The following is a 57671-nucleotide window of genomic DNA, read 5'->3' on the forward strand; positions in this document are numbered from 1 at the left end:
ACAAGTGGCTCTGGCGCCTGGTTTCAGAATAAAAGCGGCAGAATATAATGATGTGGTGGGCTGTTCCGTTCACTTCAGGCAACTGCTTCTCTGTTAATCCACCGCGGGTGAACGGGCCAGGGGGCTCAGTCGCCGCTCCCCTGGCGACCCGGGCTCCCCGGCGCTAAAAAACGCCGCTGATGCGGGCCCCTTCGCTTATCACGCCGGGCTTTTCGGAACGGGCAAGAGTCGCCCTCCCTGGCGACCTTGCCCTGTCGCGACATCCTGTCGCTCCTCCGGCCCTTCGTGAACGCTACGGCGTTTTTTAAGCCGGGTGGCAACACCCTCGTCGCTTTAGACGGGGTGCTCAAATACAACCAGCAATACCTTTACTGATAAATCCGGACAGAAGATTCAGGGCGGTGACTCTCCGGCCTGAAAATCGCCGCAGCGTTCACGGCCGCCAGGGTCAGCCCGACAGGACGTCGGGCTGAGGGCGTGCGGCACAGGGAGGTGACGTCACGCCCGACCCGTCCGGCTGGCGGGAATACGCAGGACAAAATTGCCGGGAGCCATTTTGAACAACGCCGCAGGCGTTGCCCCGAAGGGGCCCGGCCCAGGGAGGGGGCGGGTTAATCCGCGCAAGCGGCGATTTTCACGCCGGAAAGCCGGGTTGTCAGGGGCGGCATTTGAGCCCCTGGCCCGTTCACCGGTTCCGCAACCGACAGATAAAAATACCCTTAAGGTGAACGGAACCTTCTCCTGCGCTACATACTCACCCAGAAGCCAGGGCAGCCGCCGGTCACTTCAGCTTCACGCCAATCCGCGATGAACCAGGTGCTCAGTCGCGGCGGGCGATATCGGCGAACTGAGCATTTAGCAGTTTCGCCAGATCCACCGCCGCCAGTTCAATATCCAGGCCGCGTTTGCCGCCGGAAATATAGATGGAGGCAAAGTCGGCGGCCGGAGCGTCGATTGCCGTTGGTAGGCGCTTTTTCTGCCCCAGCGGGCTGATCCCGCCCACCAGGTAGCCGGTGGTTCGCTGCGCGACCTGCGGGTCGGCCATCGCCACTTTTTTTACGCCAAAGGCTTTCGCTACTTTTTTCAAATCGAGCTGGCTCGCAACCGGCGTCACCGCCACTGCAAGGTGCTTCATATCTTCATTCAGCGCCACCAGCAGCGTCTTATAAACCTGTTCCGGGTTGAGCCCCAGCTTGCGTACCACCTCGTCGCCGAAGTTGGTCTCAGTGGGATCGTGGTCGTAAGTGTGAATCTTAAAGCTGACCTTATTCTTTTCCAGGAGTTTTACGGCGGGGGTCATGATTTCCTTCTTGTTAATCCGGATGGCGCGACCTGCGCGGATTAGCGCTGCCTGAGCAGGCTGGGGAGATTACTCTCGCCATAAAGGTGCAGCGCGCCTACGGCCACCACATAGTGACCGGATGGAAGCGTATGCAGGAAATCGTACCACTGCCGGTTGCGCTGTACCATCAGCACATCGTAGAGCTCATTGCTGAAGGTGCTGGGCAGCGAGGGGTCGGGCGCCGCAGGCGGCGATTTCAGCCACCAGCTAATCATGGTTTGCAGCAGGCGGGCGTTGGTGTGCCAGTGAATCAGGGTATCCTGCAACAGTCCCAGCCCGGCGTCCGGCAGCGTTTGCAGCAGCGTTAGCTGATTGTCGGTGCCTTCCAGCTCCCGCACTGGCCGCTGAAACTGGCTCGCCGCCTGAATCAACTGATAGTCGATGCCGTAATCCGGGCGCAGGCCCAGCTTCTGGGCCTGATGAGCCTGAAGCAGCAGCGCTATCTGCCACAGCGGCAGGTTATCAACGTTCTCCAGCGGAATATTCAGCTCCTGCAGCAGCTTCAGGATGTGCTCCAGCGTTTTTTGATTCAGGCGCTGTTCCAGCGGCGGCTCTTCGCCGTGGCTGGAGAATGGCGAATCGCTGCCGCTGATATCGGCTTCGACCACCAGCGCGTCGGCTTCTCGCAGCTTGCGCACCAGGCGTGTCGGCAGCGGCGCCATATCGGGCGTACCCATATGAATGCTGCCCACCAGATGCAGGTGGCGCTGGCCGGGAAGGGTAATATCAAGGGCGGGCCAGGGATAACGGTGGCTCCCGAACCGGGAAAAGAGAGTATGGAGACGGCTTAGCAAACCCATGGCGCATTCCCTGACTGAAAAGGTCATGCTAACGCCCCGCATGGCGGGGCGCAATTGCCGGTAGAGCTATCGGAGCATTCCGGCTCAGGGGAGACCATTGACAAACCTGAGCTGAACGCGTTCGGGCAGAATGCCAGAAAAATAAACAGGGAAAATCAATTCATTGATTTTCGGCTGATAAACATTAAAGAGGGAAAAACCACGTTTTTTCCCTCTTTGTCATCAACCTGACGCCCCGCATGGCGGGGCGCAATTGCCGGTAGAGCTATCGGAGCATTCCGGCCTGGTTACCGTTCAGGCTTAAACCGCAGCAGCCGGTTGGCGTTGCTCACCACGGTAATGGAAGAGAGCGCCATGGCGGCGCCTGCCACCACCGGATTCAGCAGGGTGCCGGTCAGCGGCCAGAGAATACCAGCGGCGATCGGGATGCCCAGCGAGTTGTAAATAAAGGCGCCCAGCAGGTTCTGCTTCATATTGCGAAGCGTAGCGCGCGAGATAGCCAGCGCGTCCGCCACGCCGGTCAGGCTGTGGCGCATCAGGGTAATGGCCGCGGTTTCGATGGCGACGTCGCTGCCGCCGCCCATGGCGATGCCGACATCGGCCTGGGCCAGCGCCGGGGCGTCGTTAATGCCGTCGCCTACCATCGCCACCTTACGCCCCTGCTGCTGTAGCTGAATAATCGCCTGAGCTTTGCCGTCTGGCAGAACGCCGGCGATCACTTCGTCGATGCCCGCCTCCCGGGCGATGGCCCCGGCGGTGGTCGGGTTATCGCCGGTCAGCATCACCAGCCGGTAGCCTTCGCGATGCAGACGCGCCAGGGCGGCGGCGCTCTCTTCGCGCAGCGGATCGCGGATGGCGAACAGCGCGGCGACGGCGCCGTCCAGCGCCAGCAGCACCGGCGTGGCGCCTTCGGCGGCATGGGCTTCGATACGCGCTTCCAGCGGGCCGCAGTCGATGCCCTGTTCGTTCAGCAGAGCGCGGTTGCCAAGCAGCAGGGCATGCCCCTGTACGTGACCGCTGACCCCCAGGCCGCGCAGGGTACGAAAGCCGTCGACCTGCGGCAGCGCTTGTGCCCCCGCCTTTTCCAGGATGGCGCGCGCCAGCGGGTGGCTGGAGCCCTGCTCCAGCGCGGCGGCCAGTAGCAAGGCCTGGTCGGCATCGATCTGCGGCGCGGTTTCTGTCGCCACGACCTGCGGTTTGCCTGCGGTCAGGGTTCCGGTTTTATCAAACACCAGGGTATCCAGCTGGCTTGCGCGTTGCAGGGCGTCGGCATCACGTACCAGCACGCCGAATTCCGCGGCCCGACCCACGCCGGAAATAATCGACATCGGCGTTGCCAGCCCAAGAGCGCAGGGGCAGGCGATAATCAGCACCGTGGTGGCGATCACCAGGGTATAGACCACCTGCGGCGCCGGGCCGAAAAAGTACCAGATGGCGGCGCTGAGCAGTGCGATGGCGACCACCACCGGCACGAAGATAGCGGAGATGCGGTCTGCCATCTGACCAATTTCCGGCTTACTACTCTGAGCCTGGCGAACCATGCGAATGATGCGCGCCAGAGTGGTATGGCCGCCTGTACGGCTGGCCTGAAACAGTACGCTGCCGTCCTGTACCAGGGTACCGGCGTGAATCTCTTCGCCGTTGGCTTTCTGCTGCGGCACTGGCTCGCCGGTCAGCATCGCCTCATCGAACCAGGCTTCGCCCTGGGTGATAGCGCCATCCACCGGCACCCGGTCGCCGGTGGTCAGGCGCAGGACCATCCCTGGCTGCACTTCTGACAGAGGAAGCGTGCGTTCGCCCTGGTCATCCACCACCCGGGCGGTGGGCGGCGTCAGGTCCAGCAGCCGCTCCAGCGCTTTTGACGAGCGCTGACGGGCCCGGGCTTCCAGCATATGGCCAAGGTTAATCAGGCCGATAATCATGGCGCTGGCCTCGTAGTAGAGGTGGCGCGCCGCTTCCGGGAAGAAATTTGGCCACAGGTTAACGCTGATGGAGTAAAGCCAGGCGGCACCGGTACCCAGCGCCACCAGGGTATCCATGGTCGCGCTGCGGTTGAGCAGGCTTTTCCAGGCGCTGCGATAGAAGTGGCCGCCGGCCACCACCATCACCAGCAGGGTGAGCAGACCGATAGTAAGCCAAAGCCCGTGGTTCTCTTCGGTCAGCATCATATTGTCGCCGATCATGCCCCAGACCATGACCGGTATCCCCAGCGCCAGCGCCAGGATAGCCTGCCAGCGGAAGCGTTTAACCGCCGCCTGAGCGGTCTGCTGCTGGCGTTCGCGCCGTTTAGCGTCATCTTCGATGGCTTCAGCGCCGTAGCCGGCGCCTTCCACCGCTTTCACCAGGTCAGTGGCGCAGGCGTGACCCATTATCAACGCCGTGCGCTCCGCCAGGTTTACCCGCGCCTGGCGCACGCCCGGAACGCCCTGCAGCGCGTTTTGCACCCGGGTGACGCAACTGGCGCAGCTCATACCATTGATGAGCAACTGCAGGCTGTCCTCATCGTCGTCGCTGTTGGCAGAAGCTGCCGGAAGCTGTGAGGAAACCGCTGCCGGCGCTTCCGACGGGATTGACGACTCCGTCAGCGGTTTAGCCTTTGGGTGGCTGAGCTCTGCGCCGTATCCGGCTTGCTGTACGGTGGCGATCAGATCTTCGGCACTGGCGCTACCGGTGACGGTGGCGTGCTCGACGGTGACTTCCGCCTGTTCAACGTCCGGGCGCTGTTCCAGACTCTCTTTAACGCGTTTTACGCAGTGACCGCAGGAGAGGCCATCCAGCGTAAGATCAATGACGTGAGACATATCAGACTCCTCGATTCCGGGCCGTAATGTGGCCCGCCTTAGTGACTGTGACCAAGCTTAAACCTTCCCGCAAGGGGAAGGTCAAGTAAAGGGGCTTTTAAGAAGTAAAATAAAGGGGGAAGTAGTCATATCCCCGGCCCCCTGCATGAAATTTCATGGACATAGCCGACTCGTTTAACCGCGGTGGCAATTCTGGATGTCCCGGTTTTTGATAAAGGTAAACAGAATAAAAAAATACGCGTTTTCCCTGAGCTCCGTTAGCGGGCCGTTTAGAGAGGAACCGGAAATTAAGGATGATTACGACTCACCGGGGTCAGCCCTCCGTTTCATGTCCGGAATATTGGCGGCAGGCTGGAGACGTTCCGCACCTTGTGTTTGCTGTTTTACTGATTAATCAGGATACGCTTCCTGCTACTGGTTTACGGCTTCTTCAAACCCACCTTGCCTGGATACAACACCCTCCCTCCACATTAAACCCCACTTACATTTTTAACGTACTTCATTTCATATGAAATCACTGTCGTATGATGGTGATGATAACCCCCAACAGGGAGGCTTGCCGTTTTTCATCTCCCTCGTGTTCAGAGAGGGAGGCGGAAAAATAATGTGCAATGATTAACGGGATGATGGGCTGTGCTTAAAACGCGTGATTTAACTATCAGCACTCTCTTTTTTGATGCCTCAAAGATCGTGTCAGATTTATTTTTATTAAGATTTTTCTCCGTCTTTTTTTTAGTTTGATGGATGGTTTTGTTTTGTTAGGAATAATCCCTTTCTTTTTTTCAGACAATCCGTTTCATTTTCTTATAGGACTATTCCTATAAAAAGGTGTTTAAAATACAATGTTGCATTTGTGTTATATGTTATTGCGGGTCTCTTTTGGGTTTTTAAAATGAAGCATGAAATAACATATTGATTTAAATCAAAAAAATAAAATTATGCTTTTTATTCATTACATTTAACGATCAATTATTTATGTTTGATAGCCAAAAACTATTAAACATAAATAATTGATCGGTAATAACATTTTCCCACAACAGGAACTTTTACTAACATACGTAAAGAAAGTTCAGGAATATATTAAGTCAGAATGTCAGTTTTCTTTTTTCCGCAGAGAGGAAAGATGGAGGCCTTTATTAAAATAAAGGACGTGTTTTTAAGAAACGCTGATTCATTATTATGTGAAAGACAGGCAGTAACAGAGAGAAATTCTGTGTTTCCGGTGTGATTCTGACTCACAGAGAAACTGGAGGCGTAATGGTAAATATTAAGGGTGACGATCGTTTTTTTGTTCTTGGCGTACATACAGTAATTGAACAACTTTATCGTGAAATGGCAGCTCGCTTTATGTCAGTTTCTGCACTGCCGGATGTTTGGGTTTTTACTGAAGATACCCTGACGGAGTTGCAGCCTTTTATTCAGCAGCTCCATTATGGCCGTCCCTGTATTGTTTTTGGTACGGATCGGCATCACCGGGTACTGAGTGAAATTCCAGGGCTGGAAAAATTGCTGTTTATTGATGTTGGTACTTCAGGAATGGCGGCCGCCAGGCATATTCGCGATGCCATGCGTTCAGGATTTCGGCCGGGTATGACATTTAATTCGAATTATCGGCACAGGCGTCTGACGCCCAAAGAGCAGAATATCCTGGATCTTCTGCTGCAGGGCGGGCGGGTAGATGCGGTGGCCCGGCTCTGCGGATGTAGCGGCAAGGCCGTCAGTTCCTGTAAGCGGCGAATAATGAAAAAGTATAATGTCATGAATAATCAGGAGTTGATTATTAAATCCCGGATATTAGGGAACGCCTGCCATACACCGGGGTAAACAATAAGTAACGCTGTTCTGAAAAAAATTAAATTGGTTTTGGCTCTTTAACTCACGGTTAAAGCGCCGGAAGTTCTGTGTCCGGATGGCCGGACGCAGAGGGTGACACTGTGTCTGTAATATGAAAACAAGGTAATCAAGTAATGAAAATGAAAAAAACAATTCTCGGTCTGTCCCTGCTGGCAGCCATGGGCGCGTCTTCTGCTTATGCTGAATCCACCGGGACCATCAACTTTAATGGTGAACTGACTGATACCACCTGTGACGTCAACATTGAAGGCCAGGGGCCGGATGCCACCATCACCCTGCCGACCGTCAGTATTAATGAGCTGACAGCAGCGGGCCAGACTACCGGACGGACTTCCTTCAACATGGCGCTGACTAACTGTCAGGTAACCGCCGCTGATGAAGAAAATGGCGTGGCGGCGGGGCCGTCCAAGGTTTCTGCCTTCTTCCAGCCGGGCGATACCGTGGATCTGAGCACCGGTCGTCTGCTGAACCAGACCGCTGATGGCGCCACCAATGTGGATCTGCAGCTGCTGGATGCGTCCAACGCCTATGCCGCCATTAACGTGGGCAACACCAGCCAGGTGAATGATACCGCTTACGTGGATATCGATACCGCCACCGGTACGGCTGAAATCCCGTACGCCGTTGAGTACTACGCTACCGATGCCACCACGGCCGGTAAAGTGACCAGCAGCGTCGTTTACAACCTGCAGTACAAGTAATCTTCCCTGTCAGCCACCGGGGCATCAGTCCCGGTGGCCTGGAGTCTGGCTCATGTATTTAAAATCCTTTTCTGCCGCACTGCGGATCGGTGCATGTCTGTTTGCGCTTTTCGTCCTGCCAGGACAGGCCAGCGTGGTGATCAGCGGTACTCGTGTGGTGTATCCGGGAAATGAAAAAGAGGTCACTGTCAAACTGACCAACTCCGGCACGCTGCCGGTATTGGTTCAGAGCTGGGTGGATACCGGTGACGTCAAAGCCAAACCCGAGAAGATCCAGGTGCCATTTATTCTGACGCCGCCCATTAACCGCATTAATCCATCCAAAAGTCAGACTCTGCGTCTGAGCTACACCGCGACACCGGCTCTGCCGGAAGACCGGGAATCGGTCTACTGGCTGAACGTGCTGGAGATCCCGCCGGTCACCAAAGAGGCGGCGCCGAACCGACTGCAGGTGGCGTTTCGCACCCGTATCAAACTGTTCTATCGCCCGGGAGCGCTGACTGACAAAGAGAAGGCCAATGAGGCCGGTAAACAGTTGCGCTGGAGCGTGAGCGGGGGCGAGCTGCGGGCCAGTAATGCTTCCCCGTATTTTGTCTCTCTGGTGAGCGTCACCGTGAAGCAGGGCAGTCGCAACACCACCGCCGAAGGCGAGATGGTGCCGCCACGGGGTGAGCACAACTTCCGGATGAAGGACGGCGGACTGGTGCGGCCTGGCGCCGAGGTTATCTGGCAGTACATCAATGACTGGGGCGCCGTTGAAACCGAAAAAGGCACGCTGTAAAGGCCGGTTCAGGGGTATTCACTTTTGCAGGTGACTGCATTTTCAGGATAACAGGGGCGTTACGATGCGTCGTCATTTTCACTATTCACTGCTGGCCAGCGCCATCTGGTCAGCCATGCTGCCCGGCGTGCTGGCTGCAGAAGCCGGCATGGATGCACCTGCTGCGCCAGCCAGTATACCCTCTCAGCCGGATCCCGGTGCCGGCACGGATACCGTGACATTTGATCCGGCATTTCTTGGGGCATCCGGAGACACCCGGGTCGACCTGAGCCGATTCGAACATGGCGATTCCGCCGTGCCTGGTACCTGGCCCACGGATATCTACGTGAATGACGAGAAGGTGGCGCATGAGAAGGTGGTGTTCGCTGAACAGCCTGATAAACGGGTTCGCCCCTGTCTGTCGGTGGAGATCCTCAAACAGATCAACCTTAACTACAGCCAGCTGCCGGCCGCGTTTAATGAGGCCCTGAAGCAGGGGCGCCAGTGCTACCCGCTGCAGCAGCTCATTCCACAGGCATCGGTTATCTATGATTCCGGCACCCAGCGGCTGGACATCAGTATTCCCCAGGCGATGATGGATAATCATGCCCGGGGCTACGTCAGCCCGGAACTGTGGGACGAGGGCGTTCCGGCACTGCTGTTCGGCTATAACGCCAGCGCCTACACCACCCGCAGCGGCGGCAAAAGCTACAATTCGGCCTATGCCGGGATCCATGCAGGGATGAACCTGGGCGCCTGGTACTTCCGTCATGACGGCAGCTATAACTGGCAGGAGCAGTCAGGGGGCAGCTATCAGTCCACCAATAATTACGTCCAGCGAGATATTCCGGCCATTAAGGGGCGGGTGCGTATCGGGGAAACCAGCACCGGTGGACAGCTGTTTGACACCCTGCCGTTCCGGGGGGTTGAGCTGGTCAACGACGACCGGATGCTGCCCCAGTCCCAGCGCGGCTATGCGCCAGATATCCGCGGTACCGCCAGAACCAACGCCCGGGTGACCGTACGTCAGAATGGTCGGGTGATTTACGAAACCACGGTATCGCCCGGTGCTTTTGTGATTGATGACCTGTATCCCAGCGGCTACGGCGGCAACCTGGACGTGATGGTGACGGAAGCGGACGGCACGGTTCAGACCTTCCAGGTTCCCTATGCCTCTGTCACCCGGTTGTTGAGACCCGGCGCCCACCATTACGATCTGGTGGCGGGGCGTTACAACAGCGCCTCACTGTCTTCAAAACCGAACCTGTATCAGGCCACCTATGAGAGGGGGCTGACCAATATTCTGACCGGCTACGGCGGCATTCAGGGCAGCGGCGCGGATTACTACGCCATCCAGGGCGGGCTGGCGGTGAGCACGCCGGTGGGGGCATTCTCGGCGGATGTGACCCAGGCCCGTACTCATCTGAAGACCATGGAAAGCGGCAGCAGCAGCGGCCAGAGCTATGAGCTGAGCTACAGCAAATTCATTCCGGACACTAACAGTAACCTGACGCTGGCGGCCTATCGTTTCTCCACGTCCGGGTACTACGACTTCCAGACCGCCATGCAGGCGCTGGACGAAGAAAAACATGGTCGTTCCGCGAACAACATCTGGCGGCCGAAGAACCGGTTCAACATCACCATGAACCAGGGGCTGCCGGAGGGCTGGGGTCAGGTCTATATGACCGGTTACACCCAGAATTACTGGAATGAGGACAAGACGGATCTGCAGTATCAGTTTGGCTACAGCAACAGCTGGAAGCGGCTGAGTTACAGCCTGAGCGCCGGGCGCGTGCGCGACATGGACGGGCATATGGAAACCACCTGGATGCTGAGCATGACGCTACCGTTGAGCAGCGAGATGGCGGATAACCCGCCGCTGATGACGGCAAGCCTCAGTCGCGACAGCGGCGGACGTACCGGCGGTCAGGTAGGCGTATCCGGTACTGGCGGTGATGAACATCAGTACAGCTATGGCGTCACCGGCAGCAGCTACAACCAGGGCACCGGCAGCAGTGTTGCGATGAACGGCGGCTGGCGTTCGCCATACACCAGCCTGACGGCGACCTACGGCGCCGGGAAGCACTACCAGAGCGGCTCGGTGGGCATGAGCGGTACGGTGATCGGCTGGCCGTGGGGCGTGGTGGCTACGCCATACACCGGGGATACCTTCGCCGTCGTGGAAGCGAAGGGCGCGCGTGGGGCAAAAGTCGGGGGATATTCGGGGATCCATATCGATCCCTGGGGTCATGCGGCGGTGCCATATCTGAACCCGTATGAAATGAATGAAATCACCATCGATCCGAAGGACGCGGATTACAGCGTCGATCTGGAAAACACCAGTGAGAAGGTGGCGCCGTACGACGGCGCGGTGAGCCATATCGTGTTTAAAACCGACACCGGAATACCGCTGTTGATTATGGCGACAAGCGGTAACGGCCAGGCGGTACCCTTTGGCGCCCGGGTGCTGGACAGCGCGGGGAATGTGGTGGGCAGCGTAGGCCAGGCGGGTCAGATATATGCCCGGGTGGAGAAGGCGCAGGATCGCCTGACGGTAAGCTGGGGTGAAGGCGCAGGCCAGTCGTGCACGGTGAATTATACGTTGCCGGCCGGGAAAGTGGGTCATCCCTCTAATGACATTGTCCGGCTCAGCGCGCAGTGTCGCTGAATACCGTCGATTCGACTATTATCTGGAGCGTGATTATGAGACGAATATCCGTTTTAGTGGGCATCTTGCTACTTGTTTTAACAAAATCCGTATGGGCTGTCTGTACACTGCATAGTGATGGTGTTGAAACGGCACCAATGCCGCTGCAGTCGGGAGCTATTACGGTGGGAGCCGACTTACCGGACGGAACCATATTATACAGGCAGACCTATAACCTGGATTTTACAGCAGGAAATCAGGCGATTACGGTAGATTGTACCGGTAATGGCAATCCGAGTGGCCACTACACATATTCTTCCACGCCTCTTCCACTCAGTAGCTGGAGCAGTGGTGTGGAGGCAGGAAAGGTCTATGAAACGGGGGTTCCCGGTATCGGGGTCTGGGTACATCAGGGAACCACCGGCGATGCCGCCCTTCCGGTAAGCAAACTCCTGTCCAACAGTTCTGATGTTCACTGTAATTCTTCCCAGGGGATTAATGGCTGTATTGTCTTCGGGGGATTTAAGCGCTGGGATGTGTATCTGATAAAAACCGGTCCTGTTCAACCTGGAACTATTTCGGGCAGTAACCTTCCCTGTGTCCGGGTTAATTATAATGATAACGGCAGTTCATCAGATGGTCTGGTGGAAGATAATATATGTATGACCGGAGCCATTAATATTGTTGCCAGTTCCTGTAAAACACCGGATGTGACGGTTCCAATGGGAAGTTATGATATCAATTCCTTTACCGGAAAAGGCAGCGCAACAAAATGGGTTGATGCTTCCATTAAATTAACGGACTGTCCGGTATATTATGGCTATGGCTCTTCCGGCTCATGGTATGTGGATAACACGGGTTCAAATAGCGGTGGTACACCAACCCAGAATGCCATAACTGTGCAGCTGATTCCCACCACTGCCGTGGTTAACAGTAGTCAGGGCATCTTTGAGTTTACGGACTCAGCTGGCAGTGCAGGCGGGGCCGGAATACAACTGGCATATGGCGCCAGCGAATCACCTGAGCCTGTTGATTTTGGTACAACAAAAACCTATCAGATGGAGCTGGGAACTTCAGGGATGACATCCGTTCCGCTGGTCGCCCGATATATTCAAACAGATTCCAGAGTCACGCCGGGAATAGCAAATAGCGCAGTGACATTTATTATTAATTACCACTGATGGTTTGTCTTGACATTCGGCGCTTATTCCACACAGGGATGAACGCCGACGTATTTCTTATAGTGCCAGCAATAACCGGTAATGATTTGAGATAAACAGAATGAAGATTTATACCGAGAATCTTTTCTTACGTGATGCCCTTTCTCAGCAGATAAATATGTTTCCTGCGGATTTGAGGGATGCGGATATTACTATTCTGGATACCTCTTCACCGGTGTATGTCCCTGAGGAGATAGCCCTTAATCCCGGTATGCTGGTGTATGTGGTCAGCGGCAGCATTACCCCGGCAGCCCGGGTTTTGTACGCCCGTAAATTACGCCGGGGATTCTTTATCAGCCTGCGGATGTCAGTGAATGAAATCGCTACCGTCCTGCGCCGTGCCCTTAGGGGGGAACCGCCGCCAGGTCCTCAGGAAAGCGATGAGCTGCTGACGCCGATGGAAGTTAACGTAGTGTTCTTTCTGTGCCTTGGGCTGTCGACCCACAAATGTGCCCGTTTGCTGAAAATGAGCACGGCTGTGCTCAGCGGTCATAAACGGGGAGCTATGCGCAAGCTGGGCCTGAACTCTGACATGGAACTCTGGCGCTTTATGGCGCCGGTAGCCGGGCCTTCAGGTATGGCCGCTCCGGCTGTCCTGACCCGGAATTAATGATGCGAACTCTGACTGCGGTTGGCGTGGCGCTGCTGATATTCCTGGCGGGGAGTGCGACGCTGGCCGTCCGGATGACTTTCAGCCTGCGGGAGCAGACCTCACAGATGGCTACCCGGGTGATGAGTCAGGCAGACGGGTTGCTGACGCAGGCTCGTCAGGCGATGGAGCCGCTGACGTCCCGGGCCGGACAAGCCTGTACGCCAGAGCTGCAGCACCAGCTTGAGCATCAGCGCCTGCAGTCGCCGTATATTCAGGGCATTCACCTGTATCAGGGGCACCGGGTTTACTGCACCTCCACGCTGGAGACATTTGCCCTGTCCGAGCCGTTCACGCCCGGAGCCCGGGAGCAACTGTACCTTCAGCCGGAAATTCCTCCACAGCCGGGAGCGCCGGTTCTGATCTATGCCATGGGACGCAATGAGAGCGGCGTGATGGTGACTCTGTCCACGACGCCTCTGGTTCAGCGTCTTACGTGGAATGAGGGCGTGGCGGGATTGCAGACCGGTACCCGGGTGTTGCTGGCGGATAACCGGGTGATGCGCCTGCCGCCGCAGTGGGGCGGTGTCACCTGGTGGTACTCCGGGCTGTTTGACTACAGCGTGTTTACCCGGGAGTTCCGCGAGCCAGGGATGGTTCGGCTGTGGCAGGCTGGCAAGTGGTTTGTGCTGACAGGGCTGCTGGCCCTGGCGGGCGGCTGGCTGTGCCGGCGCTATCTACTGGCGCCCCCGGCGCTGTCCGGCCAGCTTGGCGAGGCCATCCGGAAAGGGGAGATAGTGCCGTATTACCAGCCGGTGATGGATGCCCGAACCGGGCGGGTTTACGGGGCCGAGGTGCTGGCCCGGTGGATCTCCGGCGGGCGCGAGGTTGCCGGGCCGGATGCGTTTATTCCGCTGGCGGAAGCGAACGGCCTGATGGTACCTCTGACCCGGGCGCTGCTGTCACGGGTGCTCAGTGATATTCAGCCTCTGGCGTTCCGGCTGCCGGAGGCGTTCCACCTGGGGGTAAACCTCAGCGTGGCGGGTGAGGATGTCCGGGAGCTGGAATGGGATCTGACAAACCTGCAGAAAAGCCTGGGGCGCCGGGTACAGATGGTGGTGGAAGTCACCGAGAGCGCGCCGGTCGCCCCGGACTCGCGAGTGGCCGTTATGCTGCAACGGCTGCGTCTGGAAGGCATACGGGTGGCGCTGGATGACTTTGGAACGGGGTACGCCAGCCTGGCGCACCTGGCGCGGCTGCCGCTGGATTTTCTGAAGATAGACCGGATGTTCGTCCGTTTACTGCAGGAAGGGGAAAGTGAAACCGTCCTGGTAGACAGCATCATCAGCCTTGTGGAAAAGCTGCGTCTGAAGGTGATAGCCGAAGGGGTGGAGACGAAATATCAGGCTGAATATTTGCTGATACGGGGCGTCAGGCTACAGCAGGGGTATCGCTGGTCACGGCCGCTGCCCGCAAGTGAATTTGCCCGCTACCTGATATGGGGCGGTCAATCCGACCATAAAAACGCGACCGGCTTCAGCAGCCGGTTCTGACATATTACAGGGGATTTGTAAGTGAGGGAGTCCATGCATACCCGCTTTTCCGGCAGCCGTATCCGGCTTTTGCTGCTGATGACATTTTTATTTACGGCTGGCTGTACGCCTGCCCATCATACTGCCACCGTACCTCCGGTGACGCTTTCCACCTCCACGCCCGGGGCTCCGATGCCTGCTGGCTCTGATCCGTCATCTCCGGGTGAAACCGTCGGCGGAGAGGAGCAGCAAACGGATCCCGTGGCTTCCTGCCGCCAGGCACTGACTTCTCTGAACCGGATAAATGCGGCCCGGGGGATCCCCCTGAAGCGACAGTTTGACGGGCTGGTTAATGCCGCTTCTGAGTACAGCGCCATTCGGGCCGAAACGGCCGGCGATATCCGTCAGACTGTTGATGCTATGTATGAGTTTAAAACGGCCCGGTTATGTGCGGATATCCGCAAGGCGCTGCTGGACAGTCTGGTTGAGCGGGGAGGGAAATAATGATGCCGCCGCGCTATTTTCGTCGGGTACTGGCAGCGGTGCTGTTGAGCGGCGCCCTTGGTGGTGCCGCTGCCGATCGTGATATGGCTGATGTGGTTAGCCGGTACCGGCAGCATGCCCCGGAGGTTCCGGCTATTCTGCTCTGGTCTCAAAGCGCTGGCTCCGGAAGTGAACCGGTACACCCTGGCCTGCCCGATTCCGGTTCAGAAAAAATGACCGGAGCACTTTCCTCTTCCCGGGAACGGGCACTCCTTAAGCGGCAGACGAAAGAGATAGCCCGTCTGCAGCGCCAGCTGGCGGAAAGTAAGGCTGCGGCGGCAACGGTGACGATGCTCAAACAGCAGCTTGAGCGCAGCGAGAAGCGCCGGCAGGATGCAGAAGCAGCTCTGGCAGAGCCTGAGCATCAGGAAAGAGCGCGACGCAAGCAAGACAGTAACGCGGAAGTGGCCGGGCTGAAACAGCAAATGGCGGCCGCACAGGAAGCCATACATAACCGTGATGCGGCACTGGCCCTGATGAAGGCTCAGCACCAACAGATGACGGACAGCGATGGCCAGCTGGCCACCCTGAAAAAGGAGCAGGCGGCTGAAAAAACGCTGCTCGATGCCCGGGAAAAGCTGATCGCAGAGTATAAACTTCGCGCTGAAAAGCAGAAGGCGGAGCAGAGCCATCTTCAACAGCAGGTCAGTCAACAAGAGAGTGATATGTCCATGCTGCAGATGCAGTTGAGTGATGTGACCGGGCGGCTGGTTGCTTCAGAGGGCAAAGTGCTGGCCAGCCAGAATGCTGTCAGTAAAATACAGACCCGCCTGGACCAGGCAGAGAAACAGGCGCGTGAGAAAGATGCGGCGCTTGTGGCCATGAAAAAGTCAGTACCTCCTGCACCTGCCGGGGCCGATTTATCCGAGGCCGGTAATCGCCGTGGCTATGCGGTGGGGGTGTCACTGGGTAAAGAGATGCTGCGTGGCCTGGTTTCACGGGAGCGGCAGGGGATGGCGCTGCAATATGATGTGGTGCAGCAGGGTATCCGGGATGCCTTTAACGGAAAACTGAAGCTGGATAATGCGACTATCAGGGATGAACTGTCTGCAGACAGTCAGGCGCTGGCGGAAAATATCAACCGGATAAAAGCCAGGGCCGAGGCCGAGGGCGCCGCGTACCGGAAAAAATTTGCCCGTCAGAAAGGGGTGAAGACCGGTGACGGTATCTGGTACCGGACAGAGCGCCAGGGAAAAGGCCAGATTGGCGACGGTGATACGGTAGCTGTACGAATGACGGAAAGCCTGCCGGACGGCACCGTTACCGCGGATATGTCATCGGGCAAGCCCTGGGTACAGCCGCTGGAGAATTATCCTGCGGTGTTTCGGGAGGTTCTGTCAGCGCTGGGTGAGCAGGGCGAAGCTACCCTGGTGGTGGCGCCTGAACGGGCATACGGTGATGCCGGACAGCCCCCCAAAATTCCACCGGGAGCGACCCTGATTTACCACATCCGGGTGGAGAAAGTCAGCCGCGTCAGGAATCCGTAATGTGACATTGATAGCCCGCCCCGAAGGACGGGATTTTACCTGATAGCGGATAATTTCCGGCCTTCAGATTTTCCTTTGATGATTCAGAGAGAATGGTTGACTCCGGGGAAGTTCAAGCCTGGCCGGAAAAGAGTACATGGAACTAAAGCGGATCTGTTCACATTCTCGCATTGTCATTTCGGGGGAATATATTATCCCCCTGTCCGGTTGAGTTAATGTACCTTATCTTTGGTACCGGGCTGGCTCTTTTCTGTCGATGGCTCGGGTGGTGTCACATTGACCGTGGGCGGGGGGCCAAAATCCAGTTTAAGTCCCTCCATTTTGTCAATAATATTTGTCGTGATATCCAGGGTGGGATCGGCTGCCAGTACATTTTCACCGGGAATAATGATGGTTCCCGGATTTTCATGGAGCCAGGCAGTTACGGCCTGGCGCATGGCCTCGTATACCACTTTTCTGGCATGCGCTTTTTCCGCTGCCTGCTGAAGAGTTATTCGTTGTAGTCCTTGTTTCAGAACGCTTTCGGTGGGGTGGGAACCCGATGCGCCGTATACCGCCTCAATCTGTTTAATCCCTTTATTCAGGTTTTCCGTTACCTGCGCCAGATGCTGTTTTCCCTGTTCCGAGGGGGCGGAGTTATCCATGATCCATTGCACGTTTACTATTGCCAGCCTGTCCATATTATCCTTCTCCTTTTGATGTTGGTCGCATCCGCTGAGCAGCATGAAGCCTGACAGGGCAAATAAGATGGCTATCCCGATCCCTGTATTCTTTTTCACCATATATCTCCTTTATCGGGGAGGGAGCCTCCCCGATGATTCTCCCATCAGAACGCTATGCCGTAGTTAAGGGTAAAGCCTTTGTCACTGATGCTGTCTTCCGTCCAGCGGTAGGCATTAACAGACAGCTGATGATTGCCATGGTTGTAATTAACCCCCATTTCAGCCACGCCGTTGATGCCGCCGCCTTTCTGACCGTCATCAATGCTGAAGCGCGCTCCTCTGGCTCCCTGCAGGGATGCGGTACGAGCATTCTTGCTAAAGCTCAGGTTTGGCCCGCCTTCCAGTTTTGCCGTCGCCGACCAGCCATTCTTACCGGCGTAGTCAAGTTTCAGGCCAACAACGGAATCCACCGCGGTCTCGGTGCTGCTGCTCATGGACAGGTTGAAATCGCCAGCGCCGTGTTCACTCATTGAGCCATTAACGGTATGGCGCATCTTCAGGCCCAAAGACGGAGTCAGGTTGAGTCCTTCAGCCAGGGCGATCTGACGGCTGCCCTCAGTCCGGTACTCCATATATTGCTGAGTGTTGTTGGATGATGCGACGCGGCTGACATCGCCATAGCGGATGCTACGGTTACTGTTCAGATCGTGGCGGTCATAACGCAGGCTGTTACGCCAGGCGTAATGATCCCCTTCGCCAAAGTTCAGGGTGTGGCTTAACCCCATAAACTGGCTGAATCCACCGGTTAGTCCATTGTCGCCGGCCTGACGGCTGCCGTTGCCGTTCAGGCGCGCCATCCCATACTCCATACCCAGGGTTTGATGGTTGTCGAGTGCAAAGGACTGCTTCAGGGCGAACATGTCATAACGCACGTTGTTGCCCAGTTCGGCGCGTTTGTCATTACGGGACATGACATTAAACGCCAGTCCGCTCCCCATAGGGGTTGCGCTTTCAGCCAGCCGGTCGAAGCGGGAGGTCAGAACACGGGCATCGTTAAATGCCGATGTGGCCTGAGAGCCTGAGATCTGGCGCAACGCCTGGCTCAACTCCCTGCTGGTCTTCACGTTCAGGCTGGTGAACAGGCTGTTGCTGGCGTATTTGCTGTCCAGCGCATTCGCCACGCTGGCTACGCTGGCATCTTGTGCTACATCGGCGTAGTTATTTTTGGTCAGGGTGACGTCGACATTGCCCTTACTGTTCAGTGTGGACTGTGCGGCCCAGACGGCGCTTTCAGAGCGAATATTTTCCGCGCCCTGAATGTTCTTCCCGGTCACTACGTCATTAAAGGTTACGGTGCGTTCAGCTGTGCCTGCGGTAAAACCAGTATTGACGCTGACGTCTTTCAGCAGGGCATTACTGGCCATCAGGCGCCCGGCATAGCCGCTGGCCGTGGTACCAATGGTGTATCCTTCAATGACGTTGAGCTGTGCTGAGCCCGACGGGCGTGTTGGTGCGGTGTAGTCGGTATGTACGCCACTCTCAATCGAGCCTGCCAGCTCCGTCTGTTTAATAATGCCGGAGCCGGTTACGCCATCGGCAATCACCACCTGACCGTTGTTAATTATACGGCCGTTTGCCCCCTCCTTACTGAAGGCGAAAGAGTCGTTCGCGTTGATGTTGATAGTGCCGTTGTTCTCCAGCACAGACGCTGCGTCAGCACTGCTCCCCAACCGCATGGCGATCATACCGCTGTCTGTGGTGCCGGGCGTTCCCAGATTGATGGTACCGTTGTTAATGGCCTTATCGCCCCGGCCATTAATGCTCAGGCCGATGGCGCCGCTGCCTGACAGGTTCAGGGTGCCGTCGTTTATCAACGTGGAGTTTACAGAGCCACTGGCTGTCACGATTGCGTAATTATTACTGCCTGCCAGGAAATTTACTGTTCCTTTATCGGTATTCCAGAAATCAGTATTTAGTTTGGAGGAGTTAAATATGATAGCGCCCTTATTACCATTTCCGATGGTGCCATCGTTAATAATATGGGTATCGGCAGCGCTTACATTAAATAACGTTGTCCCCTGACCGCTGATGCGATCGACTTTTCCCTGGTTCCAGAATGTACCGCCCACGAAGTTACTGTCTCCGGCAAAGCGCATATCACCATCTACGCCATTAATAATGGTGCCGCCTTCATTGGCCGGGAAAAGGGCGTTAATGACGTCCGTGTTGGTAAAGGTGCTGCCAGCTTTTCCGCCGTTAACCAGTGCATTGGCACGGGCGTCGCCATGCTCTTCCGGCAGCGCTGGCCGGGTGAAGCTCTCTTCTGTACCGCTCTCAATCGTCTCTTCCATTCCGCTTTGTTTAAATATACCGGAACCGGTGACGCCATCGGCAATGGATACGCTACCATTGTTGATAATTCGTCCGTTTGCCCCTTCCTTACTGAAGGCGAAGGAGTTGTCGGCATTGATATTAATCATGCCGTCATTGACAAATACGGTTTTATCCGTAGCACTTTTGTCCAGACGAACGGCAACAAGGTTTGTGGAGCCGTCTCCTGCGGTACCGACATTAATGGTGCCGGTATTCAGCGCCCGGGTATCCCTTCCCATATAGACAGCGCTGGCGTTACTGCCACTCAGGTTTAATGTGCCATCATTGATGAAGTTATCAGCGCCTGAGCTATTTGCCCTCTTAATAATAACAGCGGCGCTATTGTTATCCACCGCGGTGAAATTGATCGTTGCCCCTTCGGTATTCCATAGCGAAGTATTGGGGGTATTCATTGCAATAAAATAAGTGGTTCCTTTACCGCCGCCGGAGATCTCCCCGCTGTTAATTACGGAGCTGTTTGCGTTGTTTATCTGAACAGAGTATCCGGGAGCGGCTTCAATTTTTCCGCCGCGCTCATTATAGACAATTGCGTTACTCCCCAGGCGAAGGTTGCCACCGGAAGCGTTAATTAGCCCACCGGACTTATTATCCAGAACGCCCCAGATATCCAGGTTGCCGCCCGTGATTGTTACCGTACCGGTGTTATCAAGGCGGGCCAATGCTTCCACCGCACCGGTGCTATTCATGGCGCCGTTATTCATCATATAGCCATTCTGCGCTATATTTATATCGCCATTCTGGGTACCATTATTCTCCATATAGCCATACTGCGCTACGCTTACACCGCCATTCTGGATGCCATTATTCGCCATATAGCTATGCTGCGCCAGGCTTACATCGCCATTGATGGCGCCATCATTAACAATATTACCCCAGTTATTAACAAGAATATTGCCGGTAATATTGCCGCCACTGGCGTTATCCAGGGTATCTGCGAAACCCGTCAGTTGAATATCCCCGGAAAGGGTTCCCTGGTTGCTGAGCGTATTGCCCCGCCCCGCTGAAGTGATGGCATTGTCGATCGTTCCTTCGGCCCCATTAGTCAGCGTGCTCCCCTTGATCAGAGAAATCGTTCCACCCGTAAGCGTTCCGGTATTGCTGGCAGCATATCCGGGCAGTATTACCAGACCATTGTCCAGGGCACGGCTTTCACCGCCGGCCGCCAGAACTTCGCCATTGATAGCACCATCAGTAAGGGAAATTCCGCTGGCGGCATTCCAGGTTGCCGCATCCTGACAGGCTTCATCGCCAATACAGATTTGTCCCGAATTTATAATACGGCTGTTGGCGTTGTCGTCCTTATAGAAGGGATGAGCGATAACGTCAGTGCCATCGGCGGTCGGCGCATTTGCCGCCGTAGTGATAATGATTTTACCCTGTTCGCCATTCACCACGGTGCCGCCCGCAACGGCTACCATACCGTAAAGCTGGTCATGGCTATCGGTTACGCCGGGCTCCACATCCAGCGTAATGGTGCCCTGATTGGTGACCACCGCACCGCTGGAGGATGCCATCATCCCGACGCCGCTGTTGGTAACGGTAATATCGCCGGTATTGACCGTATTAACGGAAGAATTACGGCCCAGGATGGCGGCCCCCAGACGCATCTTATCTGTGTCTGCGCCAAAGCCCGCCACGCTGCGCGGGTTAATACCGTCAATATAGCCATTCAGGGTAATGGTACCCGCATTACTCAGGCCGCTCAGGCCAGCCACGCCATCCCCCTGGGAAACCATACCGTATGCCGGGCCGTTCAGTTCAATGGTGCCCTGGTTGATGGTTTCTCCATTGCCTGATACAGCGGTAACGCTGTTAATACGCTCTACGCCGTAGACGGAACCCATCTCAGTCACTCCCGCAGGGTTGCGCCCGGTGCTTAACTGCACGAGCCCGTCTTCTGTATTGATAAGGGTTCCGCTAACGATTTCACTTATCAGAACCGCTATTCCATCATCCACACCGTCGCCGCTGCTGGTGGCGCGGATAGTACCGGCGTTGGTAAACTGTGAATGAGCTCCCTTGTAAATATGGGGCGTAACCTCACTTCCCGTGGCATCGATCGTGCCGTTATTAACGACGGAACTGTCAGTGGTGTAAATCAGCGGAGCGCCAGAATAAAAATTGGTGTGCGTTCCCCGCTTCTGCTGGACGGTAATTTGTGAGGTATCCGTTAATATCAGCGTGCCGTTCCCGGTCACCTGGGCCAGTGGGAGACCATAGCTGGAGATGTCATCCCCTTCGGCGGCTCGTGTAATGACGGATGACACCCCACCAAGATTAACCTGGTTATTACCGGTAATGCGTATTCCTTTAACTCCGGCCTGCCCATAAGTGGTTTTATCAAGGCTGATACCGCCGTTGACGTCCACAATATTCCGATCGCCTGTAACATTTAATGCCTGGGACTGTAATTCTCCGGCATTGATTGTGTTGCCATTCAGATCGTCAAATGAGCCGGTAAGTTTCCCTTCCAGTACAACGTGGTTACTGGTTCCCCGAACCGAAACACCGGTTAGCAGCGTGCTATTTTCGCTGTAGTTTGCGGATGCTATCGCGGTTGACAGGGGGGAGTTGGTCAGGGCAACGTTTCCTGTAATATTGACGGTATTATTGTCTCCGCCAACTCGTATTCCGGTGGCGCCATCCAGTACGGTATTGTCGGTTTTATTCACCCGGGCATCTACCTGAAGGTTACCATCCAGCGTCACCGTATTACCATTGCCATTAATGTCGGCGCCGGTTGCCATATTATGAATAATCCAGTCACCGGTATTTGTGAAGGCGCCGTTGTCGCCGGTCATTTTTATACCCACTGAATCGGCATCTTCCACGCTGACTTTCAGTGTGTTATTCACGCTGGCATTGTTACCAGTGACGTCAAAGCCTGTACCGGCGTTAGTGACGTACAGATTACCACTCTGCCGAACAGATGCGCCTTCGCCCTGGATAGAGACACCTACCGAATCTGCGCCATCAACATACATATCACCATTTGCGTTAACGGTTCCCTGATCTCCGGTAATGGCGACACCCGTCGCCCCTTCGGCAGTCTGGAGGGTACCATCAATCACCAGTAAGTTATTATCCCCCTCCATCAGGGAGCCAGTACTGCCGTTACCCGTTACTGAACTATCACCAGTCTGGTTCAGCGTGTTGCCGTCACCAGTAACTTTATTACCTGTAGCACCATCGGCAATTACATTGTTACCCTTCTGATTAAGGGTATTTCCCGTGCCATTAACAATGACGCCCGTTGAGCCCGGATTTGCTACATCAAGATTTCCCAGACTGTTGATAACAGAATTCGTTACGTTATCGATAATGGTGCCTGTCGCACCATTGCGAATAACCGAATCTCCTTCAATATCAACATCCTGCTTTCCTCCTTTGCCATCAATATAATGGCCGGTTTCACCATTATCCAGGCTGCCAGGAACGATAACGGTTATTTTTGATGAAGTATTATCAGTGCCGTTATCCTCATTCCCGTTACTCCCGTTGTTATTATTATTGTTGTTGTTGTTGTTGTTGTTGTTGTTGTTGTTGTTGTTGTTGTTGTTGTTGTTGTTGTTGTCAGGCGGAAGAGATACATCTCGTGATGAAGAATGATGGCTACCCAACCCGGACATTCCTGCGCCCACGCCAACGGCGGCCACGGCCCCGGCAATCCATGCTACGTTCGCTTCAAGCCAGGATTCATCAGTATCATCCGCGAGACATTTCGGAGATTGTTCTCCCTTCTGAGCGTCCTTCGCTTTACATTCAGCAGCAATATTTTTTTTTGCTGGTTTCATACCCGCATCTGTAGCGCTGGCATGATGGCTGATAGCCAGTGCGATACACAAAGCTAACGCCTTCTTTTTTGTCGATATCATTAAAATAAGTTCCTTTTTTGAGAGAACAAGACAATACTTATTTGGGGGTGGTTTTTTCTGGCGTCCCGCCATTTTTATATATGCAGTTCACAAATGCTTTTGTAGCAAAGTTAGTCATATCGGCTTACTGATTAAATAAATGGTTTGCTGTGATATTCAGTCACCAAAAAATCCGCAATGGATAATTTTCTACGTCCCTGAGATGACATCCACAGGGGCTCATACTTGTCATCAGCGCCATATCGCCATGAAATCCATGCATCACAAAAAAATACACTTTTGGCTTTTGCGTTATCAAACCCCATTTTTTTCATGATGGTATGTTTTCGGGCATATAGCGATTTTACTGGTGCCCCTAAAAGCCCGGCGATCTGATGCATATTGCACCCTTTGCTTAATAAGTGAACAAGCCGGATATCCCCATCAGTCAAGGAGATATTGTTGGTATACCCACTCTGAATATGTCTTACCAGGGCACTAAACGTTGTCTGTGGCGCCATATATTTAGAGATATAGCCACGGAATATCGTTCCGGGTTCTGTATTGTGAACATCAAAGACATGAATGACATTTTTCATGCCGGATATTCTTTTTCTAACCTCGGCGCCAAATTGTAAACTTTCTATTGCAACAATATAGAGCAACACCTCCTGGTTATCTGGTAATCTATTTATCTCATCAACACCTCTGCAGGTATGAACACTTATGTTCTTTCCCGTTAAGATGGAATGGAACCCATTGCTGTAATAAAAATCATCGCAAAAAAGAACAACTCTATTCATCCTGTCTCCTTGGAACTCTGGTTTTTTTAAAGCGTCCAGTGAATATCTCCAGAGTCAGCACAAACTATGAAATACCATTAGAAAATTGAAGTCATGTATATAAGCATATGGTTGATAGCTGTCTGTACTGCACCTGAATTCTTATTCATAACGGACTTATCTCAAAGATGATTATTCTGATGATAAGCTCATGATTGATAGGTTTTGGCTATTGTGAGTAGCTGATTGATCACTGGATGTTATGAAAATTCCTGGTGATATAATGATTGTCATTAAAAAACAATATGTTATTCCTTATTGGTTTGGGAGGTGTTTGTTAACATAAAATAAACAAAATAGAAAAAAAATGTATTTTTTGAAGTGTATTTTAGGAATTATCTGACTCACACCAGGATTTTTTATGTGAAAAGAAAACCCGGCAGAGTAAAAACAGGTAAAGCTATGAAAAAAAAGAATATGTATCTGGAATCGATGTTGGTGGCGGAATTAATAATTGAGTGTCGACCCTCTATGGCACTAAAGGATAAAGCAGGTGCGCAAGGTGTAAAATTCTGGCAAGGAATACTTTAGCCGACCTTCGGAATTTTCATCGGATAATCAAAGTAACCATCAGTAACAATTAAAGCGACTGGTAACATTATTTTCTATCCGTATTTTTCATTGATATCACATTTATTATTTCATTAAAAATGCATGTTATATTCAGCCGCAGGGAGACGCTTTTATTTGGACTCTTCCTTGTTGCCTTACAGGAAACCTGTACGTTGGTGATAAAACTCGATGTCCGTTGCGGGAGTAACAGGGGAGTATATTGTTTTTAAAGGTATTTTATTGAAAGTCATGGTGAGGAATGATTCATCCGGTCTGCCCATCAGGAAAAGGGACAATGAGGTATTTTTCGGGATGATCGTGGCGATAACAGCCCGCCGGACGCGTCGCTATCCGGCACAGACGGGGCTGCGAAAGAAGAGGTTCATTCCCTCAAATGGGTTTGCATCAGAAATTCCAGCAGTTCCGCTTTGCGTGCGGGCGTCATGCAGCGGAACAGGCGTGCGCTATAGCGAGCCGTGGCGGTGAAATAGCGCTGGTAGAAGTGGCGTACGATGCGACCGTTCATACTGATGTCTCCTGGCGGTTTCTGTAGCTTCAGTATGGTGATAAAAGGGGATTTAATATATTGATGAGTTCTTTCTTTTTTGTTCCTCTTTTATCTTTGGTGATGGAATCTATCTGATTAAAAATCAATATGTTACATTTTTCCTAAACCTTCTCCCTTAGGTTCTGACCCTATGATCTTTCTATCATATTGATTTTAAATGCTAATTTATTTCTCGTTTTGTTCCTCAATTTTTTACTCATCTTTTCCGCATTATGGCGGGTGGTAAATCGTGAGCCATCTCTAAAACCGGTATGGCGGGCTTTGCTATTTTTAGATTAATGAGCTGTGAATGAAATTGATTCTTGTTTCATTCGAAGCATGGTGAGGGGCTAATCCGGAGAGTGTTATGGCTTCATCGTTCGTGTCATCAACATTACCTGTTGATTATAAAAAGAATATCGTCGATATGAAGCGTACCCTACGGGCGCGAATCGGCGATGTGGAAGCACTGTTTGAGCAGGTGTGCGCGGTCGTTGAAAGAGAGCTCGCCGATGCCCGAATCCAGGAAATGAAGGCGGGCAGTGCCTGGCCTGAGATCGAACTACGGCAGTTAATGGAAGGGGAGATGAGCGAACGGCAGAAAGCGTTAGTCAAACGACGCGGCTGTGTGGTGGTACGCCAGACTTTTCCACGCCAGCAGGCGCGGGCGCTGGATAACGCCATGCTGGATTATCTGGGCGATAACCATTTTGACCAGCAATACCGCGGTGCGGGGGATAATTTCTTTGGAACGCTTACGGCGTCAAAACCGGAGATTTTCCCCGTTTACTGGTCTCCTTCGCAAATGGAGGCGCGCCAGAGCGAAGCTATCGCCCGTGTACAGTCGTCCCTTAACCGCCTGTGGCGTTTTGAATCGCCGCAGGGGCGCTGGTTCGATCCGGATAAGAATATTATTTATCCGGATCGCATTCGCAGGCGGCCGCCGGGAAGCTGTTCGCAGGGGCTGGGAGCGCATACCGATTCCGGGGCCCTGGAGCGCTGGCTGTCGCCGGCTTATCAGAAGGTGTTCGCCAGCATCTTCAACGGCCGTCTGGCGGAATACGATCCCTGGGATGCGGCATGGCGCCCGCAGGCGGATGAATATCATCTGGAGAACACCACCACCTGTTCGGCGTTCCGTACTTTTCAGGGCTGGACGGCGCTGTCGGATATGGAAACCGGTCAGGGATTGCTGCATGTGGTTCCGACGCCGCTGGCGATGGCGTATATCCTGCTGCGTCCGCTGCTGAACGATGTACCGGAAGATGAGCTGTGCGGCGTGGCGCCGGGAAAAGTGCTGCCGGTATCCGAGCGGTGGCATCCGCACCTGATTAACGGACTGTGCTCGATTCCCTCCCTGAAGGCCGGGGATTCGGTATGGTGGCACTGCGATCTGATACACGCGGTGGCGCCGGTAGAAAATCAGCAGGGCTGGGGGAATGTTATCTATATTCCCGCGGCGCCCATGTGCGAAAAAAATGGACGCTATGCGCAACGGGTAAGGGAAGCTTTTGAACGCGGGGCTTCACCGGCGGATTTCCCGCATGAAGATTATGAAGTGACGTGGAAAGGACGTTTTACGGCTGAACAGCTTAATGAGATCGGCCGTCGGGGATTAGGTATAGAATAAGTTTCGATATGGCCGATGACAGTTATTCAGATTATCACCCGTTATGATGGAAAATTCCCAGGGTTTTTCTACCGGGCACTCTTATTCATGGCGGGGGGAAGTAGCGTTTCATTTAAAAGGTTTCACTCATTGTTGGCAAAGGAGCGCTGGCTTTGTTTTTTAATGATTTGATTTTTAATGAGGTTTTATGATTATCACGGCGGTGAATATTATGATATGAAAAGAGCTCAAATATGTTCACCCCCGTTTGGGTTAGAGAGAAATCTTAATTTCATTAGCTGTGCTGATGTCGGGAGGCTGTTAATTTGACATTAATTTTATTTCATTTTTTAGGTGGATGGCAGACAGCGCAATAAATAGGCGGCATAATACTTGACCGCTCCTCCCGATAGGCGTTAAAACGTTTGCCACGAAAATGACATCGCATTTCTCTTTATGAAATTTTTCTACAAGGAAGCAGAAAAATGGGTCAGCCCTGTACGGCGGCGCTGAAATATAGCGCGGTTATTTATATCCTGCTGGCCTTCCAGGCAGCGGCCGCGCCGGATGAGCGTATATTCAATCAACAGCAGCAGCATCAACGCACCCAGCGCGAAGTCGAGGAAGAACAGCTCACGCCCCGGGCGCCGGATATTCATTTGCAGCAGGCGCTGCCGAATGCTGACGGCCCTTTCCCCGAAGAGTCCCCCTGTTTTACGTTAAAGCGTATTCGCCTTGCCGGTCGCGAGGCCTTCCCCCACTGGGTACCGCTCCAGCGCATTGCCGATGGCGGCGTGGGTCGCTGTCTGGGGGTTAACGGCATCAATCAGCTCATGGGGCGGATACAGAATCGCCTTATCGAACACGGCTGGGTGACTTCGCGCGTGCTGGCGCCGCAGCAGGATCTGCGTAGCGGCGAGTTGAAACTGACGCTGGTGCCTGGCCGCATTCGCCATGTCCGCTATGCCGATGGTTCTGATGCCCGCGCCCTGCTGTACAGCGCGATGCCGGCTCGTGAAGGGAAGCTGCTGGATCTGCGCGACATCGAGCAGGGGCTGGAAAATCTGCAGCGCCTGCCGGTGGTGGAAGCCAGCATGGAAATTGTGCCGGGGGATAAACCGGGTGAAAGCGACGTTGTTATTTCGCGTCGTCAGCAGCGGCTCTGGCACCTGAATGCCTGGCTTGATGATTCCGGTACCGAAAGCACCGGGCGCTATCAGGGGGGAGTGATGCTGGCGCTGGATAACCCTCTGGCGCTTAGCGATCTGCTGTATCTATCCGCGACCCATGATCTGGGCTTTAAGGGCGAAAAACAGACCAAAAGCCTGAGCGGCCACTATTCGGTGCCTTTTGGATACTGGCTGCTGGATATTAACGCCGGTAAATCAGACTACGTTCAGACCGTGGCCGGGCAGGCCGGTGATATTCGCTATTCCGGTAAAAGCAAAAACCTGAACGCCGGGCTGAGCCGGGTGATTCAGCGCGGAAGCGCCAGTAAAACCACCCTGCGCTACGGCGTGCTGTGGCGTGAAACCCGCAACTTTATTAACGATACCGAAGTGGAAGTGCAACGTCGTCGCACCAGCGCCTGGCAACTGGGGCTTAATCACCGTCACTACATCGGCAACGCCACGCTGGATGGCGGCGTCACTTTTCAGCGCGGCGTCCGCTGGTTTGGCGCTATGCCCGCCTATGAAGAGCAGCGCGAAGGTGATGATTACGCCACCGACAGGGCAAAAATACTGACCTGGAGCGCGGCGCTTAACTGGCCGTTCGCCATTGGCGAACAGCGTTTTCGCTGGCAGCTCAACTGGCTGCGCCAGACCTCCACCAAGCCGCTCACGCCTCAGGATCAGATCTCTATCGGCAACCGCTGGACGGTACGTGGATTTGACGGAGAGCGCACGCTTAGCGCCAGCCATGGCTGGTATCTGCAAAACACGCTGGCCTGGCAGACGCCGGTGCCGCAGCAGGAGTTCTATCTGGGGGCCGACTACGGGGAGGTGGGCGGCAGCAGCGATGGTTATGGCCTGATCGGCCGTCACCTGGCGGGGGCCGTCGCCGGGGTGCGCGGCAATATTGCGCCGCTGGGCACCGGCTATGACCTGTTTGCCGGAATACCGCTGTCCAAACCTTCCGGTTTTAAAACCGATCCGGTGACGCTCGGCTTTAGCCTGAGCTGGCAATACTAGTTTTTTGCTCCTTACAGGAAGAGGCAGGGAGAGGCAGGGAGTCTGTATGAATAAGTTATGTTATCGCATCGTCTTTAACCGCGCGCGTCGGATGCTGGTGGTGGTTTCCGAACTGGCCCGCGCTCACGGTGGCGCCTGTGGGCGCGGGCCTGGCCGTCGGGCGCTGAGTCTGTGCGCCAGCATTACCCCGCTTAGTTTCGCGCTGTGGGTGGCTTGCGGACTGGTCGGCGGCGCGCAGGCGGCGGGCATCGTCGCCGATAAAGGCGCTGCCGGGCATCAGCAGCCGACCGTCATCAATTCCGCCAACGGATTGCCGCAGGTGAATATTCAGACGCCGAACGATAAAGGCCTTTCCCATAATAAGTTCAGCCAGTTTGATGTGGACAAACGCGGGGCCATTCTTAATAACAGCAGCGTCAACACAAAGACCCAGCTTGCCGGCATGGTGGCGGCCAACCCCTGGCTGGCCAAAGGCGGGGCGAAAGTCATTCTGAATGAAGTCAACAGCCGCAATCCCAGCCAGTTAAACGGTTTTGTGGAAGTCGCCGGGAAAAAGGCCGATGTGATTATCGCGAACCCGGCGGGGATTACCTGTAGCGGGTGCGGCTTTATTAATGCTAACCGTTCCACCCTGACCACTGGCGCCAGCCGCATTGAAAACGGTCAGCTAAAGGGCTTTGACGTTGAGGGCGGGCAGATCCGCGTAGAAGGCGGCGGTATGAACGATCAGAGTGACTATACGCAGCTGATCGCCCGCTCTGTGACCGTGAACGCCCGGCTACAGGCCAATAATTTGCAGGTGACTACCGGGCGCAATCAGACCGACGCTGAGGGCAATGTTACCCGGGTGAAAGCGGATGACGGCCAGGATAAGCCCGCTTATGCGCTGGATGTGGCGGCGCTTGGCGGCATGTACGCCGGAAAAATCGCGCTGGTCGGCACCGAGCGCGGCGTTGGCGTGCGTAACGCCGGTGAAATTGGCGCAGGCGTTGGTGAGTTTAGCCTGAGCGCCGATGGCCAGTTAACCAACAGCGGTCGTATCAACAGTCAGGGAACGATGTCGGTCGCCGCCACCGATATGAATAACAGCGGGCAATTGCGAAGCCAGGGCGCGATGAAGCTGGATGCCAGCGGCGCGTTAACCCACAGCGGCGGCCTGCTGTCAGGCGGGAATGCGCAAATTAACGCATCACGCATCACGGCGACCCGGGAAAGCGTGATGGCGGCCGGCGTGGATGAACAGGGCAAAGCGAGCCGGGCGGGACGGCTTGCCCTGAACGCTGGCGGCCAGGTCAGCGCCAGAGGCAAGCTGCTGGCCCGGGATCGCATTAGCGCCGGGGGCGCTCAGCTTGATTTACAGGGCGCTCAGGCTCAGGCGGGCGATATCGACCTGAACGCGAAACAGGGCGATATCGATACCCGAAACGCGCGGCTGGCGGCGAGCCAGACGCTTTCCGCCGCCAGTCATGGAACGCTTAATAACGACGGAGGCGCGCTTCAGGGCGCGCGCCTTGCGCTTTCGTCAGCGGGCATCAGCAACCGCCAGGGAAGCATTGCCCAGACCGGCGGCACAACGCTTGCGATTGATACCGGGCGGCTGGATAACGATAGCGGCTCTCTGACCTCGGCCGGGGGAATGAGCCTTCGGGCCGATACGCTCAGTAACCTTCAGGGGCAGCTTGGCGCTTTCGCCGGGGATATGCGTATCGCCGCCGGGGCATTGAATAACCGCCAGGGCAAAGTGATTTTGCAGGGCGATGGCGCGCTGGATCTTAGCGCGACGACGCTTTCCGGCGATAGCGGTACCCTGGTGAGCGATGGCGCTCTACGGATAGCGGCACTGACGCTACAGCTTAATAACGCCTGGACCCAGGGAAAGCAGGTAGAGATAACCGGGGACACCCTGGCGCACCGCGGCGCAACGCTGCTTCAGAGCGGTAACGGGCTGGCCCGTCTGAGCCTGAGCGGCGGGCTGGATAACGCTGGCGGCAAGCTGCTCTCCCAGGGGGGACTCACGCTGTCGGGAACCACGCTGAACAACCAGCAGGGTACGGTGAACAGTGCCGCCGGGCCGCTTTCGATGACCTTTAGCGGCGAGGTGAACAACGCCGGGGGCGAGATTGCGGCGCGTCAGGCCAGCATCCGCAGCGCGGGCTTTATCAATCGACAGGGGCTGTTGCAGACCCAGGAGACGCTTACGCTTACCACCGACTCACAGGGGGTGGATAACAGCGATACCCTTGAGAGCGGCGGTATCCGTAGCGCGGGATACATGGTGATTCGCGGCGGCGCGGTGAATAACAACGCGGGCCTGGTGGCGGCAGGAACCCTGGATGCCAGCGTCACCGGCTGGGATAACCAGAACGGCCAGACGGGCGCCGATCGCTGGCTGCGGCTGGAAAGCCGCACCCTGGATAACCGACAGGGACTGTTCAGCGCCGGAAGCGAACGGCTGGAACTGGCGATCGCAAACAGTGTGAATAATCAGCAGGGCGTACTGCAAAGCGCCGGTGCGCTGACGGTGGGCGGCGGCACGCTGGACAACGCCGGCGGCACGCTGCTGGCCGCCGATGGCGCGGCGACGCTGCGGCTTACGGGAATGCTCAATAACCAGTCGGGGCGTATCGCCGCCCGTCAGGGCATCAGTCTGCAAAGCCAGACTCTGGATAACCGCCGGGGGACGCTTACCACGCCCGGCGGTTCGCTGACCGTGAACTCCACGGCCGCCGTCAACAATCAGGACGGCGTGATGGAGAGCAGCCTTAACCTGGCGCTTACGGCGGAAAGCCTGGATAACGGCGGGGGACGCCTGCTGGCGGCGGGCGGCGACGCCGCGCTCCAGCTTTCGGGGGCGTTGAACAACGCTTCCGGGCGGCTCAGCGCCGGGAAGGGGCTGACCGTTGACAGCGGCGCGCTGAATAACCGGGCCGGGCTTATCAGCGGCGAAAACCTGGACTTCAGAACGGCGGCGCTGGATAACAGCGCCGGTCTGATTCAGGCGAACCGAACTCTCAACCTGGACACCGGCGTCAGCGCGTTAAACAACGCAGACACCAACGGCAGCAGCACCGGGCTGCGCGCCGGAGAGTCGTTGACCCTTCGCAGCGGCGAGGTGGATAACCACAATGGACTTATTGCCGCCGCAAGTCTGGATGCGCGCGCTCACGGCTGGAACAACCGCCAGGGGCAGATAAACAGTCTGGATAATCTGCATCTGGAAGGTCAGTCACTGGATAATACCGGCGGCCAGCTGCAGGCCGCAGGCAGTATGGATGTAGCGCTTAACGGCGGACAGTTGATTAACCAGCAGGGGGTGATGCTGGCGAATAAGACCCTGAGCCTGGTGAGCGGGGGGCTGAATAACCAGAGCGGCACGCTTCAGGGCAATCAGACGCTGGCGCTGCGCGCGACCCAGGTTGATAACCGCAGCGGCAACCTGCTTTCCGGCGGCAGCCTGACGCTTAACGCCGCCAGCCTGGATAACCGGCTGGGGCGTCTGTTCGCACTGAGCCGCGGCGAGGCTGTCCTTTCCGGCAATCTCAATAACCAGCAGGGATTTATTAAGGCGAACGATGCCCTGACGCTCAATGCCGCAGCTATCGATAACCAGCAGACCCGAAGCCAGGGCAAGGGCATTGAGGCCGGCAGCCTGACCCTGAAGGCGGCAACGCTCAACAACCAGAACGGGGCGCTACGCGCCGCGATGCGGCTGGCCGCGGATATTCAGGCGGTACTTAATAACCGAAGCGGTCTGATCTCTTCGCAGCAGAGTCTGGAGCTGAAAGGAGCGCAGCTCGCGTTGCAGAACCAGGGCGGCGACCTGGCTTCCCAGGATAGCGCCACGATTCAGGCGGACAGCGTGACGGGCGTTGGCCATATCGCGGCGCAGCGTGCGCTGACGTTAACCACAAACCGGGCGCTGGTTCAGGATGGCAGCCTGGCGAGCAATGGCGATATCACCCTGAACGCCAGGGGCGGCCTGACCAACCGCGGCGAGATTACGGCGCTGGGACTGCTGGCACTGACCGCGCCGCGCCTGGAAAACACCGCCGACGGCGAAATTAACGGTAATCAGACCCGCATTCGGGTTGATGAACTGCTGAATACCGGCCTGCTGGACGGCGGCGAGAACTGGATCACCGCAGGTCAATTGCACAACACCGGCACCGGTCGTATTTATGGCGATCGGCTGCTGATTGATGCGCGTAGCCTGGTGAATGATAAAGACGCGACCAGCGGCAAAGCAGCGGTTATCGCGGGCCGTCAGCAGGTCACTATCGCTGCGGGCACGCTTGAAAACCGCGACCGGGCGATGATCTACAGCGACGGCGATATGGCGATTGGCGGCGCGCTTTCATCGGACGGCGTGCTTTCCGGGCTGGCGGCAAAAGTCCAGAACCTGAGCGCCGATATTGAAGCCATGGGGGCGTTAAGCCTGAGCGCCACGCAGATCGAAAATCGGGATCTTCATTTGCTGTTAAGCGATGAGCCTGTTCTGGTCTGGGTTTCCGATGAAGTGGATGAATTCCAGTACTGCGAAGGCGACGGCGACGGCGCCTGCTTTGGCGGTGACGGTAAGCGTTACACACTGGCGCCGGGCTGGGAGGGGCGCTACCGCTATGCCATCAATGCCGATGGCAGCAAAAACCCCGACGTCTATCTGAAGAAAGAGTCCGGTAACAGCAAACGCATCCGCTTTTATATCAACGGGGTAGGTATCACCAAACACTACTACGAATACAAATATAAAACCTACGTCTATGAGACGCAGGTGGTCAGCAGCGATGCGGCGGTACTACGCAGCGGCAAGGATATGCGCCTTACCGGGAACACCCTGACCAATCAGGACAGTAAGATCGTGGCGGGCGGCACCCTGGCGGTTCAGGTGGCGAATCTGGACAACCGGGAAACCCAGGGCGTGCGGCGCACCGAAGAGGTCGGCGACGCCATCTCTTACTATAAGGGCGGCGGCGACTGGAAAACGCGCGAACGCTGGGATGCGTACGACGGCAATAACCGCCAGGAAGCGCTGGGAATGGGGCTGATGACCATCCAGCAGCAGGCCGGGCGGGGAGCGGGCCAGAGCGTGGCGGGGCGCGACCAGAACGGCGCGCGGGTAGACGCCGACGCCGTAACCAACGGCGTAGCGCCCGGCGGTCAGGCCAGTGGCAGCGGCACGGTATCGATCAATGGCGCTTCCGTTAGCGGCACCGGCGAACTTCAGGAGCCGCGTCCGGGGGGCATTACCGATATTCCGATCGACCTTCCCGGCACCGACAGCGAGCTGGTGGCGCGCAGCGTGGCGCCTGATACCCAACTTCCCGACAACAGCCTGTTTGTGGTGCACCCTGGCAGCGACAGCCGCTGGCTGGTCGAGACCGACAGCCGCTTTACCGACGGTAAAAAATGGCTTAGCAGTCAGGATATCTGGGGCGATCAGCTGCATAAGCGGCTGGGCGATGGCTACTATGAGCAGCGCCTGGTGCGCGACCAGTTGATGCAGGCGACCGGTTCGCGGTTCCTGCCGGGCATGAATGATGATAATGAGCAGTACAAATGGCTGCTGAATAACGGTAAGGCCTTTGCGGAAAAGTACGGGCTGACGCCCGGCGTGGCGCTGAGCCCGGAACAGATGGCGCTTCTGACCAGCGATATGGTCTGGATGGTGAATCAGACCGTCCGGCTACCGGACGGAAGCCAGGAGGTGGTGAGCGTTCCCCAGCTCTATGTGCGGGTTAAGGCGGGGGACTTAAGCGGCGGCGGCGCGCTGCTTTCCGGCGACCGGGTGCAGCTGGTGAGCCGCGGCGATGTGACCAACAGCGGCACCATCAGCGGGCGTGAGATGACGCAGATAAGCGCCGATAACCTGACCAACCAGGGCTTTGTGCAGGGCCGGTCGGTTACGGTGCTGGCGAACAACGATATTATCAACAGCGGCGGTACGCTGGTGGCCGGGGACAGTCTGACGCTTCAGGCGGGGCACGATATTATCAGCCGTACCGAAGGCGGCAGCGCGGGCACCGAAGCCTGGCTGGACCGCAGCGCCGGTATTTACGTGCAGAACGATAAAGGCGAGCTGACGCTGAAGGCGCTGAATGACATCACCCTGACGGCCAGCGAGCTGATTAACCGGGGCCAGGAGAGTACGACGCAGATTATCGCCGGGCGCGATCTGAATCTGGATTCGCAGGGGCTGAGTCATGCCACCGATTATACCCGTGACAGTAAGCGGTACGATCGCACGCTGACCACGCAGGAGGCGGGGAGCCGCATTGATGCAGGCGGGGTGCTTGCGATTGCCGCGGGCCGGGATATCAACGCCCGGGCGGCGGAGATAACCGCCGGGGCGGCGTTAACGGCGCAGGCCGGGCGTGATATTAATCTGACCAGCGGCGAAGCCACTTTCGATCACGAAGGGCGCAGTAAATGGAGCAGTTCCGGTTTTCTGTCGAAGACGAAGCATGAGCTGTACGGCCACACTTCGCAGCGCGAAGCGCAGAGTACGACGGTGAGTGGCGAGCGCGTACAGATGCAGGCGGGGCGGGATCTGACGGTGCAGGGCAGCAATGTGGTGGGCACCGGGGATGTGCGGCTGGCGGCGGGGAATAACCTGACCCTGACCACGGTGGAAGAGGCGCAGCACGATACCCTGGTGAAGCAGAAGAAGAAATCGGGGCTGATGAGCACCGGGGGTCTCGGGTTTACGGTGGGCAGCCTGAGCCAGAAGGTCAGTACTGAAAGTGACAGTAATATTCAGAAGGGCAGCACCGTTGGCAGCAGCGGCGGGAATGTGTCGCTGAGCGCCGGGAATCTGGCCACGGTTCACGGCAGCGATGTGGTGGCGGGGCAGGATATCAGTATTACCGGTCGCGATGTGGCGATAACCGCGGCGCAGAACAGTCATACCGAGCTGACGAAGACCGAGACGAAGAGCAGCGGGCTGACGCTGGGGCTTTCGGGTTCGGTGGGCAGCGCGCTGAATACGGCGACGCAGCAGGCGCGGGCGGCGGGTAAGGAGGATGATGGCCGGCTGGCGGCGCTGAAGGGGACCCAGGCGGCGCTGACGGGTTATCAGGCAGTGCAGGCGGGCAGGCTGGCGGCGGTGTCGGACGATAAGAAGGACGGGAATACCGTTGGTGTGATGCTGAGCTATGGCAGTCAGAAGTCGACCTCGGAGAGCCGTCTTGAGCAGAAGAGTTCGTCGGGGAGTACGCTCACTGCCGGGCGGGATATGCAGATAACCGCCACCGGCCATAATGGCAACGGCGGTGACCTGGCGGTGCAGGGCAGCCAGCTGACGGCGGGGCGCGATATGGCGCTCACGGCGAACCGGGATATCAGTCTGAGTTCGGGGCAGAACAGCGAACGGCTGAGCGGCAGCAATAAGAGCAGCGGCGGCAGCGTGGGAGTGGGTATCGCGGTGGGCTCGGGCAGCGCCGGTTTTACGGTGTCGGCGAGCGTAAACCAGAGTCAGGGGCGCGAGAAGGGCAACGGTCTGACCCATACGGAGACCACGGTGGACGCGGGTCGCCTGGTGAGTATCAGCAGCGGGCGGGATACGCTGTTGCAGGGCGCCCAGGTGAGCGGTGAGTCGATAAAGGCGGACGTGGGCCGTAACCTGACGATGAAGAGCGAGCAGGACAGCGACCGCTATGATATGAAGCAGAGCGGCAGCAGCGCCGGCGCGAGCGTGACCTGGGGCGCGGGGGCCAGCGGCTCGGCGAGCGTGAGCGCCAGCCGTGACAAAATGCACAGCAATTTTGATTCGGTGCAGGAGCAGACGGGGCTGTTTGCGGGTAAGGGCGGCTTTGATGTGACGGTGGGCGAGCATACGCAGCTGGATGGTGCGGTGATAGCCTCGACAGCTTCTTCAGACAAAAATAAGCTGGATACCGGCACGCTGGGCTGGAGCGATATTCACAATCAGGCCGACTATCAGGTGGAGCACCAGAGCGCGGGGCTTTCCACGGGCGGTAGCGTGGGCGGTCAGTTTATTGGTAACGCGGCGAGCAGCCTGCTGGTGGGGATGAACGGCGAGGGGCATGACAGCAGCACCACGCATGCCGCCGTCAGCGAGGGCGCGATAACCATCCGGGATAAGGAGAGTCAGCAGCAGGATATCGCCACGCTTTCCCGGGATACCGAACATGCGGCGAACGGTCTGAGTCCGATATTTGATAAGGAGAAGGAGCAGCAGCGGCTTCAGGAAGCGCAGCTTATCGGGGAGATAGGCCGCCAGGTGGGGGATATTGCGACGACGGAAGGGCAGATAGCCGGGATGAAGGCGAAGCAGGATCCGGCGGCGCTGGCAGAGGCGAAAGCGCAACTGGAGCGGGAAGGAAAACCGTTCAGCGATAAGGATGTGGCGGAGCGGGCCTACAACAATGTGATGCAGCAGTTCGGTACCGGAAGTGCGTTGCAGCAGGGTATTCAGGCGGCGACAGCGGCGGTGCAGGGTCTGGCGGGGGGGAATCTTGCTCAGGCCATCAGCGGCGCGTCGGCGCCGTATCTGGCGGAGCAGATACACAAGCTTGCGCCGGACGAGGCCAGCCGTGCGATGGCGCACGCGGTGGTGGGCGCGGTGACTTCCTGGGCTGCGGGTAACAGCGCGGCGGCGGGTGCTGCCGGAGCTGTGAGCGGTGAAGTGATGGCGCAACTGGTGATGGGGCAGCTGTATCCGGGTAAGAAGGTCAGTGAACTGACGGAAACGGAGAAGCAGACCATCAGCACGCTGGGTACGCTGGCGGCAGGTCTTGCGGGTGGTCTTGCCGGAAACAGTACGGCGGATGCCGTGGCAGGGGCGCAGGCCGGGAAGAATTCGGCGGAAAATAACTATCTGAGCAATGCCCAGCAGGCTCAGAAGAAAGAAGAACTGGCAGCCTGCAAGAGCGCAGCTTGTAAAGCTCAGACGCAGGCGAAATGGACGGCGATCGACCTGGGCCAGGACGGCAGTTTTGCAGCAGGTATGGTCGCCGGGGTTCCAGCCGGGTTGTATGATGCCGTGGACAGCATTGTGAAAACGGCCAGCAGCCCGGTTGAAACTTACGAAGCGCTGAAATCGCTGTTTAACAGCGGTGACGTGCTCGGTAATGTCTCGGATGCAGTGAAGCAGTCCTATATTGATCGCATCGATCGAATGGAAGCGGAGTATCAGAAAGCCGGGGCCAGCGGATCGTTTAATGCGGGTGTTGAGGGCGGTAAGCTGGTCACCGATATCGCGGGGCTGCTAGCTGGCGGTGCCGGAGTTGTGAAAGGTGGTGCGGTACTGACGGAAAAGGTTGTTGCGAAAACCACTGGTATGGTGGAAACAGCATTAAAATCTTCGGTTGTTAATAAAATTCTGGAAGCAGAACGAATTGGCAGTGGGCTAAAACCAGACCCTACTCATAGAGGTGCAAGTTATTTGAGCCGTGAGCAATTGATGGATGGGAAAGTTTTCACTATCAAAGGCGGTGATGGTATAGAAAGAAAATTACTGCAAGCTGAAGGCTTCTTTAATGATAAAAAAGGTATATTCGAATATATCTATGATAATAAAGGGAACGTAACACACCAAAGATTTATTGAAGGTGGGCGCATTACTGGCATCCCTAATCAACGATCTCCGAAGGCAAAATGACATGAATTTATATCCAATACCTTTTAATTTTATTGATAAGAATATTTATCTTTCATGGTGTGATGTAAAGTGGGGTTATGAGAATAATTTCATAACATCAGAAGTGCCAATAAAAAAAGCAGAAAATAATGTCTTGACAGGAAGTTATACTAATTCTGAGCTTGAATTGTCATTCATTATATCTAGTGAAGCAAATCACGTGGCTCCTTTGTTAAAGGAGCTGTGTTCAGAAAGTGAGCAGAAAGATGAACTGATAATCAAAGGAAAATGGTTGTTTATTGTTCTGAGTTGGTTGTGGCATAACCGTGATAAATTTGAAGATCCGTTAGCTGAAGTTGAGATTATTTATGCTGATTTTGATTATCCATCAGAGATAGAAAGTTTTATTAAATACATGCCTCCTTCTGATGGGTATGATCCATCAATACACTCTCAAGTGGAAAATGTTAATCATTTAATGGATAAGTGGAAAAGTTATTTGGAAAGAGGAGCTGCTATATTTAAAAGCTAGATAAATCCCGGCCTCAATACCGGGATTGTTTTTTATCAGTCAGTTACCGCTTCCTGGATGCTGTTATCCCCTCAATAAAACCGGCCACCTGTTGCTGTTTACGGGGGGAAAACTTACAGACCCGCTTCAGCGTCTGCATAATCTCCGGCACTGGCGCCGGTGCCGGTTGTGCTGTCAGTACCAGGCAGCCATTCATCACCCGCACCTGAAGCAGCGTTCCGGTTTCAAAACCTGCCTCTTTAAGCCAGTGACCCTTAAGGGTTATCTGCGGCAGGGGATCGGGCTGGCCGCCGTTGGGGCGGTAGCCAACGGTACACTGACGCAGTTGTGTCCGGGGTGTGACGGGCTCTGATTTACCGTTTTCGTGACCTGTGCTGGTATATTCATTTTTCTGGTTACGTTGTGTTTTGGAAATAACCGTCTGTGGCTTATGATGTGTATCAGCCATAATAACTACCTCCGATAGTTGTTGTGGTCAGCGGCCTGTCAGTGTTTGCAGCACTGGCGGGCCGCGTCTGTATTAATAAGTGAGCTTCTCTGCTGTCTTCCTTCGTTAATAAATTATGCGCTGTCGTTATTTTAACCTGTAATAAAATACAGTGGTGTGATGTTTTTCTTTTTTCTGAATCTGGTTCGCAATATTTAAATGGATTTTCAGTGTTGTTCCATTCTCGGAATGATATTTCATGGTGGGTGTAATTTTCAGGGGGAATATGTTCTCACGGTGAATATTCCGTTCACTTTGCGTTTCTTTTTCATATGCCAGTTCCGGCACCGGTGAACGGGTAAGGAGGCTCAAACGCCGCCTCCTTACGACCTGGCTTTCCGGCGTGAAAATCGCCCTTCGGGTACCCTCCGCTAATTCCCGGCAGCCGGACGGGTCGGGCGTGACGGCACGTCCGTGTGCCGCACGCCCTCAGCCCGACGTCCTGTCGGGCTGACCCTGGCAGCCGTGAACGCTCCGGCGATTTCCAGGCCGGGATGGGTGCCTTCGTGCCAGTAGTACCGTTGGCAGCAGCGGCGGGAATGTGTCGCTGAGCGCCGGGAATCTGGCCACGGTTCACGGCAGCGATGTGGTGGCGGGGCAGGATATCAGTATTACCGGTCGCGATGTGGCGATAACCGCGGCGCAGAACAGTCATACCGAGCTGACGAAGACCGAGACGAAGAGCAGCGGGCTGACGCTGGGGCTTTCGGGTTCGGTGGGCAGCGCGCTGAATACGGCGACGCAGCAGGCGCGGGCGGCGGGTAAGGAGGATGATGGCCGGCTGGCGGCGCTGAAGGGGACCCAGGCAGCGCTGACGGGTTATCAGGCAGTGCAGGCGGGCAGGCTGGCGGCGGTGTCGGACGATAAGAAGGACGGGAATACCGTTGGTGTGATGCTGAGCTACGGCAGTCAGAAGTCGACCTCGGAGAGCCGTCTTGAGCAGCGTACGTCCTCCGGAAGCACCTTAACGGCGGGCAGGGATATGACCATCCGGGCCACGGGAGACGCCAGCGGTCAGGGCGGCGACCTGGCGGTGCAGGGCAGCCAGCTGACGGCGGGGCGCGATATGGCGCTCACGGCGAACCGGGATATCAGTCTGAGTTCGGGGCAGAACAGCGAACGGCTGAGCGGCAGCAATAAGAGCAGCGGCGGCAGCGTGGGAGTGGGTATCGCGGTGGGCTCGGGCAGCGCCGGTTTTACGGTGTCGGCGAGCGTAAACCAGAGTCAGGGTCGCGAGAAGGGCAACGGTCTGACCCATACGGAGACCACGGTGGACGCGGGTCGCCTGGTGAGTATCAGCAGCGGGCGGGATACGCTGTTGCAGGGCGCCCAGGTGAGCGGTGAGTCGATAAAGGCGGACGTGGGCCGTAACCTGACGATGAAGAGCGAGCAGGACAGCGACCGCTATGATATGAAGCAGAGCGGCAGCAGCGCCGGCGCGAGCGTGACCTGGGGCGCGGGGGCCAGCGGCTCGGCGAGCGTGAGCGCGAGCCGTGACAAAATGCACAGCAATTTTGATTCGGTGCAGGAGCAGACGGGGCTGTTTGCGGGTAAGGGCGGCTTCGATGTGACGGTGGGCGAGCATACGCAGCTGGATGGCGCTGTGATAGCCTCGACGGCATCCCCGGACAAAAATAAGCTGGATACCGGCACGCTGGGCTGGAGCGATATTCACAATCAGGCTGACTATAAGGTGGAGCACCAGAGCGCGGGGCTTTCCACGGGCGGTAGCGTGGGCGGTCAGTTTATTGGTAACGCGGCGAGCAGCCTGCTGGTGGGGATGAACGGCGAGGGGCATGACAGCAGCACCACGCATGCCGCCGTCAGCGAGGGCACCATCACTATCCGGGATAAGGATAAGCAGACTCAGGATGTGGCAGAGCTTTCCCGGGATACTGAACATGCGGCGAACGGTCTGAGTCCGATATTTGATAAGGAGAAGGAGCAGCAGCGGCTTCAGGAAGCGCAGCTTATCGGGGAGATAGGCCGCCAGGTGGGGGATATTGCGACGACGGAAGGGCAGATAGCCGGATGAAGGCGAAGCAGGATCCGGCGGCGCTGGCAGAGGCGAAAGCGCAACTGGAGCGGGAAGGAAAACCGTTCAGCGATAAGGATGTGGCGGAGCGGGCCTACAACAATGTGATGCAGTAGTTCGGTACCGGAAGTGCGTTGCAGCAGGGTATTCAGGCGGCGACGGCGGCGGTGCAGGGTCTGGCGGGGGGGCAATCTTGCTCAGGCTATCAGCGGTGCGTCGGCGCCGTATCTGGCGGAGCAGATACACAAGCTTGCGCCGGACGAGGCCAGCCGTGCGATGGCGCACGCGGTGGTGGGCGCGGTGACTTCCTGGGCTGCGGGTAACAGCGCGGCGGCGGGTGCCGCCGGAGCGGTGAGCGGTGAAGTAATGGCGCAACTGGTGATGGGGCAGCTGTATCCGGGTAAGAAGGTCAGTGAACTGACAGAAACGGAGAAGCAGACCATCAGTACGCTGGGTACGCTGGCGGCAGGTCTTGCGGGTGGTCTTGCCGGAAACAGTACGGCGGATGCGGTGGCAGGGGCGCAGGCCGGGAAGAATTCGGCGGAAAATAACTATCTGAGCGTGTCAGAGAAAACAGAACTTGAGATAGCGAAGCAGAAGCTCCAGAACAGCAAAGACCCGGCAGAGCGAGAGAAAGCGCAGCAGAAAATCAATGAACTGCGCGAAAAGGATATCGCCAGTGACAAGGAAGTGATTGATGCGTGTAGCAATGGCAATGCAGGGAGTGCGGCGTGTGCGAGTGCAAGACTGAAAGTTATTGAAGCTAAAGAAGGGTATGAGGGCCTCGGTAACTACAACTCGAAAGCCAGCCAGCAGTATGCGGATGCTTACGGGCAGATAGTGAACCTGCTGAATATCACCAGCGTTGATGCACAGAATCAGCAGCAGGTGAAGGATGCGATGGTGAACTATGCCATGGTGCAGCTTGGGGTTGATAAGGCGACGGCTGAGAACTATGTCGAGACCTATGATGGGATGAAGACGGTTTCGGCATCAATGACGCCCGTGTTGGGCGCTGCAGTTGTTGGTAAACTCAGCTCGCTGGCTGAAAAAATTGTTGTTTATCCATCAGGAATTAATTTCAGAGTTGATCAACCCAAGCATCTGGCAACCGTAGATGGTTTTACTCAGAAAAATGGGATTTCGGGTGGTCATAACGCCAATGCGTTTTATGATGCAGCTAAAGAGTACAATGTGAAGATAGTCAGTGAAACCCCGACAGGAGTGAAGGGTATCACTGAGGTGAAATATCTGGTTCCAACCAAGAATCGGGATGGAAGCCTTACGGGGGAATATAAAACTACTGTTGAGACTAAGACTATCTATGATCCTAATGTATTCACCGACCAGAAAATCTTAGAGCTTGGGCAACAGGCCGCTGCTAAGGGATTCAATGAGGCAATGTCGAGTAAGAGTGGTCAGGCAAATGTAACCGTGGATGGTGTTAATTTTAGAATTTATGTAGATAAAACGACTGGAACAGTTCGTAACTTCCATCCTAATTGAGGTGACTCATGATAAAAGAATTATTTACTCAACAAGATGTAGATGGTGGACTCAATTTAATTGCTGCGTCCTATTTTGACAGAATGTACGAGGATGGTGATTTTATTGAAGCTCTTGAATTGTTTTCTAGTGGCGGCTCTTTAAATAAAGATGGTGCTTACTGTAACTTTCCCGACATGAACAGCTACGATGAAAGCGAACATTTCGAGGGGGTGGAGTTTGCTGTAGGTTACCCTCCTTCTGAAGCGGAAACCGTCATTGTCAGTGAAGAAACCTGTTATCACTATGTCCGACTAGCCTGTGAAAGATATCTGAAGCTTCACCCGGAAGATACAGAAAAAGTAAATAGTTTACTGTCAAAACTTCCTTCTTGATAAAAAGATCCCGGTCATTAAGCCGGGATCTTTTTACCTGTTATTCAGCAGGCCGGATAACCAGTTGCCTTTAAGGTGCAGACTGGGTGACCGGCTGTAGTAAGTGGTCACGCCGGTAGTGGAATTTTCGTGACGTATGCTGGTATATCCGACTTTCAGGTTGCGTTGCGTTTTGGAAATAACCGCCTGTGGCTTATGATGTGCATCAGCCATAATAACTACCTCCGATAGTTGTTGTGGTCAGCGGCCTGTCAGTGTTAGCGCACTGGCGGGCCGCGCCTGTATTAATAAGTGAGCTTCTCTGCTGTCTTCCTTTATTAATAAATTATGCGTTGTCGTTATTTTAACCTGTAATAAAATACAGTGGTGTGCTATTTTTCTGCTTTCTGAATCTGGTTCGCAATATTTAAATGGATTTTCAGTGTTGTTTCATTCTCAGAATAATATTTCATGCCGGGTGCCGTTTTCAGGAGAAATATGTGCTCGCGGTGAATGTTCCGTTCACTTTGCGTTTCTTTTTCATATGTCAGTTCCGGTACCGGTGAACGGGTAAGGAGGCTCAGGCGCCGCCTCCTTACAACCTGGCTTTCCGGCAATGGAAACCGTCGCTGCGCGATTCCCTGCGCTTTTCCCGGCAGCCGGACGGGTCGGGCGTGACGGCACCTCCCTGTGCCGCACGCCCTCAGCCCGACGTCCTGTCGGGCTGACCCTGGCAGCCGTGAACGCTCCGGCGATTTCCAGGCCGGGGGGCCGTTGTAACCGCCGAAGCCGGAAACCGTCCGGAGACCGGCATCCTGGGGGAGCGATATTCACAATCAGGCTGACTATAAGGTGGATCATCAGAGCGTGGAGCTCTCTTATGGCTTAAAAGCAAAATATTAAACCAGTTTTTTCTCTTTATTAAGATGGATTGCGGTGAATTTTAATGAAAGAAAAACTTTTAATTTTGAGTAATGCATTTTTAGTCTGTATAACACAGGGAAAATGGTAGCCAGGCGAGTAAAGTAAAGCGATATTAACGATTAAGAATATATAAGGAAAAGTTTATTGTAATCTCATCGTGGAACATTAAAATGGCTTTGTCCTCTGGGTGGCAACAGTGGGTAGAGATACGTTTATGTATTGTTATAAAATTCTCTATTGTTAGCATTGTAGCGAATATTCCTAAAATAAGTAGTTCTTTAGACGTTGAGGTGGGGCTTATTCCCCTTTTCCAGCTTTTATATAACATTCTGATGTCTGTAAGACATTGTGCATCCAGGCAGGATAGCGATTTATTCCATTAGAATTTTTAAAGGAAATAAAAATAGTATGGTCAACAAAGTCATCATAGCTTCACTTTGCTTTAGCGCTCTATTGCTTACCGGTTGTGCTACAGAATCCCATCGCTCAGTGGAGGTCGCAAAAGTTGCGGCTTATCAATCGACATGGCAGGGGCCACGCAGCCCGATCTCAGTTGGCAAATTTGATAATCGTTCTGGATATATGAATGGCATATTTTCCGATGGTGTTGACCGGTTAGGCAACCAGTCAAAAACTATTCTGGTTACCCATTTACAGCAGACCGGTCGCTTCAATGTGCTGGACCGTATGAATATGGATGAGATTAAAACTGAAGCGGGTATTAGCGGCAAGAGCCAGCAATTGAAAGGGGCGGCCTGGGTTATTACGGGGGATGTAACTGAGTTTGGCCGTAAAGAGACTGGCGACAGGGCCCTGTTTGGTATTCTGGGGCGTGGTAAATCACAGGTGGCTTATGCGAAAGTCGCCCTGAATGTGGTTAATGTCAGAACGTCGGAAGTGGTTTTCTCTTCACAGGGGGCGGGGGAATATGCGCTGTCTAACCGTGAAATACTGGGTTTTGGCGGAACTGCCAGCTATGACTCTACGCTGAATGGAAAAGTATTGGACCTTGCTATTCGTGAAGCGGTTAATAATCTGGTTGCTGGTATCGAGAATGGTCGCTGGAACCCCTCTGCTATAAATTAAAAGGAATTAATCATGGAATACTTAAGCAAGGTTGCTGCTTTTAGCGCAGCGTTATTGATGCTGGCGGGCTGCACCACTAAGGCCCCAGAGAAAATTTATACATGGAGAAGCTATCAGGATTCGATCTACCACTATTATACCCACGAAACCAGTCCACAGGAGCAGATCGCTGAATTACAGAAACTGATTGAAGAGTCGAAAGCGACCAACAAGCCGGTTCCTCCTGGTGTCCATGCCCAATTGGGCATGCTCTATAGCAATACAGGAAATGCAGACCGGGCTAAAGCTGAATTTAATGCTGAAAAAATGCAGTATCCGGAATCGACACCTTATATCGATTTTCTGACCATGAAAAAAGGGATTGAATAAAATGAAAGGATTCTTGCCGCTATTAGTCATTATTTCTTCCCTGATAGTAACAGGGTGTGCAAAAAACACTCAAAAAGCGACTGACTACTCGGCTTTCCGGGAAAGTAATCCTCGCAGCATTCTGGTGCTTCCTCCTGTCAATAAGTCACCGGATGTCAATGCCAGTCAGAGTTTCCTTAGTGGTGTCACTATGCCGCTAGCCGAATCTGGCTATTATGTGTTCCCGGTAGCGGTTGTCGATGAGACATTCAGGCAAAACGGCGTCACGGCCCCGGAAGATATCAGCGCTATTCCTCTGAAAAAGCTACAGGAAATCTTTGGCGCTGATAGTGTTATGTATATTACAGTTACGGACTATGGGACGTCATATCAGGTTGTGAACAGCGATACGCGGGTAACGGCAACGGCGCGTTTAGTGGATGCGCGTTCTGGCAAAGAGTTATGGAAAGGCAGCGCAACAGCTTCGACGAATGAAGGGCAGAATAACAATAATGGCGGATTGTTGGGCATTTTGATCACGGCAGCTGTGGCTCAGATTTCCAATACGGCAACCGATAAAGCACATGATATTGCCGAAGTGACCAGTATACGGTTGTTTAGCGCAGGGAAAAATGGTGGCTTGTTGTATGGCCCCCGTTCACCAAAATATGGCCAGACGGCGCAATAGCGACCATTAATAAAATAAAAAAATGGCCATTATCTGGCCGTTTTTTTCATTATCATCTCTAAACCACCTCCAGGGGAGGTGGTGATTTATTTTGTGTGGTACTTCCCGCTACCCCTGCTGCGTGGTACTTGCCATCTCAGGCCTGTCATTTTTGACGGCGGGCGCATCGAATATTTTACGGCACACCTTGCTGTTGCCCCAACACTCTTCATAGCGATAGCCGATTAACTCTTCCATTACCGCGCGTACCTCTGGCGCCACCTGGGCTATTTCGCCGCCCGCTTTAATTCTTGCCACTTCACCAAGCACTATCAGGTGCGTTTTGCGGTTCAGCTTCATCTGATGACTGAAAATCATCCCCACGATCGCAAGCGAGATAACGCCAATGCAAAATACTGCGGCAATCGCCATTACGGCGCTTTCTGGCTGGGTATGGGACTTAGACTGGAAGCCGTAGAAACTGAGAATCGCGCCCATCACGAAGACGATAACCGAGCGCATCAGTTTGCCAGAGAAGGTCATCGCCCCCGCGTAGATCCCTTCCCGGCGGCGTCCCGTAAAGGCTTCATCAATATCCGCCAGAAAGGTGTAAACCGTCCAGGGAATGTAATAAACGCCGCCGGTACCGATACCGAACACGACGGTGATCGCCAGCATCGCCGCCGTGGCATACTGCTGTGGTACCTTAAGTACATAGAGCAGGCTATAGCAAATAACAGAGAATATAACGATGGACAGCGCCAGAATATAGGGTTTACTGAAGCTGTGTTTTACACAGATGGCAATAAAGATCGCGGTAGAGAAAAGCTGCAGCATGGAGTTCAGGCTGCTTAATCCGGCCACCATCGCCGGGTCGTATTGCAGTACGAAAATGATGAAATAGGTGAAAACCGAAGCGAACAGCCATTCTGCGCCGAAGCCGCACAGGTACATACCCAAATGCTTACGAAATACCCGCAGGTGGAAGGTCGATTTTATGTCGCACATCAGGGCTAACATTGTTCGCGCCAGCGTCATTTTTTTCTCTTCGCGTGGCGCGCTATCTTGCTCCTGACGCTCCCAGGAAAATAGATACAGCATGCCGATGGCACAGAATAAAATAGCGCCATAGGTCAAGGCGGTGAAAAAGAAAGGCGCCGCAGAATCTTTACCATAGATCAGAATGAACTGTCCCGGAATGAATGCTGCCAGAAAGTTGGCAATTTTACCAAAAATGGCCTTGTAACCAGTCAGCCTGGAGCGTGCTGCAAAGTCGGTGGTCATTTCTGTGGCAAGCGTTTCATAGGGCACCATGACCGAGGTATAAATCAGTTCGAACAGTACGTAGGTGGAAAGGTAATACCAGAAGCCAAAACCTTCTACCCACAGTAGCGGGTAGACCATCATGAGTGGAATACCGAGCAGGATGAAGAAGCGGCGGCGGCCAAATCGCTTACCGAGCCTGGTTTTACCAAAATTGTCAGAGAGGTAACCCATTAGCGGATTGCTAATAGCATCTATGATGCTGGCGACAGAGAAGATTGTCGTCGCCTGTATCAGTGTCAGACCACAGAAGGTGGTGTAGAAATAGAGTAACCAGATACCTGCGATAGCCAGAGCGCCGCTACCTAATAAATTTCCCCCTCCATAGGCCAGCTGATGCCGTAATAAAATGGGTTTTTCTACGTTCATAAACGCCTCGCCATTAAATAAAACAATGTTTTGTTTTTATTGGTTGTGCGTTTTGTATTATTAGTTGAGATGTTTTTTTGTGATTTTTGTCCCATTTACAGTAATCAGTCGGGGTTATCAGGTGAGTTTGGGATGTAGTTAACAGTATTGCCTTTAGATATTGATTGCCAAATGAAACTATTAGCATTTGTGATTTTGCCGTGATGAAGAATGACAGGAGAGGGGCTTTTTCCTCAGCCGGCTATCGCTTGCCCCCATGGTTATTGCGCGTAAACTAGCCGGTAGCAACATACAGGAGGCAGCATGAACATTAGCGACGTGGCGAAACGCACCGGGCTGACCAGTAAAGCGATCCGTTTTTATGAAGAGAAGGGGCTGGTGACGGCGCCGATTCGCAGCGAAAATGGCTATCGCAGCTATGACCAGAAGCATCTTGAGGAGCTGACGCTGCTACGCCAGGCGCGCCAGGTGGGCTTTAATCTGGAAGAGTGTCGGGAACTGATTAGCCTGTTTAATAATCCCCGGCGCCACAGCGCAGACGTGAAAGCACGTACTCTGCAAAAGGTGGCGGATATTGAACGCCATATCGAAGAGTTGAAGGGGATGCGCCAGCAGTTGCTGGCGCTTGCGGAAAGCTGTCCGGGGGACGATGGCGCCGACTGTCCGATTATCGATAACCTTTCCGGCTGCTGTCGCCGCTCACAGGCCTGAGGCGCAGGCCTCTATTCGCAGCGTGATCCCCTCTATCGCCACCACTTTTACCCGCGATCCGGCGGGCAGATCGTGGTCGGCGACTACCGGCCAGCGGCTGTCGCCGACCCGGGCCTGGCCGCGCCCGTTAATCAGGGCTTCATCCAGCACCAGCACCTGGCCAATCATTGACTGGCCGCGCTGGTTGATGCCGTTAGCGGGCTGTTCGCGGTTGCGTGCGGCCATCCAGCGCCACCAGCAAAAGGCGCACAGCACTGTCAGCAGCGCGAAGCTGGCTCCCTGCCATTCCCAGCTCAGGGGCAGCAGCCAGCTTAAAACGCCGACAATCACGGCGGCGATGCCGCTCCACAGCAGATAACCGCCGGTGCCCAGCATCTCGGCAGCCAGCAGTAAGCCACCCAGCGTCAGCCAGAAAACGTGCGGATGTTCGACCAGCATGGCGGCAATCATGATGGCTTACGCTCTTTCGCGCTCTCCTTCAGCAGTTCGCCGATCCCGGCGATGGAGCCCATCAGGCTGCTGGCCTCCAGCGGCATTAGCACCACCTTGCTGTTTTCGGCGCCGCCAATTTGCTGTAGCGCTTCGGTATATTTCTGGGCGACAAAGTAGTTGATGGCCTGGATATCCCCGGCGGCGATGGCTTCAGAAACCATTTTGGTGGCGCGACCTTCCGCTTCGGCCTGGCGCTCACGCGCTTCGGCCTGCAGGAATGCCGACTGGCGATCCCCTTCGGCGCGCAGAATACGCGACTGCTTGTCGCCTTCCGCTTTCAGAATTTCGGCCTGGCGTACCCCTTCCGCCTCCAGAATGTAGGCGCGTTTGGTACGTTCCGCCTTCATCTGAGCGTTCATCGATGAAATCAGCTCCTCAGGGGGGCGCACATCGCGGATCTCAATACGGGTGATTTTCACGCCCCAGGGGTTGGTGGCGTCATCGACGATATGCAGCAGGCGGCTGTTGATGCTGTCGCGCTGAGAGAGCATCTCGTCCAGTTCCATAGAGCCGAGCACGGTACGGATATTGGTCATGGTCAGGTTAATGATGGCCAGTTCAAGGTTGCTGACCTCATAGGCCGCCTTAGCGGAGTCGATTACCTGAATAAAGCACACAGCGTCGATAGAGACATTGGCGTTATCGCGGGAGATAACTTCCTGGGAAGGAATATCAAGCACCTGCTCCATCATATTGATTTTACGGCCTATGCGGTCCATAAACGGCACCACCAGCCCCAGGCCCGGCTGTAGTGTGCGGGTATAGCGCCCGAAACGCTCCACGGTCCACTGAAAACCCTGAGGAACGATTTTCACTCCGGCGGCCACCACCACCAGCGCCACAATAATCAGAACCAGAATCACCATCATCATCGAAAACCCTCCTGTTTTCGCTCAACCCGCCGAATATTCAACATCGTGATAATAAAGCCCGGATGAATTATATGCGTTTAAGTGTGGCTAATACTAACGGATAGCGCCATTTTTTGAGGATTCAGAAGAGGGGGCGCAAAATTAAGGAAACGCCAGGCAACAGAAGGGGTAAAACGGGGCCGTCATCGCCCCGTGAGGCATGCCGGAATCAGTAAAGCAGGGAATAGAGCTGGCGGCGGAAGCGGGAAGCCAGCGGATCGCCGGTACCCAGTGCGGCCAGAATTTCCTGAAACAGTTTGCGGACTTCGCCGTCGCCTGCGCCCAGATCCTGCTTCAGATGACCGAACAGCAGTTCCAGCGCCTCTTCATTGCGTCCTACCTGTTGAAGCTGAAGCGCCAGCTGGTTCGCAAGCTGAGGATCGTTCGGGTTCTGTTCAACCTGCTGCTGAAGCTGCTGGATTTCCGGAGTGTCTGCCGCCTGGCGCAGCAGATCGATCTGCGCCAGCAGCCCCTGATAGCGGGTATCCTGATCCTGAAGTGGGATGGTTTTCAGCACCGCTTCGGCATCGTCCGGGCGATTCAGGGCCAGCTGAACTTCCGCCAGTTGCAGGCCGTACTCGCTGGCCTGGCCGGAAAGCTGCCAGGCGTCTTTTAAGAGCGGCAGCGCTTCATCGAATTTGCCTTCCTGCATCAGTTGGGTCGCTTCCTGCGCTTTCAGCTCTTCTTCGCGCGGCAGCACTTTATCCAGCAGAGCGCGAATGGCCTCTTCCGGTTGGGGGCCTTCAAAACCGTCCACCGGTTGACCGTTCTGGAACAGATAAACGGTCGGAATGGCGCGCAGTCCGAACTGCGAAGCCAGCATTTGTTCCGCGTCACAGTCCACCTTCGCCAGCACAAACTGCCCGTGATACTGGTTGGCGAGGCTTTCGAGCACCGGGGTAAGCTGCTGACAGTGCTGGCTGCGTTCTGACCAGAAGTAAAACAGTACGGGAACCGTCATAGATTGTTCCAGGGTCTGGCGCAGGTTTGCTTCGCTGATGTCGATAATCGTCTGTGTGGACATGGGTTGCTCTCTGTTTAGCGTTTCATCTCTATACCCGTCATACTTCAAGCTGCAGGTGCGTTGGCCGCGCTCGTTCACCCAGGTCACATAGTACGGCTATGCTCCCGGGGATTCACGAGCTTGCCGCCTTCCTGCAACTCGAATTATTTAGGGTATACATGGGGGCACGATGTCGTGCTTCAACTCACCCCTGCAATATTTTATCCAGCGCCCGGTCGGGAAGCAGGCGTTTCAGTAATCTTATGGCATGCGCGACCAGGGTGACCGGATAGCGCAATTTGGGGCGTGGGCTTTCCAGCGCGTGGCATACCTTCGCCACCACGGCTTCAGGGCCAAGCGAGAGGCGGGTGGCGATCCCCGGGTTTTTTACCGGTGCATCGCTGCGGGTCTGGTTCACGTTGGCGGTAAAATGAGTGCGAATCGGGCCGGGTTCGATCAGGCTGACCTTAATGCCGCTGTGACGTAGCTCCATTCTCAGGGTATCGCTCCAGGCCTCCAGGGCGTACTTGCTGGCCGCGTAAGCGCCGCGCCCGGGGGTGGCTATCAGCCCCATTACTGAACTGGTCATCACGATTCGTCCTTCGCCGTGGGGCGCCATCGCCGGTAACAGCAGCATGGTGAGCTGATGAACGCCAAAGAAATTGGCGCCGAACTGCTGCTCCATCTGTGAGCGATCGATGGTGGTCAGCGGGCCATAGACGCCATATCCCGCGTTATTAAACAGCCCATACAGGCGGCCGTTGGTTAATTCAATCACCTGTTGCGCGGCCCGGGATACGCTTTGCGGCGAATCCAGATCGAGCTCGATACCGGTATAGCCCAGCTGGTTCATGCGCGCGACGTCATCCGGTTTGCGGCAGGCGGCCAGTACACGCCAGCCCCGGCGCTGCAGTTCAGCGGCGCAGGCAAGACCAATGCCGCTGGAACAGCCTGTGATTAACACGTTTTTTTGCATAACTTTACGTCGTTTATTCCCCGGCGGTTCAGGAGCCGTGATTAACTATGGGAGCCAGCTTGTCGGCCATCCAGTCTGCAATAAACGACTGGGCTTCCGGGCTGGGGTGGATACCGTCGTCCTGCATCCACCCGGGTTTGAGATAAACCTCTTTCATAAAGAAGGGCAGCAGGGGAACGGAAAATTCTTTCGCGAGCCTGGGATAAATGGCGCTGAAGGCCTCATTGTAACGCCGACCGTAGTTGGCCGGGAGCTGAATTTGCATCAGCAGCGGCTGGGCCTGGGCGGTTTTCACTTCGTTAATCGCCTGGCGCAACGTATTTTCGATGTCGGCGGGCGGGAAGCCGCGCAGGCCATCGTTGCCCCCCAGCTCAATCAGCACCCAGCGCGGCTGGTGCTGTTTTAACAGTCCGGGCAGACGTGCCAGCGCCTGTGGCGAGGTGTCGCCGCTGATACTGGCGTTCACCACCTGGATGTCAGGCTGCCATTTTTTATTGAGCAGTGCGGGCCAGACGGCGCTGGCGGACATCCGATAACCGGCGCTCAGGCTATCCCCAAGAACCAGTAAGGTGTCCGCACTGGCCGCGCGGGCAACCATCATAGCCAGTAACAGGAAGGGTAGATGCCAGCGGAAAACATTCTTGAAGTTCATCATCTTAAGAAATCCGTCGGAGAGGGGGAGCACGAGCTCTCCATCCTTACCGGAGTTGAGCTTGTTGTCAAACCAGCCGAAACCATCGCTCTGATCGGCGAATCCGGCTCCGGTAAGTCGACGCTGCTGTCGATTCTGGCGGGGCTGGACGACGGTAGCAGCGGTCAGGTCATGCTGCTGGGAAAAGCGCTCCACGCCATGGATGAAGAGGCGCGGGCAGCGCTGCGCGCCAGCAGCATCGGCTTCGTTTTTCAGTCGTTTATGCTGGTGCCGACGCTGAACGCCCTGGAAAACGTGCAACTCCCCGCGCTACTGCGCGGCGAGAACGACGCCGCCAGTCGTGAGCAGGCCAGAACATTACTGGAACAGCTGGGGCTGGGTAAACGGCTTCACCATCTTCCTGCCCAGCTTTCCGGTGGAGAGCAGCAGCGGGTGGCGCTGGCGCGGGCGTTTATTGGCCGTCCGGCGCTGCTGTTCGCCGACGAACCCACCGGCAACCTGGACAGGCAGACCGGCGATCGAATCGCCGATCTGCTCTTCTCTTTGAACCGGGATCACGCCACCACCCTGATCCTGGTGACTCACGATCCCCTGCTCGCGGCGCGTTGCGATCGTCGCCTGCGTCTGAGCGACGGCCGGTTGAAGGAGGCGTAATGGTTATACGCTGGTTCTGGCGCGAATGGCGCTCGCCCTCTTTGCTGATTGTCTGGATGGCCCTGAGCCTGGCGGTGGCCTGCGTACTGGCGCTGGGCAATATCAGCGATAGGATGGAGCGCGGGCTCAGTCAGCAAAGCCGGGAATTTCTGGCCGGCGATCGGGCGTTACGGGCGCCGCGCGCCGTACCGGATGGCTGGCTGAACCAGGCGAGCAGCGATGGGCTAAAAGTGGGGCGGCAGCTTACCTTCAGCACCATGACGTTCGCCGGGGAACGTCCGGTACTTGCGAGCGTTAAAGCGGTGGATGATATCTACCCGATGTACGGCGAGCTGGTGACACGTCCACAGGGGCTGAAGCCGGCGCCCGGTGCGGCGCTGCTGGAACCCCGGCTTATGGCGCTGTTGGGGCTGAAGCCCGGCGATACTCTGGACGTCGGCGATACCACACTGAAGATCGCCGGCGAGGTATTACAGGAGCCGGATGCCGGGTTTAACCCGTTCCGGATGGCGCCGCGCCTGATGATGAACCTGGCGGATGTTCCCGCTACCGGGGCGGTGCAGCCCGGCAGCCGTCTGACCTGGCGCTATAAGTTCGGCGGTTCTGAGTCGTCGCTGGCGCGGTTCGAATCCTGGCTTACCCCGCAGCTGTCGGCGGAACAGCGCTGGTACGGACTGGATCAGGACGAAGGGGCGCTGGGCAAATCGATGGAGCGTTCGCGTCAGTTCCTGCTGCTTTCGGCGCTGTTGACGCTGCTACTGGCGGTGGCGGCGGTGGCGGTGGCGATGAGCCACTATTGCCGTAGCCGCTACGATCTGGTGGCAATCCTGAAAACTCTGGGCGCCGGCCGCTCTGCGCTACGCAGGCTGATCGTCGGTCAGTGGCTGATGCTGCTGGCGCTGTCGGCGCTGGCGGGGGGCGCGGTGGGGCTGATGTTTGAACGGCTGCTGCTGCGCGCGCTGGCACCGGTGCTGCCGGTGTCGCTGCCTGCCGCCAGCCTCTGGCCCTGGCTATGGGCCATTGGCGGTATGGCGGTGATTTCCCTGCTGGTGGGGCTGCGTCCGTATCGGTTACTGCTGGCGACGCGTCCGGTGAGGGTGCTGCGTCGAGACGCGGTCGCTAACGTCTGGCCGTTAAAGATCTGGCTGCCGCTGATGGCCTGTGTGGTGGTGGCGTTACTGGCGCTGTTAATGGGCGGCAGTATGCTGCTGTGGGCGGTACTGGCCGGTGCCGTGGTTCTGGCGGCGCTGTGCGGCGTGGCGGGCTGGCTGCTGCTGCGCCTGCTTGGCCGCCTGACGCTGGGGGCGTTGCCGATGCGTCTGGCGGTTAGTCGTCTGCTGCGCCAGCCCTGGGCGACTCTGAGCCAACTGGCGGCTTTTTCGCTCTCTTTTATGCTACTGGCGCTGCTGCTGGTGCTGCGTAGCGATATGCTGGATCGCTGGCGCCAGCAATTGCCGCCTGACAGCCCCAATTACTTCCTGGTCAATATCAGTCCGCAACAGATACAGCCGCTGAAGGAGTTTCTGGCCGATCACCAACTGATCCCCGATGCCTGGTACCCCATCGTGCGGGCCCGTCTGACTGAAATCGACGGTAAAAGCACCGAAGGCCATCGCGACGAGGCGCTGAACCGCGAGCTGAATCTGACCTGGCAAAGCCATCTACCGCCCCGTAACCCGGTGGTGGCCGGAAGCTGGCCGCCCAAAACGGGGGAAGTGTCAATAGAAGAGGGGCTGGCGAAGCGCCTGAATATCCGTCTGGGGCAGCAGTTGACCTTCACCGGCGATACGCAGCGCTTCAGCGCGAAAGTCACCAGCCTGCGCCGCGTGGAGTGGGAAAGCCTGCGTCCTAACTTTTTCTTCGTTTTCCCGCCGGGAGCGCTGGATGGTCAGCCCCAAAGCTGGTTGACCAGTATGCGCTGGGAAGGCGACTCGCGGATGCTGACCGATCTGAACCGCCATTTCCCCACCGTCAGCCTGCTGGATATCGGTGCGATTCTGAAGCAGGTCGGTCAGGTACTGGAGCAGGTCAGCCGCGCGCTGGAGGTGATGGTGATTCTGGTGACCGCCTGCGGAATACTCCTGTTGCTGGCTCAGGTTCAGGTAGGAATGCGCCAGCGTCATCAGGAGCTGGTGGTGTGTCGCACCCTGGGGGCCGGTAAGCGGCTACTCAGAACCACGCTGTGGTGCGAATTTGCGGTACTGGGCGTGGTATCGGGTCTGGTGGCGGCGTTGGGGGCCGAAACGGCGCTGGCGATGTTACAGACCCGGGTATTCGATTTCCCCTGGGAGCCGGAGTGGCGGTTGTGGATTATTTTACCGCTGTGCGGTGGCGTTTTGCTGTCGCTGTGCGGCGGCTGGCTGGGAATCCGATTGCTGAAGGGTCGCGGTTTTTACCGACAATTTAGCAGCTAATTTCCATATTCTGTGCGCCACATCACGTTATGTGGCAATTTTTTATTTTTGTAACATTTGTTCATAAAATATGTATCCCTTAACAGCACGGAACGTTAAAGAGTCATCCGAAATTGCAACAAATAAACGATAACATGCCTGTGCTTTTGGCAAGCACTGGCAATAAGGGATAAAAAATGAAAACAAAAATAACTGCGCTGGCAAAACTGGTCGGCGTCGCGGTGGTACTGGGCGCGACTTCGTTCGCGGCTCAGGCAGAAATCACGTTAATCAAGCAGGATCCGCAACCAGGGAATCCGCTGAGTCGTCTGAACTTTACTGTTGGCGGTAGTATTCGTCCGCAGATAAACAATATGACAGGCGGATATGATAATGGTTCATATAAACGTAACGTTTTCGACGGCGGCACACGTTTCCGCTTTGCTGCCGACTACTATCTGTTCGATGACATCAGCTGGATAAGCTACTACGAGCTGGGCGTGAACATTCCGGCGGTTCTGAAGTGGCACAACCACTATGCCGACGGCGCTAACGATACCACTCGTCGTATGCTCTATACCGGTTTCAAGAGCGATACCTGGGGTACTCTGACCTTCGGTCAGCAGAACAGCGTCTACTATGATGTTGTTGGTGTGAAAACCGATATCTGGGACTACGATATGCTGGGCCAGGCGCCGGGCAACGGTATTAACGGCGACTACGATGGTTCCTATCGTTCCCGTAAAATGCTGAAATACAAAAACACCTACGGTGATTTCGACGTTTACGCCGCGTGGCTGTTCGACGATACGCTGAACCTGAACGACGGTAAGGGGCAGTACAAGCGTAAAGGCGGCGGCTCGCTGGGTGTGGATTACCACATCAACGACGATTTGACCTGGGGTCTGGCGTGGAACTATACCCGTGCTAAAGTTCGCAACTATGATGGCACCGACAGCACCACCTATAACCAGAATATCTACGGTACGGCGCTGAGCTGGACTCCGGATAACTGGACGCTGGCGGCAGGTCTGGGCTGGTACCAGAACTATCTGCCGATGAAGAGTGGATTCACCCGTTCACTGGTCACCAAAGATAACTACTTTGCTGATGACGCCTGGGGTTATGAATACTTCATCGGTTACGAATTCCCGATCAACCAGTACCTGGTTAAGGGCATTCAGCCGTACGTCATGGGCGACCGTCTGGAGTTCGTGAACGGCACCAACTGGAAGCGTATCGACAACGGTCTGGGGATCAACTTCAAGTTCGACTACGGGTTCTCCGTCCAGTACGAACACGTGTTTACCTCCAGCACCGACGATCAGGGCGATATGAACCTGGTGCGTGTGCGTTACGACTTCTGATGTCGTTATCCGCGGGCCGTTGCGGCCCGCGGTCTTCCTTCTAGCGGGCGCCGCGCTGCGCCAGCCACTCCCTGACCTGCTGCGAATCCCCTTCGAACACAATTCTCTGCGCTTTTTTAGCGAGCTGGTAGCGATACATGGGATCGTAATAGTCGCGCAGTAGCGGCGTGAGCCAGTCAAGGTGGGCCGCAGCGTTACCGCGCCGTTGATGCTCCTGCAACGACTGCTCAAGAATCCCATTTAGCTGAACAAAGCGCTCTTCTCCCAGGCGGCGGCGAATGGCGGACATGCCGTGACGCAGATATTCCGCAAAAGCCAGCCAGCCGGGTTCTTCACCCTGTTGGGCGATAAAGGCC

Annotated in this window: 38 protein-coding genes and 3 pseudogenes (1 of these 41 only partly in view); 24 read left to right on the forward strand and 17 right to left on the reverse strand. The window is 55.6% G+C overall.

Translation table 11 applies throughout. The features are described 5' to 3' along the window. Positions 1-820: 820 nt before the first annotated feature. From ybaK to copA, 3 genes are all read right to left on the reverse strand, one after another. Positions 821-1300, reverse strand: a complete 480-nt coding sequence (ybaK, locus tag V3W49_RS09555; RefSeq protein WP_500145122.1) for a Cys-tRNA(Pro)/Cys-tRNA(Cys) deacylase YbaK — start codon at positions 1298-1300, stop codon at positions 821-823. Between the two features lie 41 nt (positions 1301-1341). Continuing rightward, a complete protein-coding gene (locus tag V3W49_RS09560) occupies positions 1342-2142 on the reverse strand; it encodes a TraB/GumN family protein (RefSeq protein WP_500145184.1) in 801 nt (266 codons plus the stop codon). A gap of 287 nt (positions 2143-2429) precedes the next feature. Then, a complete protein-coding gene (gene copA, locus V3W49_RS09565; protein WP_500145123.1) occupies positions 2430-4943 on the reverse strand; it encodes a copper-exporting P-type ATPase CopA in 2514 nt (837 codons plus the stop codon). A 1257-nt stretch (positions 4944-6200) separates the two neighbouring features. Between copA and V3W49_RS09570 the strand changes: the two genes are divergently transcribed. The 9 genes from V3W49_RS09570 (at position 6201) to V3W49_RS09610 (ending at position 16276) form a co-directional block, all read left to right on the forward strand. Continuing rightward, entirely contained in the window at positions 6201-6767 is a 567-nt protein-coding gene (locus V3W49_RS09570) for a helix-turn-helix transcriptional regulator (protein ID WP_500145124.1), read from the forward strand. Positions 6768-6916: 149 nt separating this feature from the next. Next, on the forward strand, positions 6917-7498 hold the full coding sequence (locus V3W49_RS09575; protein WP_500145125.1) for a fimbrial protein: 582 nt from the start codon (positions 6917-6919) through the stop codon (positions 7496-7498). 52 nt (positions 7499-7550) lie between these two features. After that, a complete protein-coding gene (locus V3W49_RS09580) occupies positions 7551-8279 on the forward strand; it encodes a fimbrial biogenesis chaperone (RefSeq protein WP_500145126.1) in 729 nt (242 codons plus the stop codon). 64 nt (positions 8280-8343) lie between these two features. Further along, entirely contained in the window at positions 8344-10926 is a 2583-nt protein-coding gene (locus tag V3W49_RS09585) for a fimbria/pilus outer membrane usher protein (RefSeq protein ID WP_500145127.1), read from the forward strand. Positions 10927-10961: 35 nt separating this feature from the next. Next, positions 10962-12086 carry a fimbrial protein gene (locus tag V3W49_RS09590; protein WP_500145128.1) on the forward strand — a complete coding sequence of 375 codons (1125 nt, stop codon included), beginning with the start codon at positions 10962-10964 and terminating at the stop codon, positions 12084-12086. Positions 12087-12243: 157 nt separating this feature from the next. Further along, a complete protein-coding gene (locus V3W49_RS09595; protein WP_500145129.1) occupies positions 12244-12735 on the forward strand; it encodes a helix-turn-helix transcriptional regulator in 492 nt (163 codons plus the stop codon). Next, entirely contained in the window at positions 12735-14267 is a 1533-nt protein-coding gene (locus V3W49_RS09600; protein WP_500145130.1) for an EAL domain-containing protein, read from the forward strand. Before V3W49_RS09595 ends, V3W49_RS09600 begins: the two co-directional genes overlap by 1 nt. Before the next feature lie 21 nt (positions 14268-14288). After that, a complete protein-coding gene (locus V3W49_RS09605) occupies positions 14289-14750 on the forward strand; it encodes a YuaE family lipoprotein (RefSeq protein ID WP_500145131.1) in 462 nt (153 codons plus the stop codon). Further along, positions 14750-16276, forward strand: coding sequence for an FKBP-type peptidyl-prolyl cis-trans isomerase N-terminal domain-containing protein (locus V3W49_RS09610; protein WP_500145132.1), 1527 nt, complete (start codon positions 14750-14752; stop codon positions 16274-16276). The genes V3W49_RS09605 and V3W49_RS09610 overlap by 1 nt, the downstream gene beginning before the upstream one ends. A gap of 212 nt (positions 16277-16488) precedes the next feature. On the opposite strand, the gene V3W49_RS09615 is transcribed toward V3W49_RS09610, so the two are convergent. The 3 genes from V3W49_RS09615 to V3W49_RS09625 form a co-directional block, all read right to left on the reverse strand. Continuing rightward, positions 16489-17058, reverse strand: a complete 570-nt coding sequence (locus V3W49_RS09615; RefSeq protein WP_500145133.1) for an OmpH family outer membrane protein — start codon at positions 17056-17058, stop codon at positions 16489-16491. Positions 17059-17102: 44 nt separating this feature from the next. Further along, positions 17103-23207 (reverse strand): pectate lyase-fold domain-containing protein, encoded by a 6105-nt coding sequence (locus V3W49_RS09620; RefSeq protein ID WP_500145134.1) that lies wholly within the window; start codon positions 23205-23207, stop codon positions 17103-17105. Positions 23208-23338: 131 nt separating this feature from the next. Then, positions 23339-23989 (reverse strand): helix-turn-helix transcriptional regulator, encoded by a 651-nt coding sequence (locus V3W49_RS09625; RefSeq protein WP_500145135.1) that lies wholly within the window; start codon positions 23987-23989, stop codon positions 23339-23341. 402 nt (positions 23990-24391) lie between these two features. Here V3W49_RS09625 and V3W49_RS09630 point away from each other — a divergent pair, with 402 nt between their 5' ends. Further along, positions 24392-24559, forward strand: a complete 168-nt coding sequence (locus tag V3W49_RS09630; RefSeq protein WP_500145136.1) for a hypothetical protein — start codon at positions 24392-24394, stop codon at positions 24557-24559. A 403-nt stretch (positions 24560-24962) separates the two neighbouring features. Here the strand turns inward: V3W49_RS09630 and V3W49_RS09635 are convergent, their stop codons facing one another. Beyond that, a complete protein-coding gene (locus tag V3W49_RS09635; protein ID WP_500145137.1) occupies positions 24963-25106 on the reverse strand; it encodes a glucose uptake inhibitor SgrT in 144 nt (47 codons plus the stop codon). A 388-nt stretch (positions 25107-25494) separates the two neighbouring features. On the opposite strand from V3W49_RS09635, the gene V3W49_RS09640 reads away from it, so the two are divergent. The 4 genes from V3W49_RS09640 (at position 25495) to V3W49_RS09655 (ending at position 39058) form a co-directional block, all read left to right on the forward strand. Further along, entirely contained in the window at positions 25495-26757 is a 1263-nt protein-coding gene (locus V3W49_RS09640) for a DUF1479 domain-containing protein (protein WP_500145138.1), read from the forward strand. Positions 26758-27221: 464 nt separating this feature from the next. Then, positions 27222-28928, forward strand: coding sequence for a ShlB/FhaC/HecB family hemolysin secretion/activation protein (locus V3W49_RS09645; RefSeq protein ID WP_500145139.1), 1707 nt, complete (start codon positions 27222-27224; stop codon positions 28926-28928). Between the two features lie 46 nt (positions 28929-28974). Beyond that, positions 28975-38547 carry a hemagglutinin repeat-containing protein gene (locus V3W49_RS09650; protein ID WP_500145140.1) on the forward strand — a complete coding sequence of 3191 codons (9573 nt, stop codon included), beginning with the start codon at positions 28975-28977 and terminating at the stop codon, positions 38545-38547. Between the two features lies 1 nt (position 38548). Then, positions 38549-39058 carry a DUF2247 family protein gene (locus V3W49_RS09655; RefSeq protein ID WP_500145141.1) on the forward strand — a complete coding sequence of 170 codons (510 nt, stop codon included), beginning with the start codon at positions 38549-38551 and terminating at the stop codon, positions 39056-39058. A gap of 43 nt (positions 39059-39101) precedes the next feature. On the opposite strand, the gene V3W49_RS09660 is transcribed toward V3W49_RS09655, so the two are convergent. Both V3W49_RS09660 and V3W49_RS09665 read right to left on the reverse strand, forming a co-directional pair. Further along, positions 39102-39506, reverse strand: coding sequence for a SymE family type I addiction module toxin (locus V3W49_RS09660; RefSeq protein ID WP_500145142.1), 405 nt, complete (start codon positions 39504-39506; stop codon positions 39102-39104). Positions 39507-39632: 126 nt separating this feature from the next. Next, positions 39633-39857 (reverse strand): hypothetical protein, encoded by a 225-nt coding sequence (locus tag V3W49_RS09665; protein ID WP_500145143.1) that lies wholly within the window; start codon positions 39855-39857, stop codon positions 39633-39635. A gap of 202 nt (positions 39858-40059) precedes the next feature. Between V3W49_RS09665 and V3W49_RS09670 the strand changes: the two are divergent. From V3W49_RS09670 to cdiI, 3 genes and pseudogenes are all read left to right on the forward strand, one after another. Beyond that, positions 40060-42633 (forward strand): annotated as a pseudogene (locus V3W49_RS09670) (hemagglutinin repeat-containing protein); the annotation flags it as partial. Positions 42634-42717: 84 nt separating this feature from the next. Next, positions 42718-43086 (forward strand): annotated as a pseudogene (locus V3W49_RS09675) (CdiA family toxin C-terminal domain-containing protein); the annotation flags it as partial. A gap of 8 nt (positions 43087-43094) precedes the next feature. After that, positions 43095-43460: a ribonuclease toxin immunity protein CdiI gene (gene cdiI, locus V3W49_RS09680; protein WP_500145144.1), complete on the forward strand. Its 366-nt coding sequence runs from the start codon at positions 43095-43097 to the stop codon at positions 43458-43460. A 57-nt stretch (positions 43461-43517) separates the two neighbouring features. Here the strand turns inward: cdiI and V3W49_RS09685 are convergent. Continuing rightward, positions 43518-43673: pseudogene (locus tag V3W49_RS09685) on the reverse strand (SymE family type I addiction module toxin); the annotation flags it as partial. 1098 nt (positions 43674-44771) lie between these two features. Between V3W49_RS09685 and V3W49_RS09690 the strand changes: the two are divergent. From V3W49_RS09690 to V3W49_RS09700, 3 genes are read left to right on the forward strand one after another with little or no spacing between them, the layout of a single operon-like run. Further along, positions 44772-45449 carry a CsgG/HfaB family protein gene (locus V3W49_RS09690; protein ID WP_500145145.1) on the forward strand — a complete coding sequence of 226 codons (678 nt, stop codon included), beginning with the start codon at positions 44772-44774 and terminating at the stop codon, positions 45447-45449. 12 nt (positions 45450-45461) lie between these two features. Then, positions 45462-45818, forward strand: a complete 357-nt coding sequence (locus V3W49_RS09695; RefSeq protein WP_500145146.1) for a DUF4810 domain-containing protein — start codon at positions 45462-45464, stop codon at positions 45816-45818. Between the two features lies 1 nt (position 45819). Next, on the forward strand, positions 45820-46485 hold the full coding sequence (locus V3W49_RS09700) for a DUF799 domain-containing protein (protein ID WP_500145147.1): 666 nt from the start codon (positions 45820-45822) through the stop codon (positions 46483-46485). A 108-nt stretch (positions 46486-46593) separates the two neighbouring features. On the opposite strand, the gene V3W49_RS09705 is transcribed toward V3W49_RS09700, so the two are convergent. Next, positions 46594-48156 (reverse strand): MFS transporter, encoded by a 1563-nt coding sequence (locus V3W49_RS09705; RefSeq protein ID WP_500145148.1) that lies wholly within the window; start codon positions 48154-48156, stop codon positions 46594-46596. Positions 48157-48459: 303 nt separating this feature from the next. Between V3W49_RS09705 and cueR the strand changes: the two genes are divergently transcribed. Beyond that, a complete protein-coding gene (cueR, locus tag V3W49_RS09710) occupies positions 48460-48867 on the forward strand; it encodes a Cu(I)-responsive transcriptional regulator (protein WP_500145149.1) in 408 nt (135 codons plus the stop codon). Here cueR and V3W49_RS09715 read toward each other — a convergent pair. The 5 genes from V3W49_RS09715 to tesA form a co-directional block, all read right to left on the reverse strand. Beyond that, on the reverse strand, positions 48856-49317 hold the full coding sequence (locus tag V3W49_RS09715) for an NfeD family protein (RefSeq protein ID WP_500145150.1): 462 nt from the start codon (positions 49315-49317) through the stop codon (positions 48856-48858). The genes cueR and V3W49_RS09715 overlap by 12 nt on opposite strands. After that, positions 49314-50231, reverse strand: coding sequence for an SPFH domain-containing protein (locus V3W49_RS09720; RefSeq protein WP_500145151.1), 918 nt, complete (start codon positions 50229-50231; stop codon positions 49314-49316). Before V3W49_RS09720 ends, V3W49_RS09715 begins: the two co-directional genes overlap by 4 nt. Before the next feature lie 208 nt (positions 50232-50439). Next, positions 50440-51294, reverse strand: coding sequence for a co-chaperone YbbN (locus V3W49_RS09725; protein ID WP_500145152.1), 855 nt, complete (start codon positions 51292-51294; stop codon positions 50440-50442). Between the two features lie 184 nt (positions 51295-51478). Next, the gene (locus tag V3W49_RS09730; RefSeq protein WP_500145153.1) at positions 51479-52249 is read right to left on the reverse strand and encodes an SDR family oxidoreductase; all 771 of its coding nucleotides are present in this window, start codon (positions 52247-52249) and stop codon (positions 51479-51481) included. Between the two features lie 28 nt (positions 52250-52277). Further along, complete coding sequence (tesA, locus tag V3W49_RS09735) at positions 52278-52904, reverse strand: multifunctional acyl-CoA thioesterase I/protease I/lysophospholipase L1 (RefSeq protein ID WP_500145154.1); 627 nt, start codon at positions 52902-52904, stop codon at positions 52278-52280. Between tesA and ybbA the strand changes: the two genes are divergently transcribed. From ybbA to V3W49_RS09750, 3 genes are all read left to right on the forward strand, one after another. Continuing rightward, positions 52872-53555, forward strand: a complete 684-nt coding sequence (gene ybbA / locus V3W49_RS09740; RefSeq protein ID WP_500145155.1) for a putative ABC transporter ATP-binding protein YbbA — start codon at positions 52872-52874, stop codon at positions 53553-53555. The genes tesA and ybbA overlap by 33 nt on opposite strands. Continuing rightward, a complete protein-coding gene (ybbP, locus tag V3W49_RS09745; protein WP_500145156.1) occupies positions 53555-55969 on the forward strand; it encodes a putative ABC transporter permease subunit YbbP in 2415 nt (804 codons plus the stop codon). The genes ybbA and ybbP overlap by 1 nt, the downstream gene beginning before the upstream one ends. A 176-nt stretch (positions 55970-56145) precedes the next feature. Next, positions 56146-57315: a porin gene (locus V3W49_RS09750; protein WP_500145157.1), complete on the forward strand. Its 1170-nt coding sequence runs from the start codon at positions 56146-56148 to the stop codon at positions 57313-57315. Between the two features lie 40 nt (positions 57316-57355). Here V3W49_RS09750 and mnmH read toward each other — a convergent pair whose 3' ends face one another. Continuing rightward, positions 57356-57671, reverse strand: the end of a protein-coding gene (gene mnmH, locus V3W49_RS09755) for a tRNA 2-selenouridine(34) synthase MnmH (protein WP_500145158.1). The gene runs 809 nt beyond the window's last position; the window shows 316 of its 1125 coding nt (coding positions 810-1125); the start codon falls outside the window, past its right edge — the gene reads right to left on this strand; the stop codon is at positions 57356-57358.

It is taken from the genome of Rosenbergiella sp. YN46 (assembly GCF_036620675.1).
Taxonomy (GTDB): Bacteria; Pseudomonadota; Gammaproteobacteria; order Enterobacterales; family Enterobacteriaceae; genus Jejubacter.

Excerpts from the sequence above, each read along its gene's own strand:
- V3W49_RS09690 (WP_500145145.1), top strand. The coding sequence starts at position 44,772 with ATGGTCAACAAAGTCATCATAGCTTCACTTTGCTTTAGCGCTCTATTG.
- V3W49_RS09705 (WP_500145148.1), bottom strand. The coding sequence starts at position 48,156 with ATGAACGTAGAAAAACCCATTTTATTACGGCATCAGCTGGCCTATGGA.
- V3W49_RS09640 (WP_500145138.1), top strand. The coding sequence starts at position 25,495 with ATGGCTTCATCGTTCGTGTCATCAACATTACCTGTTGATTATAAAAAG.
- V3W49_RS09580 (WP_500145126.1), top strand. The coding sequence starts at position 7,551 with ATGTATTTAAAATCCTTTTCTGCCGCACTGCGGATCGGTGCATGTCTG.
- V3W49_RS09560 (WP_500145184.1), bottom strand. The coding sequence starts at position 2,142 with ATGGGTTTGCTAAGCCGTCTCCATACTCTCTTTTCCCGGTTCGGGAGC.
- V3W49_RS09600 (WP_500145130.1), top strand. The coding sequence starts at position 12,735 with ATGATGCGAACTCTGACTGCGGTTGGCGTGGCGCTGCTGATATTCCTG.
- V3W49_RS09715 (WP_500145150.1), bottom strand. The coding sequence starts at position 49,317 with ATGATTGCCGCCATGCTGGTCGAACATCCGCACGTTTTCTGGCTGACG.
- V3W49_RS09655 (WP_500145141.1), top strand. The coding sequence starts at position 38,549 with ATGAATTTATATCCAATACCTTTTAATTTTATTGATAAGAATATTTAT.
- V3W49_RS09585 (WP_500145127.1), top strand. The coding sequence starts at position 8,344 with ATGCGTCGTCATTTTCACTATTCACTGCTGGCCAGCGCCATCTGGTCA.
- V3W49_RS09625 (WP_500145135.1), bottom strand. The coding sequence starts at position 23,989 with ATGAATAGAGTTGTTCTTTTTTGCGATGATTTTTATTACAGCAATGGG.
- V3W49_RS09570 (WP_500145124.1), top strand. The coding sequence starts at position 6,201 with ATGGTAAATATTAAGGGTGACGATCGTTTTTTTGTTCTTGGCGTACAT.
- V3W49_RS09615 (WP_500145133.1), bottom strand. The coding sequence starts at position 17,058 with ATGGTGAAAAAGAATACAGGGATCGGGATAGCCATCTTATTTGCCCTG.
- V3W49_RS09695 (WP_500145146.1), top strand. The coding sequence starts at position 45,462 with ATGGAATACTTAAGCAAGGTTGCTGCTTTTAGCGCAGCGTTATTGATG.
- V3W49_RS09650 (WP_500145140.1), top strand. The coding sequence starts at position 28,975 with ATGAATAAGTTATGTTATCGCATCGTCTTTAACCGCGCGCGTCGGATG.
- copA (WP_500145123.1), bottom strand. The coding sequence starts at position 4,943 with ATGTCTCACGTCATTGATCTTACGCTGGATGGCCTCTCCTGCGGTCAC.
- ybbP (WP_500145156.1), top strand. The coding sequence starts at position 53,555 with ATGGTTATACGCTGGTTCTGGCGCGAATGGCGCTCGCCCTCTTTGCTG.
- V3W49_RS09645 (WP_500145139.1), top strand. The coding sequence starts at position 27,222 with ATGGGTCAGCCCTGTACGGCGGCGCTGAAATATAGCGCGGTTATTTAT.
- V3W49_RS09700 (WP_500145147.1), top strand. The coding sequence starts at position 45,820 with ATGAAAGGATTCTTGCCGCTATTAGTCATTATTTCTTCCCTGATAGTA.
- V3W49_RS09610 (WP_500145132.1), top strand. The coding sequence starts at position 14,750 with ATGATGCCGCCGCGCTATTTTCGTCGGGTACTGGCAGCGGTGCTGTTG.
- ybaK (WP_500145122.1), bottom strand. The coding sequence starts at position 1,300 with ATGACCCCCGCCGTAAAACTCCTGGAAAAGAATAAGGTCAGCTTTAAG.
- V3W49_RS09720 (WP_500145151.1), bottom strand. The coding sequence starts at position 50,231 with ATGATGATGGTGATTCTGGTTCTGATTATTGTGGCGCTGGTGGTGGTG.
- V3W49_RS09660 (WP_500145142.1), bottom strand. The coding sequence starts at position 39,506 with ATGGCTGATACACATCATAAGCCACAGACGGTTATTTCCAAAACACAA.
- V3W49_RS09730 (WP_500145153.1), bottom strand. The coding sequence starts at position 52,249 with ATGCAAAAAAACGTGTTAATCACAGGCTGTTCCAGCGGCATTGGTCTT.
- V3W49_RS09575 (WP_500145125.1), top strand. The coding sequence starts at position 6,917 with ATGAAAAAAACAATTCTCGGTCTGTCCCTGCTGGCAGCCATGGGCGCG.
- tesA (WP_500145154.1), bottom strand. The coding sequence starts at position 52,904 with ATGATGAACTTCAAGAATGTTTTCCGCTGGCATCTACCCTTCCTGTTA.
- cdiI (WP_500145144.1), top strand. The coding sequence starts at position 43,095 with ATGATAAAAGAATTATTTACTCAACAAGATGTAGATGGTGGACTCAAT.
- V3W49_RS09725 (WP_500145152.1), bottom strand. The coding sequence starts at position 51,294 with ATGTCCACACAGACGATTATCGACATCAGCGAAGCAAACCTGCGCCAG.
- cueR (WP_500145149.1), top strand. The coding sequence starts at position 48,460 with ATGAACATTAGCGACGTGGCGAAACGCACCGGGCTGACCAGTAAAGCG.
- ybbA (WP_500145155.1), top strand. The coding sequence starts at position 52,872 with ATGCCAGCGGAAAACATTCTTGAAGTTCATCATCTTAAGAAATCCGTC.
- V3W49_RS09635 (WP_500145137.1), bottom strand. The coding sequence starts at position 25,106 with ATGAACGGTCGCATCGTACGCCACTTCTACCAGCGCTATTTCACCGCC.
- V3W49_RS09620 (WP_500145134.1), bottom strand. The coding sequence starts at position 23,207 with ATGATATCGACAAAAAAGAAGGCGTTAGCTTTGTGTATCGCACTGGCT.
- V3W49_RS09590 (WP_500145128.1), top strand. The coding sequence starts at position 10,962 with ATGAGACGAATATCCGTTTTAGTGGGCATCTTGCTACTTGTTTTAACA.
- V3W49_RS09595 (WP_500145129.1), top strand. The coding sequence starts at position 12,244 with ATGTTTCCTGCGGATTTGAGGGATGCGGATATTACTATTCTGGATACC.
- V3W49_RS09750 (WP_500145157.1), top strand. The coding sequence starts at position 56,146 with ATGAAAACAAAAATAACTGCGCTGGCAAAACTGGTCGGCGTCGCGGTG.